This is a genomic window from Microbacterium istanbulense (assembly GCF_037204145.1).
Taxonomy (GTDB): Bacteria; Actinomycetota; Actinomycetes; order Actinomycetales; family Microbacteriaceae; genus Microbacterium; species Microbacterium istanbulense.
Genome location: NZ_JBBDGN010000001.1, coordinates 169,473 through 225,844 on the forward strand (window position 1 = coordinate 169,473; position 56,372 = coordinate 225,844).

Annotated in this window: 51 protein-coding genes, 1 tRNA gene and 4 pseudogenes (2 of these 56 cut by a window edge); 32 read left to right on the forward strand and 24 right to left on the reverse strand. The window is 69.1% G+C overall.

What is annotated here, in order from left to right; genetic code table 11:
* Both WDU93_RS00865 and WDU93_RS00870 read right to left on the reverse strand, forming a co-directional pair.
* Positions 1-23 carry the beginning of a pyridoxal phosphate-dependent decarboxylase family protein gene (locus tag WDU93_RS00865; protein ID WP_337316403.1) on the reverse strand. The gene continues 1,351 nt to the left of window position 1, outside the view, so only the first 23 of its 1,374 coding nucleotides appear in the window; the start codon lies at positions 21-23; its stop codon lies beyond the left edge, outside the window.
* Between the two features lie 101 nt (positions 24-124).
* Entirely contained in the window at positions 125-766 is a 642-nt protein-coding gene (locus WDU93_RS00870; protein ID WP_337316405.1) for a TetR/AcrR family transcriptional regulator, read from the reverse strand.
* Positions 767-814: 48 nt separating this feature from the next.
* On the opposite strand from WDU93_RS00870, the gene WDU93_RS00875 reads away from it, so the two are divergent.
* The 3 genes from WDU93_RS00875 (at position 815) to WDU93_RS00885 (ending at position 4,093) form a co-directional block, all read left to right on the forward strand.
* Entirely contained in the window at positions 815-1,855 is a 1,041-nt protein-coding gene (locus tag WDU93_RS00875; RefSeq protein ID WP_337316407.1) for an agmatine deiminase family protein, read from the forward strand.
* Positions 1,852-3,567 (forward strand): amidase, encoded by a 1,716-nt coding sequence (locus WDU93_RS00880; protein WP_337316409.1) that lies wholly within the window; start codon positions 1,852-1,854, stop codon positions 3,565-3,567. The genes WDU93_RS00875 and WDU93_RS00880 overlap by 4 nt, the downstream gene beginning before the upstream one ends.
* A gap of 64 nt (positions 3,568-3,631) precedes the next feature.
* Entirely contained in the window at positions 3,632-4,093 is a 462-nt protein-coding gene (locus WDU93_RS00885) for a hypothetical protein (RefSeq protein ID WP_337316410.1), read from the forward strand.
* A gap of 531 nt (positions 4,094-4,624) precedes the next feature.
* Here the strand turns inward: WDU93_RS00885 and WDU93_RS00890 are convergent.
* Positions 4,625-5,707 (reverse strand): ABC transporter permease, encoded by a 1,083-nt coding sequence (locus tag WDU93_RS00890; RefSeq protein ID WP_337316411.1) that lies wholly within the window; start codon positions 5,705-5,707, stop codon positions 4,625-4,627.
* A 78-nt stretch (positions 5,708-5,785) separates the two neighbouring features.
* Between WDU93_RS00890 and WDU93_RS00895 the strand changes: the two genes are divergently transcribed.
* From WDU93_RS00895 to WDU93_RS00915, 5 genes are all read left to right on the forward strand, one after another.
* Positions 5,786-6,379, forward strand: a complete 594-nt coding sequence (locus tag WDU93_RS00895; protein ID WP_337316413.1) for a TetR/AcrR family transcriptional regulator — start codon at positions 5,786-5,788, stop codon at positions 6,377-6,379.
* Between the two features lie 113 nt (positions 6,380-6,492).
* Positions 6,493-7,344 (forward strand): tryptophan 2,3-dioxygenase, encoded by an 852-nt coding sequence (gene kynA, locus WDU93_RS00900; protein ID WP_337316415.1) that lies wholly within the window; start codon positions 6,493-6,495, stop codon positions 7,342-7,344.
* 1 nt (position 7,345) lies between these two features.
* Positions 7,346-8,275, forward strand: coding sequence for a hydrolase (locus tag WDU93_RS00905; protein ID WP_337316417.1), 930 nt, complete (start codon positions 7,346-7,348; stop codon positions 8,273-8,275).
* A gap of 1 nt (position 8,276) precedes the next feature.
* A complete protein-coding gene (locus WDU93_RS00910; RefSeq protein WP_337316419.1) occupies positions 8,277-9,533 on the forward strand; it encodes a kynureninase in 1,257 nt (418 codons plus the stop codon).
* Positions 9,534-9,724: 191 nt separating this feature from the next.
* Complete coding sequence (locus WDU93_RS00915) at positions 9,725-10,537, forward strand: PaaX family transcriptional regulator (protein ID WP_337316421.1); 813 nt, start codon at positions 9,725-9,727, stop codon at positions 10,535-10,537.
* Between the two features lie 2 nt (positions 10,538-10,539).
* On the opposite strand, the gene WDU93_RS00920 is transcribed toward WDU93_RS00915, so the two are convergent.
* Positions 10,540-11,022 carry an FBP domain-containing protein gene (locus WDU93_RS00920; RefSeq protein WP_337316423.1) on the reverse strand — a complete coding sequence of 161 codons (483 nt, stop codon included), beginning with the start codon at positions 11,020-11,022 and terminating at the stop codon, positions 10,540-10,542.
* Positions 11,023-11,286: 264 nt separating this feature from the next.
* Positions 11,287-11,928: an NADPH-dependent F420 reductase gene (locus WDU93_RS00925; RefSeq protein ID WP_337316425.1), complete on the reverse strand. Its 642-nt coding sequence runs from the start codon at positions 11,926-11,928 to the stop codon at positions 11,287-11,289.
* A 119-nt stretch (positions 11,929-12,047) separates the two neighbouring features.
* Between WDU93_RS00925 and WDU93_RS00930 the strand changes: the two genes are divergently transcribed.
* From WDU93_RS00930 to WDU93_RS00950, 5 genes are all read left to right on the forward strand, one after another.
* Positions 12,048-13,697: a radical SAM protein gene (locus WDU93_RS00930; RefSeq protein ID WP_337316427.1), complete on the forward strand. Its 1,650-nt coding sequence runs from the start codon at positions 12,048-12,050 to the stop codon at positions 13,695-13,697.
* Entirely contained in the window at positions 13,694-14,023 is a 330-nt protein-coding gene (locus WDU93_RS00935) for a hypothetical protein (protein WP_337316429.1), read from the forward strand. Before WDU93_RS00930 ends, WDU93_RS00935 begins: the two co-directional genes overlap by 4 nt.
* 1 nt (position 14,024) lies before the next feature.
* Positions 14,025-14,864, forward strand: a complete 840-nt coding sequence (locus WDU93_RS00940; protein ID WP_337316431.1) for a prolipoprotein diacylglyceryl transferase — start codon at positions 14,025-14,027, stop codon at positions 14,862-14,864.
* A 176-nt stretch (positions 14,865-15,040) separates the two neighbouring features.
* Complete coding sequence (locus tag WDU93_RS00945) at positions 15,041-15,361, forward strand: hypothetical protein (protein ID WP_337316433.1); 321 nt, start codon at positions 15,041-15,043, stop codon at positions 15,359-15,361.
* Between the two features lie 116 nt (positions 15,362-15,477).
* Positions 15,478-15,825 (forward strand): hypothetical protein, encoded by a 348-nt coding sequence (locus tag WDU93_RS00950; RefSeq protein WP_337316436.1) that lies wholly within the window; start codon positions 15,478-15,480, stop codon positions 15,823-15,825.
* A gap of 4 nt (positions 15,826-15,829) precedes the next feature.
* On the opposite strand, the gene WDU93_RS00955 is transcribed toward WDU93_RS00950, so the two are convergent.
* On the reverse strand, positions 15,830-16,189 hold the full coding sequence (locus WDU93_RS00955; protein ID WP_337316438.1) for a four-helix bundle copper-binding protein: 360 nt from the start codon (positions 16,187-16,189) through the stop codon (positions 15,830-15,832).
* Positions 16,190-16,374: 185 nt separating this feature from the next.
* Between WDU93_RS00955 and WDU93_RS00960 the strand changes: the two genes are divergently transcribed.
* The 4 genes from WDU93_RS00960 to WDU93_RS00975 all read left to right on the forward strand — a co-directional run bounded on the left by WDU93_RS00960 (position 16,375) and on the right by WDU93_RS00975 (position 20,289).
* A complete protein-coding gene (locus tag WDU93_RS00960) occupies positions 16,375-17,757 on the forward strand; it encodes an MFS transporter (RefSeq protein ID WP_337316440.1) in 1,383 nt (460 codons plus the stop codon).
* Between the two features lie 12 nt (positions 17,758-17,769).
* Positions 17,770-18,357: a hypothetical protein gene (locus tag WDU93_RS00965; protein ID WP_337316442.1), complete on the forward strand. Its 588-nt coding sequence runs from the start codon at positions 17,770-17,772 to the stop codon at positions 18,355-18,357.
* Positions 18,358-18,520: 163 nt separating this feature from the next.
* On the forward strand, positions 18,521-19,066 hold the full coding sequence (locus WDU93_RS00970) for a copper chaperone PCu(A)C (protein WP_337316444.1): 546 nt from the start codon (positions 18,521-18,523) through the stop codon (positions 19,064-19,066).
* Positions 19,066-20,289, forward strand: coding sequence for a Dyp-type peroxidase (locus tag WDU93_RS00975; protein WP_337316446.1), 1,224 nt, complete (start codon positions 19,066-19,068; stop codon positions 20,287-20,289). The genes WDU93_RS00970 and WDU93_RS00975 overlap by 1 nt, the downstream gene beginning before the upstream one ends.
* Before the next feature lie 45 nt (positions 20,290-20,334).
* On the opposite strand, the gene WDU93_RS00980 is transcribed toward WDU93_RS00975, so the two are convergent.
* Positions 20,335-23,244 (reverse strand): DUF5107 domain-containing protein, encoded by a 2,910-nt coding sequence (locus WDU93_RS00980; protein WP_337316448.1) that lies wholly within the window; start codon positions 23,242-23,244, stop codon positions 20,335-20,337.
* Between the two features lie 56 nt (positions 23,245-23,300).
* Here WDU93_RS00980 and WDU93_RS00985 point away from each other — a divergent pair, with 56 nt between their 5' ends.
* The 3 genes from WDU93_RS00985 (at position 23,301) to WDU93_RS00995 (ending at position 26,431) form a co-directional block, all read left to right on the forward strand.
* Complete coding sequence (locus WDU93_RS00985) at positions 23,301-24,191, forward strand: AraC family transcriptional regulator (RefSeq protein ID WP_337316449.1); 891 nt, start codon at positions 23,301-23,303, stop codon at positions 24,189-24,191.
* On the forward strand, positions 24,188-25,018 hold the full coding sequence (locus WDU93_RS00990) for an endo alpha-1,4 polygalactosaminidase (RefSeq protein WP_337316451.1): 831 nt from the start codon (positions 24,188-24,190) through the stop codon (positions 25,016-25,018). Before WDU93_RS00985 ends, WDU93_RS00990 begins: the two co-directional genes overlap by 4 nt.
* 87 nt (positions 25,019-25,105) lie before the next feature.
* Positions 25,106-26,431 carry a CotH kinase family protein gene (locus WDU93_RS00995; RefSeq protein ID WP_337316453.1) on the forward strand — a complete coding sequence of 442 codons (1,326 nt, stop codon included), beginning with the start codon at positions 25,106-25,108 and terminating at the stop codon, positions 26,429-26,431.
* Between the two features lie 2 nt (positions 26,432-26,433).
* On the opposite strand, the gene WDU93_RS01000 is transcribed toward WDU93_RS00995, so the two are convergent.
* Positions 26,434-27,711 carry an ATP-binding protein gene (locus WDU93_RS01000; protein ID WP_337316455.1) on the reverse strand — a complete coding sequence of 426 codons (1,278 nt, stop codon included), beginning with the start codon at positions 27,709-27,711 and terminating at the stop codon, positions 26,434-26,436.
* Between the two features lie 125 nt (positions 27,712-27,836).
* Here WDU93_RS01000 and WDU93_RS01005 point away from each other — a divergent pair, with 125 nt between their 5' ends.
* Positions 27,837-28,247 (forward strand): DUF4383 domain-containing protein, encoded by a 411-nt coding sequence (locus tag WDU93_RS01005; protein ID WP_337316457.1) that lies wholly within the window; start codon positions 27,837-27,839, stop codon positions 28,245-28,247.
* 4 nt (positions 28,248-28,251) lie between these two features.
* Entirely contained in the window at positions 28,252-28,851 is a 600-nt protein-coding gene (locus tag WDU93_RS01010) for a hypothetical protein (protein ID WP_337316459.1), read from the forward strand.
* 8 nt (positions 28,852-28,859) lie between these two features.
* On the opposite strand, the gene WDU93_RS01015 is transcribed toward WDU93_RS01010, so the two are convergent.
* Positions 28,860-30,344, reverse strand: coding sequence for an HNH endonuclease signature motif containing protein (locus WDU93_RS01015; protein ID WP_337316461.1), 1,485 nt, complete (start codon positions 30,342-30,344; stop codon positions 28,860-28,862).
* Between the two features lie 163 nt (positions 30,345-30,507).
* On the opposite strand from WDU93_RS01015, the gene WDU93_RS01020 reads away from it, so the two are divergent.
* The 3 genes from WDU93_RS01020 to WDU93_RS01030 are packed head-to-tail and all read left to right on the forward strand — an operon-like array spanning position 30,508 to position 33,262.
* Positions 30,508-31,923 carry a ferredoxin reductase family protein gene (locus tag WDU93_RS01020; RefSeq protein ID WP_337316462.1) on the forward strand — a complete coding sequence of 472 codons (1,416 nt, stop codon included), beginning with the start codon at positions 30,508-30,510 and terminating at the stop codon, positions 31,921-31,923.
* A 17-nt stretch (positions 31,924-31,940) separates the two neighbouring features.
* Positions 31,941-32,444, forward strand: a complete 504-nt coding sequence (locus tag WDU93_RS01025; protein WP_337316464.1) for an FMN-binding protein — start codon at positions 31,941-31,943, stop codon at positions 32,442-32,444.
* Positions 32,444-33,262, forward strand: coding sequence for an FAD:protein FMN transferase (locus WDU93_RS01030; protein WP_337316466.1), 819 nt, complete (start codon positions 32,444-32,446; stop codon positions 33,260-33,262). The genes WDU93_RS01025 and WDU93_RS01030 overlap by 1 nt, the downstream gene beginning before the upstream one ends.
* Position 33,263: 1 nt before the next feature.
* On the opposite strand, the gene WDU93_RS01035 is transcribed toward WDU93_RS01030, so the two are convergent.
* Both WDU93_RS01035 and WDU93_RS01040 read right to left on the reverse strand, forming a co-directional pair.
* Complete coding sequence (locus WDU93_RS01035; RefSeq protein ID WP_337316468.1) at positions 33,264-34,238, reverse strand: sensor histidine kinase; 975 nt, start codon at positions 34,236-34,238, stop codon at positions 33,264-33,266.
* Positions 34,235-34,918: a response regulator transcription factor gene (locus tag WDU93_RS01040; RefSeq protein WP_337316469.1), complete on the reverse strand. Its 684-nt coding sequence runs from the start codon at positions 34,916-34,918 to the stop codon at positions 34,235-34,237. Before WDU93_RS01040 ends, WDU93_RS01035 begins: the two co-directional genes overlap by 4 nt.
* A 121-nt stretch (positions 34,919-35,039) precedes the next feature.
* On the opposite strand from WDU93_RS01040, the pseudogene WDU93_RS01045 reads away from it, so the two are divergent.
* Positions 35,040-35,255 (forward strand): annotated as a pseudogene (locus WDU93_RS01045) (4-hydroxybenzoate 3-monooxygenase); the annotation flags it as partial.
* A 24-nt stretch (positions 35,256-35,279) separates the two neighbouring features.
* Here the strand turns inward: WDU93_RS01045 and WDU93_RS01050 are convergent.
* Both WDU93_RS01050 and WDU93_RS01055 read right to left on the reverse strand, forming a co-directional pair.
* A pseudogene (locus WDU93_RS01050) lies at positions 35,280-36,889 on the reverse strand (amidohydrolase).
* Positions 36,890-36,921: 32 nt separating this feature from the next.
* Complete coding sequence (locus WDU93_RS01055; RefSeq protein ID WP_337316471.1) at positions 36,922-37,452, reverse strand: SRPBCC family protein; 531 nt, start codon at positions 37,450-37,452, stop codon at positions 36,922-36,924.
* A 1,433-nt stretch (positions 37,453-38,885) separates the two neighbouring features.
* On the opposite strand from WDU93_RS01055, the gene WDU93_RS01060 reads away from it, so the two are divergent.
* From WDU93_RS01060 to WDU93_RS01070, 3 genes are read left to right on the forward strand one after another with little or no spacing between them, the layout of a single operon-like run.
* Positions 38,886-39,413, forward strand: a complete 528-nt coding sequence (locus tag WDU93_RS01060) for a hypothetical protein (RefSeq protein WP_337316473.1) — start codon at positions 38,886-38,888, stop codon at positions 39,411-39,413.
* Positions 39,403-40,170: a hypothetical protein gene (locus WDU93_RS01065; RefSeq protein WP_337316475.1), complete on the forward strand. Its 768-nt coding sequence runs from the start codon at positions 39,403-39,405 to the stop codon at positions 40,168-40,170. The genes WDU93_RS01060 and WDU93_RS01065 overlap by 11 nt, the downstream gene beginning before the upstream one ends.
* Positions 40,171-40,198: 28 nt before the next feature.
* Positions 40,199-40,804, forward strand: coding sequence for a hypothetical protein (locus tag WDU93_RS01070; protein WP_337316477.1), 606 nt, complete (start codon positions 40,199-40,201; stop codon positions 40,802-40,804).
* 927 nt (positions 40,805-41,731) lie between these two features.
* Here WDU93_RS01070 and WDU93_RS01075 read toward each other — a convergent pair.
* A tRNA-Ser gene (locus WDU93_RS01075) sits at positions 41,732-41,822 on the reverse strand.
* 220 nt (positions 41,823-42,042) lie between these two features.
* On the opposite strand from WDU93_RS01075, the gene WDU93_RS01080 reads away from it, so the two are divergent.
* The gene (locus WDU93_RS01080) at positions 42,043-42,816 is read left to right on the forward strand and encodes a hypothetical protein (protein ID WP_337316479.1); all 774 of its coding nucleotides are present in this window, start codon (positions 42,043-42,045) and stop codon (positions 42,814-42,816) included.
* Positions 42,817-42,829: 13 nt separating this feature from the next.
* Here WDU93_RS01080 and WDU93_RS01085 read toward each other — a convergent pair whose 3' ends face one another.
* The 6 genes and pseudogenes from WDU93_RS01085 to WDU93_RS01110 form a co-directional block, all read right to left on the reverse strand.
* Positions 42,830-43,315, reverse strand: coding sequence for a hypothetical protein (locus WDU93_RS01085; protein ID WP_337316481.1), 486 nt, complete (start codon positions 43,313-43,315; stop codon positions 42,830-42,832).
* A gap of 67 nt (positions 43,316-43,382) precedes the next feature.
* Positions 43,383-45,011, reverse strand: a complete 1,629-nt coding sequence (gene cydC / locus WDU93_RS01090) for a thiol reductant ABC exporter subunit CydC (protein WP_337317267.1) — start codon at positions 45,009-45,011, stop codon at positions 43,383-43,385.
* A gap of 192 nt (positions 45,012-45,203) precedes the next feature.
* Positions 45,204-46,805, reverse strand: a pseudogene (gene cydD / locus WDU93_RS01095) (thiol reductant ABC exporter subunit CydD); the annotation flags it as partial.
* Positions 46,802-47,830, reverse strand: a complete 1,029-nt coding sequence (gene cydB / locus WDU93_RS01100) for a cytochrome d ubiquinol oxidase subunit II (protein WP_337316483.1) — start codon at positions 47,828-47,830, stop codon at positions 46,802-46,804. The gene cydB and the pseudogene cydD, both read right to left, overlap by 4 nt.
* 15 nt (positions 47,831-47,845) lie before the next feature.
* On the reverse strand, positions 47,846-49,258 hold the full coding sequence (locus WDU93_RS01105) for a cytochrome ubiquinol oxidase subunit I (RefSeq protein WP_337316485.1): 1,413 nt from the start codon (positions 49,256-49,258) through the stop codon (positions 47,846-47,848).
* 82 nt (positions 49,259-49,340) lie between these two features.
* Complete coding sequence (locus tag WDU93_RS01110) at positions 49,341-49,964, reverse strand: ArsR family transcriptional regulator (RefSeq protein ID WP_337316488.1); 624 nt, start codon at positions 49,962-49,964, stop codon at positions 49,341-49,343.
* A gap of 106 nt (positions 49,965-50,070) precedes the next feature.
* On the opposite strand from WDU93_RS01110, the gene radA reads away from it, so the two are divergent.
* Positions 50,071-51,438 (forward strand): DNA repair protein RadA, encoded by a 1,368-nt coding sequence (gene radA / locus WDU93_RS01115; protein ID WP_337316489.1) that lies wholly within the window; start codon positions 50,071-50,073, stop codon positions 51,436-51,438.
* Between the two features lie 183 nt (positions 51,439-51,621).
* Here radA and WDU93_RS01120 read toward each other — a convergent pair whose 3' ends face one another.
* The 3 genes from WDU93_RS01120 to WDU93_RS01130 form a co-directional block, all read right to left on the reverse strand.
* Positions 51,622-52,035 (reverse strand): dehydrogenase, encoded by a 414-nt coding sequence (locus WDU93_RS01120; RefSeq protein ID WP_337316491.1) that lies wholly within the window; start codon positions 52,033-52,035, stop codon positions 51,622-51,624.
* A 320-nt stretch (positions 52,036-52,355) separates the two neighbouring features.
* Positions 52,356-52,994, reverse strand: a complete 639-nt coding sequence (locus WDU93_RS01125) for a hypothetical protein (protein WP_337316492.1) — start codon at positions 52,992-52,994, stop codon at positions 52,356-52,358.
* A gap of 9 nt (positions 52,995-53,003) precedes the next feature.
* Entirely contained in the window at positions 53,004-53,507 is a 504-nt protein-coding gene (locus WDU93_RS01130; protein WP_337316493.1) for an amino-acid N-acetyltransferase, read from the reverse strand.
* A gap of 37 nt (positions 53,508-53,544) precedes the next feature.
* Here WDU93_RS01130 and WDU93_RS01135 point away from each other — a divergent pair.
* Positions 53,545-54,675, forward strand: a pseudogene (locus tag WDU93_RS01135) (acyltransferase family protein).
* 49 nt (positions 54,676-54,724) lie between these two features.
* On the opposite strand, the gene WDU93_RS01140 reads toward WDU93_RS01135, so the two are convergent.
* A protein-coding gene (locus tag WDU93_RS01140; RefSeq protein ID WP_337316495.1) for an ATP-dependent Clp protease ATP-binding subunit crosses the window boundary here: on the reverse strand, positions 54,725-56,372 show its 3' portion. Its footprint extends 881 nt past the window's final position; only the last 1,648 of its 2,529 coding nucleotides appear in the window; its start codon lies beyond the right edge, outside the window; its stop codon occupies positions 54,725-54,727.

Sequence of the window (56,372 nt, forward strand, 5' to 3'; positions counted from 1 at the left end):
GCGTGCATGCGCACAGCGTCCATGGGCGTTCCTTTCGGCGCTGAAGTGGGGAGCCCACCGGTGAGGGTGCGTGAGCCGGAGACAACGCTACCTCCCGCCGCAGGGCGCGGCGACACGTGATCGGTCATCGTTCGAGCACCGCCGGGTCGACGTCGAGCAGCCCGGCGAGCACCCGTCGTGTGAGGGCCGTGCGGTCGGGATCGTCGCGCCACCGCACAAGACCCTGCGCGCCGAGCCCGTCGAACATTGCCAGCAGGTGCCACGCCACGGCATCCGCATCCTCGTGCCCGAACGCGCCGGCTTGCTGCCCCCGCACGATCTCGTCGGCGATCGCCTGCTGCCAGGCATCCATCTCGATGCGCACCCGGGCGGCGAGGGCGTCGTTACGGGCGCCGAGCGCCCACCCCTGCACCCACACCAGGGTGACGTCGCGGCGCCCGCCGTCGAGCACGGTGTCGACGAGCATGCCGATGCGACCAGCCGCGTCGGGCTCACCGGCGATGAGTTCGACGATGCCGGCGAGTTCACCGGCGACGATGTCGCCGAAAGTGTCGGCGACGAGGTCGTCCATGCTGGGAATGTAGTGCGCGACGAGGCCAGGGGCAACGCCGATCCGCGCTGCGACCGCGCGCAGGGTGAGCCCGTCGAGCCCCTCGGCGAGCGCGATCTCGCGCGCCGCCGCGGCGACCTCGCGCCGCCGCTCGTCGGGGCTCTTGCGTACCCGCTGAGGTCTTGACGCCTGGGTCATCCGGTCGGTACTCTCCACTTGTTGATCATGTGGTCAATAAGATACCGGACACCGAGGGAGATCGCCATGGGCTGGCGGATGCCGAGCGAGACCGACGCACACGAGCGCACCTGGATGGCGTTCCCCACCGAGGGGCAGACGCTGGGCGACACCGACGTGCTCCGCGAAGAGGGCTATGCCACCTGGACCGAGGTCGCCAACGCCGTCAGCGAGTTCGAGCCGGTCACGATGCTCGTCGACCCGAGCGAGCAGCTGCGCGCCAAGCGGATGCTCTCAGGCGCGATCGAGATCATCGAGGCACCGGTCGACGAGTTCTGGATGCGCGATTCCGGCCCCACCTTCGTCATCGACGACGAGCGCCCCGGCACCCTGGGTGCGGTCGACTGGATCTTCAACGGCTGGGGAGCTCCCGCCTGGGCCGACTGGCAGAAAGCCGCGCAGCACGCCCGCATCATCGCCGATGTCACCGGCGCCGAGCTGATCAGCTCCACCCTCGTGAACGAAGGCGGCGGCATCCACGTCGACGGCGCAGGCACCGTGCTGCTCACCGAGACCGTGCAGCTCGACCCGCGCCGCAACCCCTTCGCCGACCGGCAGCGCGTCGAGGCCGAGATGTTGCGCACGATCGGTGCGACGAAGGCCGTCTGGCTGCCACGCGGCCTCACCCGCGATTACGACGAGTTCGGCACCAACGGCCACGTCGACATCGTCGCCACCATCGTCTCACCTGGGCGCATCCTGCTGCACGAGCAGCGCGACCCGGCGCACCCCGACCACGACGTCACCCGCGAACTGCGCGCCCACCTCGAGCAGCAGACGGATGCGGCCGGCCGCCAATTCGAGGTTGTCGGCATCCCCGCACCGGCACAGCTGAGCGATGCGGAGGGCTTCGTCGACTGGAGCTACGTCAACCACCTCGTCACCAACGAGGGCGTCGTCGCCTGCGGTTTCGGCGACGAGAAGGCGGATGCCGAGGCGCGAGCGATCCTGGCAGAGGTCTACCCCGGTCGGCGCGTCGTGACGGTGGATGCTCGCCCCCTGTTCGATCGCGGTGGTGGCATCCACTGCATCACCCAGCAGCAGCCCCTTCTGGAGGTATCAGCATGATCGAGGTCACCGAAGCATCCATCGCCGACCTGCGCCGCGCGCTCGAGACCGGTCAGGCGACGTCTGTCGAGCTCGTCGACGCCTACCTGGCGCGCATCGCCGCCTTCGATGGACCGGGCACCGAGACGGCTCTGAATGCCGTGATCGTCGCGAACCCCGAGGCGCGCGCCGAGGCCGCCGCCGCCGACGGCCGGCGCGCTGCCGGCGAGGTGCGCGGACCGCTCGACGGCATCCCCTACACCGCCAAGGACAGCTACCTGGTGCAAGGGCTGACGGCGGCCGCGGGCTCGCCCGCTTTCGCCGATCTCATCGCCCAGCGCGACGCGTTCACGATCGAGCGCCTGCGCGCTGCCGGAGCGATCTGCCTGGGGCTGACGAACATGCCGCCGATGGCGAATGGCGGGATGCAGCGCGGCGTCTACGGCCGGGCAGAGAGCCCGTACAACGCCGACTTCCTCACGGCGCCGTTCGCGTCGGGTTCGTCGAATGGCTCAGGCACGGCAACGGCCGCATCGTTCGCGGCCTTCGGCCTGGGCGAGGAGACCTGGTCGAGCGGCCGGGGTCCCGCGACCAACAACGCCCTGTGCGCGTACACGCCCTCGCGCGGTGTGATCTCGGTGCGCGGCAACTGGCCGCTCGTGCCGACCATGGATGTGGTGGTGCCGCACGCGCGCAGCATGGCCGATCTGCTCGAGGTACTCGACGTGATCGTCGCCGACGACGCCGAGACCCGAGGCGATTTCTGGCGCGCGCAGCCGTGGGTGCAGTTGCCCGCGGCATCCGCCGTGCGCCCGGCGTCGTACCCGGCTCTCGCGGCCGAAGGAGCAGGCGCTCTCGCGGGGGCCCGCATCGGCATCCCGAAGATGTACATCAACGCCGATCCGGATGCCGGCACCGCCGAGAATCCCGGCATCGGTGGGCCCACGGGGCAGCGCATCGAGACGCGCGCCTCGGTGATCGAGCGCTGGGAGGCGGCGCGCCGCGACCTCGAAGCGGCCGGCGCGACGGTGGTCGAGGTGGACTTCCCCGTGGTGTCGAACTACGAGGGCGACCGCCTGGGCGCCCCCACGATCGCGACGCGCGGGCTCGTCTCGCCCGAGTACCTGCACCGCGAGATCGTCGACCTGTCGGCGTGGGGCTGGGAGGACTTCCTGCAGGCCAACGGCGACCCCGCCCTGCGCACTCTTGCGGATGTCGACGGCACAGCGATCTTCCCGCACCCGGAAGGTGCTCTGCCCGATCGGTACACCGGCTTCGACGACGACATCGCCGAGTACCCGGGGTGGGTCGCGCAGAACCCCGGCATCGGTATCGCTGACATGCCGGAGCTGCCGGACGGTCTGCGCGGGCTGGAGGAGACGCGCCGGGTCGACCTGGAGGCGTGGATGGACGGGCTCTCGCTCGACGCCGTCGTGTTCCCCGCCGTCGCCGATGTCGGGCCCGCCGACATGGACGTGAATGAGGCATCCGCCGATCTCGGCTGGCGCAACGGCACCTGGATCGCCAACGGCAACCTCACGGTGCGCCACCTCGGCATCCCCACGGTGACGGTGCCGATGGGGTTGATGAGCGACATCGGGATGCCGATCGGTCTCACCTTCGCCGGGCGCGCCTACCACGACTCGGCGCTGCTGCGATTGGCCGCGGCGTTTGAGGCATCGGGGGCGCCTGGGTCGCGGAGGACTCCCCCTGGGCGGACGCCGGCGCTCTAACCCCAAGGTTCCTGAGCGAGGAGCGAGACGACGAGACGACCGTCATCGATCGAAAGGCGAAGCCATGAGCACCCCCACCCACATCACCATGTTCGACGGGAAACGCCGTGGCCCGCTTGTCGACTATTTCCGCCCCTACCCCGATCAGATCCGCACGTCCCTGAACACCCTGGATGGCGCCTCCAGCTGGGCATACAGCCTGTGGCGTGTACCCAAGGGCAAAGACATCAACGACGCCCCATACTCGGAGACGTTCCTCCAAGCGGCAGGCTCCGCGGAAGGCATGACCATCGAGATGCGCACCGTCGAGACCGATGGCACGCCGCACCACTTCGTGGTCGGCAAGCCCTGCACCGACCCGTCCGCGCCGCTGACGAGAATCATCTCGTGGGCGGACGGCGCCCATAGCACCGCTGTCCGCGACGGCGAGGTCTTCACCGCTGACGAGGCCGCCGAGATCTTCTACGCCTATTTCCTCACTGATGCGGTGCCCACCAGCTGCACGCTGCGCGAAATGGCGGCGTAGCGCCACGGGCGAGGATTCTGAGGCGGCGGTCGGTGAAGCTTCCAAGGGACGAAACGTGGCGGATGTGGCGTGTCGCGGGCCGTGGGAGTACGACACGCAGCATCCGTCCGTAGAACCCCACACGCCCTTCGTCTCGCTGCGCTCGCTCAGGGACCCGCCAGCCCAACGGCCAGCCCAGGTGTGGAGGTCGGGTCGGGGACGGTGATCGTCACCACGCCGCAGAACGAGTTTCGCCCACACGTCGGGGCAGCGAGCCCAAAGTCACCGGATCCACGGAAGGCATGACCATCACGACGCGCACCGTCAAGACCGATGGCACGCCGCTCCGCCTCGTCGTCGGCAAGCCCACAGACGAAGCGAGGCGGTAGCGGCCCTTCGCCAGGCTCACGCCCGGAGTCTCGCTGCTCTCGCTCAGGAGGTCCGAGAACGAGCGCACCCTCGAAGACCGCATCTTCACCGACCTGGAAGACCGGATGCCCACGGGGCGCAGCCCGACCTCGACCGGCGGCTCGGCGAAGACGCCAGCCCAGTTCAGGCAGTGATCTGAACGGCGCGACGCGCTGCTGCCCGGCGAGCCGACAGATCCACCGACGTGAGCGCGAGCCCCACCACAAACCACACTGACAGCAGCAGCCAGGGACCAGTGGCATCGGCTGCGGGGAAGTACGACAGATCCCGCAGCAGCGTGCCGGCCGCGCCCGGGGGTAGAAGCTGACCGATGGCGCCCCACGGCTGCAGCAGGAACTGCACCGGCACGGACGCCGCCGAGATCGGGTTGGCAAAGAGCACCATGACGATGGCGCCGAGCCCCGTGCCCACACGCCCGAACAGGGACGTCAACCCGGTGACGGTGCTGGAGATCGCACCGACGGCGAGCGCCAGGGCTAGCACGTTCGCCCAGAAGTTGCCCTGCAGCCCGCCGACCCAGCCCTGCAGCACCCCGGCGAGTACGAGTCCCGCTGCGGCGGCGTAGACGACGACGCCGACGACCCGGCGCACTGCACCCGAGACAGTCAGCGTGAGCACGACGCCACCAATGACGCCGCCGAGCACGAGCGGGAACATCGCGACGGCGAGTCCTGCGCCGGTGGAGTCGGACTCGGCGAAGGGGACGAGGTCTGTGACGGTGACCTTCACGCGCGGAATCGTCACGGGCCCGGGCGTCTGCGCCGACATCGCCTCCACCTGGGCGCGGATCTGCTCGTCGACCTGGTCCTGCACCCGGGCCGCGAGCCCATCGAGGATGCCCGCGACCTGGGCGCTGCCGGCTGTGGCCTTGAGCACTTCGGGCGCCGCACCCGGCGCGGCCGGGTTGGCGGGGAGCACGATCGCTCCGTACGCCTCGCGGCGCTCGACGGCTGCGACGGCCGCGTCGCGATCCTCGTACGAGATGAGCTCGATCGCGTCATCGGCGTTCGCGCCCACGGCCGCGGTAACCTGCTCCGCCGCCGGGCCCTCCCCCACGATGCCGATCGGCACGCCGCGCGGCGACGCCGTCAGTGAGGGCCAGGCGAAAGCCAGCAGGATGACACCGACCACCAGCGACAGAGCGATGCCGGTGCCGACGACGCGCTGCCACGGGGTCACCGCGGGGGTCACGGATGATTCAGACATGATCCACTCCTTGCAAAACGAATGTTCGTTCTTTTTAGATTGCCCCAGTTCCCGTACGCTTGTCAAGGAGGAGTGCGGATGCCGAAGATCAGCGAGAGTCGCCGCGAGGAACGCCGCAGCGACATCATGCAGGCAGCCCTGCGCTGCTTTCTGCGAGCCGGGTATCAGCAGACGTCGATGGCCGACATCATCGCCGAGTCAGGCCTGTCGGCCGGCGCGATCTACAGCTACTTCCCCAGCAAACAAGCCCTCATCCGCGGAGTGGCAACCCAGGTCCTCGGCGAACGCAGAGCCGTCGTCGAGGCCGCCACGGCCGAACATCCACTTTCGCCTAGCGAGATCGTGACACTGCTCATCAACGGCGTCCGCGCACACGCACCCGCGCAGGCGATCGTGCAGGTCTGGTCGGAGGCGACTGTCGACTCCGACTTGCGCGCGCACATCCAGGGAATGATCGGCGACATGCGCGGCACGATCACCGGGGCGCTGACCAGATGGGGCGCCGCCCATCCGGAGGCACTGCCCGCCGGGCAGGCCCCCGCCAGCTGGGCGGCCGCCACGAGCGCCACACTCATCGGACTGCTGCCGGGGTTCATGCTGCAGCGCGCTCTCGTCGGCGACTTCGACGAGGAAGGCTATCTGCTCGGCATCCGGCTGCTGCTTCGCGACTGACCGCATCCGCTCGCACGTCGCGCAGTGACACCCTTCGTCTCGCTGCGCTCGCTCAGGGACCGAGGGCATTTCACTCTTGTGACGTTCGCAACAAAAGTGATACTTTGCTGGGCATGAGCACCGAGAACGAGCGCGCCCTCGAAGACGGCATCGTCACCGATCTGAAAGACCGGATGACGTACGGGTCATATCTCGACCTCGACCGACTGCTCGGCGCACAGCATCCGGTCTCTCGCCCCGAGCACCACGACGAGATGCTGTTCATCATCCAGCACCAGACCACCGAGCTGTGGCTCAAGCTCGTGCTGCACGAGCTGGGCACCGCACGCGACCGCCTCGCCGAAGACGACCTTCGCTCCGCGCTCAAGCACATCGCCCGGGTCAAGCACATCCAAGAGGTGCTCACCCAGCAGTGGTCGGTGCTCGCGACCCTCACCCCCACCGAGTACGCACAGTTCCGCGGCGACCTCGGCAACTCCTCCGGCTTCCAGTCGGTGCAGTACCGCGCCGTCGAGTTCGCCCTCGGCAACAAGAACGAGAAGATGCTCGGCGTCTTCCGCAACCACCCCGACAACCTCGCCCTGCTCACCGCCGAGTGGGAGCGCCCCACCCTCTACGACGAGTTCCTCCGCTACGTCGCCCGCCGCGGCCTGCCCGTGCCCCAGGAGATCCTTGACCGCGACGTGCGCCAGCCCTACCGCGAGCACCCGGAGCTGGTCTCGGCGATCCGCGAGATCTACGAGAACCCGAGCGAGTACTGGGACCTTTACGAGGCGTGCGAAGAGCTCGTCGACGTCGAGGACAACTTCCAGTTCTGGCGCTTCCGGCACCTGCGCACCGTCACCCGCACGATCGGCATGAAGGTCGGCACCGGCGGTTCGAGCGGCGTCGACTTCTTGCAGCGCGCTCTGTCGCTGACCTTCTTCCCCGAGCTGTACAGCGTGCGCACCGAGATCGGCCGCTGAGATGCGCGCCGTCCGCTACCTCGACGCCGGCGTCGTGCGCGAAGGCACCCTCACCGACGACGGCCGGGTGACCCCGCAGCCCGCTCCGGCCGGAACGCCCGCCCTCGAGGGCCTGATCACCGGACGGTTCACCGACCATCACGTGCACCTGCAGCTCGTCGACCATGCGCGCCTCGCCGGCTCCCGCCTCGGCAGAGTACTCGATCTGGGCGCCGAGCCGGGATGGATCCGGGGCGTCGCATCCACCGCCGCACCCATCGTCGCGTACGCCGGCCCCTTCCTCACCGCCCCGGGCGGGTATCCGTCCGACCGGGCCTGGGCGCCGGCCGGTTCGGTGCGGGGAGTGACGGATGCCGAGGATGCCGCCACCGCCGTGCACGAGGCCGCCGCGGCCGGAGCCGCCGTGGTGAAGATCGTCGCGCACAGCGAAGCCGGGCCCGTACTCGACGACGACGCCGTACAGGCGATCGTCGACTCCGCCGTCGCAGAAGGACTGCTCGTCGTCGCGCACGCCGAAGGCGCGGGCCAGGCACAGCGGATGGCACGCCTGCGCGCCGACATGCTCGCGCACGCGCCCTTCACGGAGCCGCTGACGGATGCCGAGATCGACGCCCAGGTCGCCGCCGTCTCATGGATCTCCACCCTTGCCGTACACGACGAGACGCATCAGGCGATCGCGATCGACAACGTGCGCCGCTTCGCCGAGGCCGGCGGCACCGTGCTGTACGGCACCGACATGGGCAACGGAGACACCCCGATTGATCTTCGCGAGGCCGAGATCATCGCGCTGCGCGCCGCGGGGGTCGACGGCATCCGTCTGCTCACGGCCCTCGCGCCCCTGCCTGCCGTCGGTACCGATGCTCTGCTGCTCGTGCCGTCCGATGACCCGCTGCTCGCCCGCCCGCTGACCCCCGCCGATCTGGAGGCCTGAGATGAACGATCCGCTCGAAGAACAGCGCGAGGCCACCCAGGTGCTCGCCGGCGACCTCACCGCTGAGGCTGCCCGGCTCGATGCGGCCGACCCCCTCGCCGCGCACCTCGACGCCTTCGCCGAGGCGCCGGGCGTCAGCGCCTACCTCGACGGCAACTCGCTGGGCCGCCCCCTGAAGGAGACGCCAGACAAGGTCGCCGCGTTCATCCGTCACGACTGGGGCACCCGCTTGATCCGCTCGTGGGATGAGCAGTGGATGGACCTGCCCGTGCGCCTTGGCGACCGGATCGCCGAGGTCGCCCTCGGTGCGGCGCCCGGACAGACGATCGTCGCCGACTCGACCAGCGTGCTGCTGTACAAACTCATGCGCGCCGCACTCGCCGGCCGCCCCGGCCGCAGCGAGATCGTGATCGAGGCGGGCAACTTCCCCACCGATCGGTTCATCGCCGCGGGGATCGCCGCCGAAGTCGGCGCGACCGTGCGCTGGATCGAACCCGACCCCATCATCGGAGTGACGGCCGAGGATGTCGCTGCCGTGCTGTCGGAGCAGACCGCCCTCGTGGTGCTCAGCCATGTCGACTACCGCTCCGGCGCCCTGGCCGACATGCCGTCCGTCACGAAGACCGTGAAGGATGCCGGAGCTCTCATGCTCTGGGATCTGTGCCACTCGGCCGGCGTCGTACCCATGCAGCTCGACGAGTGGGGCGTCGACATCGCCGTCGGCTGCACCTACAAGTACCTGGGTGGCGGCCCGGGTTCGCCCGCCTTCGCCTACCTGCGCGCCGAGCACCAGGGCGTGCTGCGGCAGCCGATCCACGGCTGGTGGAGCGCGGCCGACATCTTCGCGATGGGCCCCGAGTACGCCCCGGTCGGCGACATCCGCCAGTTGCTCAGCGGTACTCCCCCGGTGATGTCGATGCTCGCGATGCAGGACATGCTCGATCACTTGGCGGATGCCGGAATCACCGCCGTTCGCGCGAAGTCGATCTCGCTCACCGACTTCGCGGTGCGCGCCTACGATGAGCTGCTCGCGCCGCTCGGTGTGCGACTGCTCAGCACGCGCAGCGCCGCGCACCGCGGTGGACACATCACGATCGGGCACCCCGACTTCCAGCAGGTCACGCAGCAGTTGTGGGGCGAGGGCGTCATTCCCGACTTCCGGTTCCCCGATGGCATCCGGCTCGGGCTGTCGCCGCTGAGCACCTCGCACGCCGAGACCCTGCGCGGCATCGTCGCCGTGCGGGACGCGTTGCTGTGAGCGACGACGCTTCGACAGGCTCAGCGACCCAGGGAGCGAAGAAGTGGGTCCCTGAGCCTGTCGAAGGGCCCCACCCCGACACCGGCGACGCTTCGACAGGCTCAGCGACCCAGGTGGGAAGCTCAGCGACCCAGGTGGGGGACGACGCTTCGACAGGCTCAGCGACCCAGGCGGGAAGCCCAGCGACCCATGTGGGAAGCCCAGCGACCCGGGTCGTCGATGACATCGACGCACGGCCGGGCAGCACCACTTCGCTGCTGCGCACCGTGATCGGGCTGTACCTGCGGCCGCTCGGCGGCGAGATCTCGTCGGCGGCCCTGGTGACCCTGCTCGGCGACCTCGGCATCCAGCCCGCCCCTGCCCGCACGGCGATCACCCGGGTCAAGCAGAAGGGGCTGCTGCTCGCCACACCGGGTGCCCGCTACGCGCTGAACCCCGCCGCCGTGCCCATGCTCGAGCGCGGCGACCGGCGCATCTTCGAGGTACGCACGATGACACCGGGCGACGACTGGCTGCTGATCTCGGCCACCGTGCCCGAGGCGCAGCGCGACGTGCGGCATCAGCTACGCAGCCGCCTGCTGTTCCTCGGGGCCGGCACCGTCGCCCCCGGCCTGTGGATCACCCCGGCGCACCTCGCCGGCGAAGTCGAGGCGCTGCTCGACGAGACCAGTGCCCGTCCCTTCGCGACTCTGTTCCGCACGAGTGACCCACAGCCATCCGTGCCCCTGCGCGATGCCGCCGCCCGCTGGTGGGACCTCGATGCGCTCCGCGCCGAGCACGACCGCTTCCTGGCATCCGTCGACGCGCTCGATGAGGCAGCGCCCTTCGCCGCGTACGTGCGCCTGCTCGACAGCTGGCGGGTGCTGCCCTACGTCGACCCCGGACTCCCGGCCGAGCTGCTCCCGGCGGACTGGCCCGGATCCCGCAGCATTGCCGCGTTCACCGGGCTGTCCGCACGACTGGCCGATGCGGCCTGGGTTCACGTGCGCGGCGTCGCCGCCTGAGCTCAGCCGAGCTCGCGCACGAAGGCCGCGACATGCTCGCGCAGCCGCAGCATCCGCATCTCCCGCGCGAGTTCACGGTCGTAGCCCTCGTATGCCAGCGGCGGCAGCCGGCGCACGTTGTCTGAGCATCCGAAGTTCTCGCAGATCAGCGTGCCGATCGTGTCGCCGTTGCGCCCGGCGGATCCTGCCTTGCGCGCGGCGAAGAACTGCACGTCGTTGCGCAACGTGACGTCATCGCACCACGAGCACTGGGCCCGCGTCCGGGTGCGCTGCTCGGTGCGCTGCAGCAGGATGCCGACCGGTTCACCGTCAACGTCGGCGACGACGTACGCCCGGCGGGGCATCTTGGGGTCGAACCAGCCGAAGTAGTCGAGCCGGTCGAAGTCGACCTGATCGAGGTCAGCGGGGAAGGTGATCGAAGTGACCTCCTTGCGGGAGGCGTTGCGGAAGGATGCGCGGATGGCGCGCTCGTCGAGGGGTCGCATGAGTGTGCTTTCTGTATGAGGCCGCGATCACTCGCGGCAGGAGGTCAGGCATCGCTCAGATCGGATGCCAGGGTTCGCTCGCTCTCCGGTGACGGGGTTCCGCCGCCGGATCGCACTCAGCCTCTGTCGTCAGCGCAGAACGCGCCGACGATCACCTCCTGCGCCCCACGGGCGCTCTCTGCGAACAGCACTCGGAAAGTGTACGCCCAGACGTACGGCGACGGCCCGCACGCGGAACACGTGCGGGCCGTCAGGTGCCGCAGCTCAGGGCAGGCGGTTCGCGATCGCGAGGTTCGCGCGCAGCTCGTCGGCGTTCTGCCGCACGACGTAGGCGGGGCGGTCGCGCTCGACGCGCCACGACTCGCTGAGCGGGCCGATGTTGACGGTGTCGAAGCCGAACTGGTCGTACAGGTCGGTGACGAAGGCCACGGCCTCGGCATCGTCACCCGCGGTCGCCAGCGCCCGGCGGTCTGGGGTGCCGGCGGGTGCGACGTCGACGGTGATGTCCTTGGCAGGGATGTGGTTGAACGCCTTCACGACGCGCGAGGTGGGCAGGTGCTGTTGCAGCAGCTCACTGGTGGTGGTCTCGCCGCGGTCAAGGGCGTCGATGTGTCCGTCACGCTCGAAGTAGTAGTTGTTCGTGTCGAGCACGATCTTGCCGGCGAGCGGCTCGACCGGCACCTGGTCGATGGCGCGCAGCGGCACGGTGACGACGACGACGTCGCCGGCAGCACCAGCCTCGGCAGGCGTGGCCGCGCGGGCCTTCGGGCCGAGTTCGGCGATGAGATCTGCCAGCGTCTCCGGTTCGCGAGAGTTCGCGATCACCACGTCGTACCCGTGGGCGACGGCCGCACGCGCGACCTGGCTGCCGATGTGTCCTGCACCGATGATTCCGAGAGTTGTCATGTTCGGATGCAACACACACTCCGCCGCGGCATTCCGACTTTCTGCGGATTCTTCGAGATTTCTGCGCAGTCGCCCCGGATTATCGGCGGATGGGGGCACGGGGCTCTATGGTGAACGCCATGGGACAGACGACGGGGTCGGGGATGCCACTGCGGGACTACCGCATCCACCGGTACGTGAACGCTTTTTGCCCGCAGTGTCACGAGGAACGCCCCGATCAGCCGCTCAGCGACGTGCGGCGCCTATCGGGCTGGTTGGCCGACCGCGACGGCACCGTGTGGTTGGAGCGTGGATGCCCCGAACACGGTCTCATCTCGACCATGTACGACGAGTCGGCTGACATCCTCCGCTACCTCGAGCAGTGGACCGCCCCGACCAAGGTGCACACTCCCGACACCGTCGGCAATTTCAAGCCGGTGCCGCAGGCCTATGAAGACGGCCTGCCGCAGATGCAGACGCAGCACACCTGCATCCTGCTCGAGGACATCACCGACCACTGCAACCTGCGCTGCCCGACCTGTTTTGCCGAATCCAGCCCGGCCGCCTCGGCGATCGCCCCGCTGGCCGAAGTGCTCGCCTCGGTCGACGCGCGGTTGGCGAAGGAGAACGACCGTATCGACGTGCTCATGCTCTCGGGCGGCGAGCCGACGCTGTATCCATGGCTCGAGCAGCTCATCGAACACCTCGTGGCGCGCCCCGTGGTGCGCATCCTGCTCAACTCCAACGGGCTGCGCATCGCGAACGACGACGAGTTCGTGGCGTTCCTGAAGAAGCACCGCGAGCGGGTCGAGGTGTACCTGCAGTACGACGGCGAAAGTGCCGAGGCGTCGGCGTATCACCGCGGCGCCGACATCCGCCGGTTCAAGGAGCGGGCGCTGGAACGGCTCTCGGATGCCGGTATCTTCACCACCTTGACGATGACCGCCGCCCTGGGTGTGAACGACGGCGAGATCGGCGACGTCATCCGGCGCGCGCAGGCGACGCCGTTCGTGGGCGGGGTCACGATCCAGCCGGTGTTCGGCTCCGGCCGCTCGGCAGGGATCGACCCGAACAACCGCCTCACCCACACCGGTGTGCTGGCGCGGCTCGGTCCGCAGACCGACGACGAGATCACCTGGCGTGACCTCACCGCCCTCCCGTGCAGCCATCCGCACTGCTGCTCAGTGGGCTACTTCCTCAAGGACGACGCGGGCGAGTGGAAGTCGCTGGTCTCTCTCATCGGCCACGACCGGCTGAAGACGTTCCTCGATCTCAACCCCGATCTGCTCGCCAACCGCATCGCCGACTCGAACGTGAACAAGGCGATCCGCGACGCGGTGAAGACCTCGCTGCTCGACCTGTTCAGCGAACAGTCCTCGCTGTCGCATCCGTCGATGGGCGACATCTGGCGCGACATCTGCGTGAACTGCGACCTCGGCATCGGCACGCTCGCCACCCTCGCCGCCTCGAAACTGCCCGGCCAGCATGGGCGGATGCGACAGATGATGGGCGAGCGGGTGCTGCGCGTGACGGTCAAGCCGTTCATGGACATCAACACGATGATCGAGGAGCGCCTCACCCAGTGCTGCGTGCATGTGGCGACGGTGAACGAGACGACCCAGCAGCACCAGTGCGCGCCGTTCTGCGCGCTGCAGGCCTGGGCCCCCTTGGCACGCACGCGCCTGTCGACCGCGACCGGACGGCGCGAGGTTCCGGTCGCAGAGCCCACCGCCGGCGGCGCGCCCGAACGCGGCGAGCGCCGCCCCCTCGCCGTGCGGAGTGTGACATGACCACCCCCGGCGCCTACGACCCGCACCGACTGCGGCAGCACGACGCCAGCGTGGGGCATCCGGCGCCGTCGTTCGACCCGCTGCGACTGTGCGTCTTCACGACCGTTGCGCTGATCGCCTGCATCCTCGGCCCCCTCGCGGTGCTCGTCTTCGCGCTCATCGCGATCGCCGGGTACGCGAAGGCGCGCAAGGCCGGGCTCATGCGTTCGCGGTGCAAGCTGGGCGACACTCGCCTCGTGCTCGCCTACCTGGGGGTGATCGCCGTCGCCGCCGCGGTGGCGATCCCGTTCTGGGTGATGGCCTGGATGCGGGTATTCGGCGGCTGACATGTTCCCGACCCTGTCCGATCTGCTTCCGTGGCTGCCGCCACTGGAGACGCACGGGGTGTTCGTGGCGCTGGGGCTGCTCGCCGCCGGCATCGTCTTCGTCATCGAGAAACGGCGGCGCGGTGTGACCGACCACCGCGTCGCCTATCTCGTGCTGGGCGCCCTGGTCGGTGCCGCCGTGTTCTCGCGGTTGGGCACGTGGGCCCAGCACCTCGACCCGACGCAGAATCTCTCGCTGGTCGATCAGCTCGCCTATGGCAACGCCTCGATGCTGTCGGCCCTCGTGGGTGCCTGGCTCGGGGTGCATGTGGCGAAGAAGATCTGTCGCTACCCCGATCGCACCGGCGACCTGTTCGCCCCCGCGGTGGCGCTGGCGATGGTGATCGGCCGGATCGGATGCCTGCTCACCGAAGAGCCGGGTACCCCGACTGGGACCTCGTGGGGCATCGTGCTCGACACCGAGGCCGCGCAGCGCGTCGGCGCGGAGGCTGGCGTGGCCCTGCACCCGAGTTTCGTGTACGAGATCGCCTTCCATCTGTTGGCGTTCTGCGTGCTGTGGTTCTGGCTGCGGCACCGTCCCATCGCCGCCGGCGAGACGCTCACCATCTATATCGCCGCGTATGCGCTGTTCCGGTTCTTCGTCGAGTTCGTGCGCGGCAACGACGTCGCCTGGCTGGGCCTGACCCGGCCCCAGCTGTTTCTTTTGCTGACGATTCCGCTGCTGCTCGGCCGGCTGTGGTGGATGCTGCGCACCGGGCGCTTTCACGCGAACCGACCACCGGCCTCGGCCCAGACCGCCGTTTCACTGCCCGTGACAACCGAAAGGACGGATGCACGATGAGCACGCCCGAAGACCCGCACGACGACGCCACCCCGCCGCCGCCCCCTCCTGTCTCGCCCCCACCCCCGCCTGTCTCGCCCCCGCCGCCCTCCGTGGGCACGCCATCTCTGCCACCGACCCCGCCTCCGACACCTCCCGCGAGTCCGCCCTATGCGGTGCCGGCGCCCGGCTACACGGTGAGCAACGGTCAGGGACAGCCGTTCGCTCCCCCGCCGCGGACGCCGCTGAGCTTCGGGGCCTGGCTGTCCATCGGTCTCGGCATCGGCGTCGCCGTGCAGATCGTGGCGATCATCCTGGCGTTCGCCACCGCGAGCTTCACAGGCCCCTATGGCTTCTTCGCGTTCTTCTGGCCGTATGCGGTCGTCGTGCTCGCGTGCGCTGTGCTGATGTTCTTCCCCCGCACACGTGCGGCTACAACGGGGGTGCTCATCATCACCGCAGCATCCTGGCTGCTCTTCATCGGCCCGTGCATCGCGCTGCTCGGCGGGTTCGGGTGACCCCGACGACCTGACCCGCGCCGCCGCGGCGCCGTGTTGCGCCAGATGTCGGCGACTGTTGGCGGCTTATCCGCACAGACGTACTCTCGATGCACACCGACCGTCAGGAGAGCATCGTGACCAGCCAGCCGACCCGCCTTTCGCCCCTCGAGGTGCGTGAGCGTGTCGCCTGCATGTGCGACCACGGAGACGTGTGCTCCTCGTTCGCCCCCGGTCACGCCCTGCACCTGATCCAGGCGCGGATGGCATCGGCCACGCCTCGTGGCTGGGTGGACGCGATCGTGACGCGGGCGGATGCCGCATCCGGCACCGTGGTGGTGCGCACCCTCGACGGCGACGAGCACAGCCTGTGGAATGCCGGCGCTGCCGCCCTCGAGGCCACGCCAGGCACCCCCGTCGCCGTGCACACCGCCTATGGCGTGCTCGCGGTGGGTCGAGTTCAGTACAACGTGCAGGTGTCCTGAGCGGTCAGGACGCCATCTTCATCATCGACTCGCGCATCGCCGCGCACGCGTCCATGCAGTCCTTGCACGCCTGAGCGCACATCCGGCAGATCTCGCTGTGGTCAGCGTGCTCCATGCACTTGTCCATGGCGTACTGGCACATCGCGACCGTGGCATCCAGCATCGCCATCATCGTCGCGGGCGTCATGCCCTGCATCCGCATCATCGAGCGCATCATCGTGTTGCACATGTCGGCGCAGTTCATGCAGGCGGGGCCGCAGTCCATCATCTGCGTCGAACAGACGGTGCACGCCTGCTCACACGCGGCGCAGGCATCCATGCAGGCCTGCATGAGTGACATGTCCATCATGTCCATGCCGGGCATCTGCGACATGTCCTTCGACATCGCGTCCATCATCATCGAGTCCATTGCGCACCGCTTTCGTCATCGGCTTCCGCCGGAGGTAAGAGCGGGCAGGAGACCCGCCTGCGGCCAGAGTAGTCCGCACGGACGCCGGCGTCGATGGGCAAAAGCGCAGCCGTGCGGGATGCCCGGAGTACCCTCTCGCTGTGGCCCCGCTGAGCAGCATCCAAAGACTCGTCGTCACGATCGCCGTGCTGGCATCGTTCGTGACTTTCCTCGACGGGACGGTCGTCACCGTCGCCCTCCCCGCGATCAGCCGCGAGCTCGGCGGCGGCATCACGACGCAGCAGTGGGTGGTGGATGCCTACCTCATCACGCTCAGTGCGCTGATCCTGCTGGCAGGGTCGCTCTCCGACGCGTACGGGCGGGTGCGCATCATGCGGATCGGTCTGATCGCGTTCGGCATCGCCTCGATCGCGGTCGCTGCCGCCCCCGACCCGCTGATCCTCATCATCGCGCGCGCTCTGCAGGGAGCGGCCGGCGCCCTGCTCGTGCCCAGCTCGCTCGCCCTCATCACGGCGATGATGCGCGGCGAGGTGCAGGCGCGGGCGATCGGGGTGTGGACGGCATTCACCACGGGAGCGCAACTGGCCGGTCCGCTGCTGGGCGGGCTGTTCGTCGACTACGCCTCGTGGCGGCTCGTGTTCCTCATCAATGTGCTGCCGATCGCCGTGACGCTCTTCCTGCTCCCCCGCCTCGGCGTCGTCGACCGCCCCACCGGGGTGCGCATCGACTGGTGGAGCGGCATCCTCTGCGCGGTCGGGCTCGGTGCTCTCGTGTTCGCGCTCATCGAGCAGCCGCATCAGGGGTGGACGGCACCGGGCATCTGGATTCCCGGGGTCACGGGCATCGTGCTGCTCACCGCCTTCCTCGTGCGACAGGGCCGCATGGAGCATCCGCTCATGCCGCTGGATCTGTTCCGCATCCGCAACTTCGGCTGGGGCAACCTCGCGACTCTCTTCATCTACGCGGCTCTGTCACTGAACGGCTTCGTGATCGGTGTCTACCTGCAGCAGGGGGCGGGGCTCGGCGCGACGGCGGCGGGGCTCGCGTCGCTGCCCCTGACGATCCTGATGATCCTGCTCAGCTCGCGCGCGGGTGGGTGGGCCGGACGCCACGGACCGCGCATGTTCATGACGGTCGGCCCCCTGCTGATGGCGGTCGGGGCGCTACTGCTGCTCACCGTCTCGGAAGAGTTCTCGTACTGGTGGCAGGTGCTGCCGGCGATGATCGTGATGGGCCTGGGCCTCTCGCTCACGGTCGCCCCGCTGACTGCGGCGATCCTCGGCGCGGTCGACGAGCGCCGCAGCGGCATCGCCTCGGCGATCAACAACGCCGTCTCGCGTGTGGCGGGCCTGCTCGTGGTGGCGATGCTGTCGACGATCGTCGGCGGCACACTCGACCTCGGCGGGTTCCACAATGCGGCCTGGGTGACCGCCGCACTCATGGCGCTGGGCGGAGCAGTGTCGTGGATCGGCATCCGTCGGCCGGCCGCTCCGACGCAGACGGGAGCGGTGCCCGCGGCCTGACAGAATGGGATCGTGTCCCGCTCCCGTCGCCCCGCGGTCGTCCGCGGCTTCGCTGCAGCGACGCTCGCGATCTTCGTCGCACTGGCCGGGCACGTCTTCGCCGGAGGCGACGTTCCCGGCCTGATCGGTGTGCTCGTGCCGTGGGTGCTCGCACTCATGGTGTGCATCGTGCTCGCCGGTCGGCGCCTGTCGGTCGTGCGATTGAGCATCTCGGTCGCCAGCAGCCAGTTTCTCTTTCACGCGCTGTTCGTGCTGGGGGCGATCACCCCGAACACACAGCTCGGGCACGTGCATGGTCTGCCGATGAGTATGCCCGCCGCCGGTGCACTCGTCGCCGATCCGCAGATGTGGACCGGGCACGTGGCCGCCGCGCTGGTCACGATCGCGGCCCTGCACCGGGGTGAGCGGATGCTCGTGGCGCTGCGCGATCTGGCCGGTCACACGATGGCGTGGCTGCGCGGCCGCCTCGGCGTGGTGCTGTTCGCTCAACGTCCGTCTGCGCGACGCCGCCTCACCTTCGCGCTCGTCATCGACGCCGTGCCGCTCGATGTGCCGGTGCGCCTGCTGCGCCGACGAGGCCCGCCCGCCTTCCGCGTCTGAATCACCGGCCGCCCGCGTTCTGCGGGCGGCGCTCGGAGCCCGACTGCGAGCACACCGGCGCGCCCGGCTCTTCGCGCGCGCCTGTACACGATTCCGCGTCGTCCGCGCTGACGACACGCGTCGACCGCACGCGCGGCGGCACACACCTGTGAAAGGCACAGCCATGTCCACTCGTTCCACCGTCCGTTCCACCTCCATCCGTGTCACCGCCCTGCTGGCGGTGGCCACGCTCGGCCTTGCCGGCTGCACGGCGGCGGATGCCGAGACGCCCGCCCCCGCAGCATCCGCGCCCGCCGCCGATGCGATCACACTGGACGACGCCTGGGTGAAGTCGGCCGAGGAGGGTATGACGGCCGCCTTCGGCGTGCTGATCAATGAGGCGGACACCGACGTCACGCTCGTCGCGGCCTCGACCACCGCCGCTGGCATGACCGAACTGCACGAGACCACCGCCGATGACTCCGGCGCGATGGTCATGCGCGAGGTTGAAGACGGATTCACGATCCCCGCCGCCGGCGACTTTGCGCTCGAGCCCGGTGCCAACCACCTGATGCTGATGGAGCTCGCCGCCCCTCTGTTGGCTGGTGACGAGGTGACCGTGACGCTGGAGTTCTCCGACGGCTCGACGCTCGACGTCACCGCTCCGGTGAAGGACTTCACGGGCGCCGAGGAAGAGTACGAGGGCGACCACGAGGGCATGGAGCACTGATGCCCTCTGCCGACGACACTCGCGTCGGCCGCGCCACCCGGCGGCAGTTTCTCTTCGGAGGGGCTACCGCCGGGATCGGCGTGGCCGCGGGGGCGGCCGGCGGGATACTGGCCGTCCAGGCGCTCGGTGCCGAGCAACCGGCACCGACGGCGCCGCCGCACGGCGAGCAGCGGGTGCCGTTCTTCGGGGCGCACCAGGCGGGCATCGCCACCGACGCACAGGCCCATGCCCTGTTTCTGGGACTGGATCTGCGCGCAGACGTCGATCGCGCCGACCTCGGGCGGCTCATGCGGCTGCTCACCGACGACGCCGCCCGGCTCACGCAGGGCCGGCCCGCCTTGGCCGACACCGAACCGGAGCTGGCGGTCTCGCCCGCTCGCTTGACCGTCACGTTCGGTTTCGGGCCAGCGCTTGTCGCCCGTGCCGGAGGACCGGCGCCCGCCTGGCTCGCGCCGCTGCCCGCATTCAGTATCGACCGGCTGCAGCCCGCGTTCTCTGACGGCGACCTGCTGGTGCAGATCGCCGCCGATGACCCGCTCACGGTGGCGCATGCCGCGCGGATGCTGCTGAAGGATGCCCGGCGCTTTACCACCGTGCGGTGGAGCCAACCGGGGTTCCGTCGCGCGCACGGCACCGAGCGACCAGGCACCACCATGCGCAACCTGTTCGGTCAGGTCGACGGCACGAGCAACCCCCAGCCGGGCACAGCCGACTTCGATCGGGTGGTGTGGTCGGACGAGGGCTGGCTGACCGGTGGCACGAGCGCGGTGATCCGCCGCATCCGGATGGATCTCGACAGTTGGGACAAGCTCGACCGGGATGGCCGCGAGGCATCAGTCGGGCGCACGCTCGACACCGGCGCACCGCTGACCGGCACCTCCGAGCACGACGAACCCGATCTGGAGGCGAAGAACCGCTTGGGCTTCCCCGTGATCCCCGTGTTCGCGCACCTGCGGCGTTCCCGTTCCGACAACCCGCACGAGCGCATCTTCCGTCGCGCGTACAACTACGACGCGGCGCCGGCGGGCGATGCGGTCTCGGACTCGGGTCTGCTGTTCGTCTCGTTCCAGGCCGATGTCGCTCGTCAGTTCACGCCGTTGCAGCGGCGGCTCGATGAGCTCGATCTGCTGAACCAGTGGACGACGCCGATCGGTTCGGCGGTGTTCGCGATTCCGCCGGGCTGCGCCGAGCACGGCTTCATCGGCGACACTCTGCTCGGCTGATGGCGCTCCGCCCGCCCGCGGCACGTCAGCAGGCGGGCGGAGCTGTCAGCGCGTGAACAGCAGCAGTTCGGGGAGGGACGTGGCGAAGTAGTCGGTGACCCCGTCGTCGCGCACGGCGGCCGGCGGGGTGAACGGCGAACGGGCCTCGCCCAGCGTGGCCGGCGGCTCGGCGCGGTCCCGGCCCAGTGCGTCGTGCACGGCATCCCAGGCGGCGAGCGCCTGTCCCTCTCCGCCCTCCCACGGGTGAAATGCGCGGGTCGTGAGGATCTCGAGCGCCTCCTCAGCCTCCTCTTCTGCAACGAGCAGTCGCACGTAGGCGATCGTCAGGTCATCGCGGGTGAGCACGACCTGACGCAGCGGCCGGAGACGGGCGAGACGTTCGCTCGTGCTGTGACCGAGGCGGATGGCGAGCTGATCCTGTTCGTACAGCAGCCGCGCGTCATGGGGAGCCTCGGCGAGCGTCAGTGCGTACAGCTCCCAGGCGCGGGCGTCGTCATGGGCGATGTTGTATGCGGCGACGGCCGCGTTTCGCAGCAGCACCGGGTGCCGCATCCCCCCGGCGATGGCCGCCTGCCAGTGCGCGGCGGCTTCGGCCTGGCGTCCGTTGGCGTAGAGCAGCATGCCCAGCAGATGATGGGCGACCGCGTCGTCCGGGTCGGCGGCCAGAGCGGCTTGCAGGGCATCGAGGGCGTCGAGGCCCGCGGGGAAGGCGAGGGTGAGGTCGGCCGCGCGGGCCGCGGCACGCTCGGTGGCGGCCTCGGCGGCGCGCCCTGCCTCATCGAGCGTGGCGGCGGCGAGGTAGTGCGCGAGGGGCGCCAGGTTGCCTGCGGTCGTGGATGCTGCCGAGGCCGCCCGGCGCAGCAGGGCCACGGCGGCATCCGTCTCACCGGCCAGGCGCAGGTCGTGCGCGACGTCGATAAGCGTCGCCGCGTCGAGGGCGACAGCGGGGTCGGCCAGGGCGCGCAGGGTCGCATCGAGCGGGTCGATCCGCAGCGCGGCCGTGAGGATGCTGTCGGCCTCGACTGCTCTGCCCCGTCGGCGCAGCAGGATGGCGCGCAGCGCGGGGCGGCGGGCATCGGCGGCGACCACCCCGTCGAGGGTGTCGAGCACACGCAGGGCGTCGCGGTCGCGTCCGCGTGCGGCGAGTGAACGGGCCAGCGGGAGTCCGGATGCGGCCGCCCAGGCGCCGTCCCACCCCGCCATGCCGAAGGCTCGCTCGGCGGCGATAGTCTCGCCGAGGCGGCTGAGCACGAGGCCGTACAGGTGATAGGCCGCGGCATCCTGCGGGTTGGCGTTGCGACGGGTGAGGCGCGCCAACGCCCGCTCGACCCGCTCCCGCGCTTCGCCGTAGCGCCCGGCGCGGTAGTCGAGGTCGGCGAGCGCGAGGTTCGTGCGCACGTCACCGGGGTCGGTCGCGAGCGCGGCGTGCCAGTAGTCCAGGGCGGAACGGGTCGGATGCCGGTACTGGTGCAGGTGCAGGCCGGTGAGGTACAGCTCGTCGACGGTATCGATCTGCGCAGGCAGCGGCGGTTCCTCGGCGACCCAGGGCTCGTCGCCTGCCACCTCCGTCGGCGCCCACGCGACGAGCACGTGGCCGTCACGATCGCATACCTCCACCGCCAGCGGGTCGTCCGCGAGTACGGCGGCGGCCACCCGCGCGGGGACACCTGGCATGAGGTCGGCGGTGCGCTCGGCGACGACGACGCCGCCCACACGAATGCGCAGCCGCGCCGCCGGCTGCGGGGACGTGACGGCGACGTGGGCGGTGACCGCGTCTCCCTCGCGGTGCACGTGCATTGCGGCATCCGTCGTCGCCTGGTGTGCCGGGCCGATCGCGGGGATCGGGTACCAGTACTGCGTGAACGTCTTCGTCTCCCCCGGCAGCAGCCAGCTGAAGTCGGGCTGGTTGTCGGTGTACACCCCCGCCATGAGCTCGACGTAGGGGCCGTCGCCGTCGGTGAGCTGGTCGTCCCAGGCGTGCCCGAACGGGGCATCCCCCCAGGTCCACTGCTTCTTGCCCGGGGAGATCCGCCGCTCGGCCCAGTGCACGAAGCCGGCACCGGCGGCATGGTCGTAGCCGCCGAAGAAGTCGTCGTGCGAGTCGACGATCATGTACGAGGTGGGCACGGGGATGTTGCGGTACCAGTCGATGCGGTCGGCGCCAGGGCGCTCGGCGGCGCGGGCGGGGTAGTCGACGCCGTAGTAGGGGCGGTCGGCGGCCGGGAATGCGGTCAGGGCGCGGCGGGCGTGGTCGGCGACGAAGCGCACATCTTCGGGGAAGAACGACTGGTAGTCATCGTTCACGCGGACAGCGACGTTCGCCCACCACAGGAACGTCTGCCGCTCGTCGGTGCGGTTGTGCAGGCGCACCACGAGCTCGATGACGGAGCTGTCGGGCCTCAGGCGCACCCCGTGCTGGGCGGACATGCGGGCGAACGGGTCGTGGTCACCGCACCACACCGTGACCGATCCGTCGTCGCCGTGCTCGATCTGGGTGTCGACGGGGAGGGCGGTGGCGGGGCGGTGGTGCTGTGGCCAGTTGAACTCGACGCCGCCGCTGATCCAGGGCCCGGCGAGGCCGACCAGGGCGGGTTTGATGACGTTGTTGCGGTAGAAGAAGTCATAGCCGGTGGTCTTGTCGTAGCCGATGTGGATGCGGCCGCCGAGTTCGGGCATGACCATCACCCGCAGGTAGGCGTTCTCGAGGTGGATAGCCTGCCAGTCGCGGACGATCGGTTCATCGGCGATGGACTCGATGAACGGCAGCGGGTACACCGCGCCGCTCGATCCCTGATAGACGCGGCGGTCGAGGTACATCGGGTACGGGCTGGGTGCGCCGGTCTCGTAGGTGCGGATCGACACAGGCTCCGACCACGCGACCGCGCCGCCGGCATCCAGCACGGCCTGCAGGTCGGCGGGGGCGTCCGGCAGCACGATCTTCTCGGGAGTCTGCATGGTTCTCACCGTAGGCACGCAATCCCCTCACGGGTATGGTGTGAACGAGGGAGTTCATGGACGATTCGATGCTGCATGGTGCGTCGCACTATCGCGCGGACGGGTTCCCCGGGCAACGCTTGTGTGTCGTTCCGCAACCCCAGGTGCGCGCCGCCCTGGACGATCCGATCACCCGTCGACTGACCGTGACGGATGCCGGCTACTTTCCGCACGCGGCCGGTCACCGACGTGTGCGGGCGCGAGGGGTCGACGAGACGATCGTGCTGCTGTGCACCGCCGGCGAGGGCGCCGTGCTGCTCGACGGGGTCTGGCACACGGTGAGCCGAGCGCAGTGCGCGGTGATTCCCGCCGGGGCGCCGCACGAGTACCGGGCGTCGACCGATGACCCGTGGACGATCTGGTGGGTGCATCTGCGCGGCAGCGACGTCGCCGAGCTCACCGGCCCCGTACTGGGCACGTCACGCCCCGTGACGCGGATGCAGTCCCTGGATCGGGCGATCGCCCTGTTCGACGAGATCGTCGGGCTGCTCGAGCACCGACTGTCGCCGGCGGCGTTGGTGGCGGCATCCGGTCTCGGCTGGCAGCTGCTCACTCGGATCGCGGTCGACAGCAGCTTGCCTGCCGAGGGCTCGGCGCTCGAGCGCGCGATGCGGTACCTCGAGGATCGGATCGACGGCACGATCTCCGTGGGCGAGTTGGCGGGCCTGGTCGGGGTGTCGGGTTCGCACCTGAGCGCGCTGTTCCGGCGGGCGACAGGTGGGGGCCCGGCGGCGTTCCACACCTCGGTGAAGATGACGCGGGCGCGCGCGCTGCTCGACACGACGGATGCCTCGATCGCCGAGGTGGCGACGGCTGTCGGCTACGCCGACCCCTTGTACTTCTCGCGCCACTTCCGTCGCCTGCATGGCGTGAGTCCGTCGGGCTATCGCGCGAAGGCGAAAGGATGACCCGGGTGCGGACTGCCGCCGCAGCCGTCGCCGTGCTGTTGCTGGGGCTGATCAGTGGATGCACCGCAGGGCCGGCATCCGCTCCGCCGTCGGCGACGCCCCTCACGCTGCCACCGGCGGGCGCCGTGCCGGACTATCAGCTGGGTGGCGCCTACGATCCGGCGCCCGGCGTCGGCATCGTCGCGCGCGACCGCACCGATCCGCCTGCCGCGGGGGTGTACTCGATCTGCTATCTGAACGGCTTCCAGACGCAGCCCGGCGAGGCGGATGACTGGCCGGAAGAGGTGCTGCTGCACCGTGGCGGCGAGCGCGTGATCGACCCGGACTGGCCCGACGAGGTGCTGCTCGACACGTCAACTGCCGCCGCGCGCGAGCAGATCGTGACGATGCTGGCACCGTGGATCGCCGGCTGCGCCGCCGACGGTTACGCGGCGGTCGAGTTCGACAACCTCGACTCCTACACGCGGTCCGGCGGCGCGCTGAGCCGCGACGACAATCTGGCGTTGGCCACGCTGCTCGTCCAGACCGCGCACGCGCAGGGGCTTGCGTCCGCACAGAAGAACGCCGCCGAAGATGCGGCCCTGTTGCGCGAGCAGGCCGGTTTCGACTTCGTCGTCGCGGAGGAGTGCGCGGCGTATGGCGAGTGCGCCGCGTACACGGAGGTGTATGGCGACCTGGTGATCGACATCGAGTACACCGACAATCTGCCGCGGCCGTTCGCGGAGATGTGCGACGACCCCGACTCCCCGGCGTCCCTCGTGCTGCGCGACCGCGAACTCACGATGCGCGGCGACGATGCCTACGTGTTCGAGACCTGTGGCGGCTGAGGCGTCCCAGCGGATCCCTCACGCTCTCTCACCTGTTTGCTCAGCAGTCCACCGAATCGGCATAGCCGGACGCCATGCACTGGGAGCATGCCTCAGATCATTCGCGCTCGTGCCCTCGCCGCCGCCGGCGCCGCCACCACCCTCGCCCTGCTGCTGACCTCGTGCACCGCGACGGCCACGGCCGATGACGGTGCGTCCGCGGCATCCGGTCTGTGGGACTCGGGGAGCGTGCACGAGATCACGATCGACTTCGACCAGGATGCGTACGACGCGATGGTTCAGACGTATCTGGATTCAGAGACCAAGGAGTGGATCTCGGCGACGGTGACGATCGACGGCGTGACCTACGAGAACGCCGGGTTGAAGCTGAAGGGCAACTCGTCGCTGCGGGCGCTGTCGACGGATGCCGATGCCGAACTCTCCGCCGAGAACCCCGAGGATCTGCCCTGGGTCATCCGCCTCGACAAGTTCGTCGAGGGGCAGAACCACGAGGGCACCACCGAACTGGTCGTGCGGGGGAACAGCACCGAGACGGCCCTGAACGAGGCGCTCGCGCTGGAGCTGTTGGATGCGGCGGGGCTGGCCAGCGAGCAGGCGATCGCGGTGCGGTTCTCGGCTGACGGCTCGGATGAGACGCTGCGGCTGGTGATCGAGAACCCGAACGACGCCTGGATGCAGGCAGAGCTCGGCGACGGCCTGCTCTACAAGGCCGAGGCCGGCGGCGACTACAGCTACCGCGGCGACGAGGCCACCGCCTACACCGACGGGTTCGACCAGGAGGGCGGCGAGAGCGACCTGACCCCGCTGATCGACTTCTTGCAGTGGGTGAACGAGTCGAGCGATGACGAGTTCGCGGCCGGGCTCGCCGATCGGCTCGATGTGGACGCGTTCGCCACCTATCTCGCCTTTCAGGATCTCGTGCAGAACACCGACGACATCGACGGCCCCGGCAACAACTCGTACCTGTACTACGACCCGGCCACCGAGCGGATGACGGTCGTGAACTGGGACCTCAACCTCGCCTTCGGCGCGTCGCCGGGTGGCGGCGGCCCTGGCGGGGCCGGTGGCTTCGGGGGTGGCGACGGGGCACCGCCGGCGGGTGATGGTGGGATGCCCGGTGCGCCGGGCGCCCAGGAGGCTCCGACGGACAGCACGATGCCGACACGACCCACGGGCGGCGGCCCTGCTGGCCGGTCGAACATCCTCGTCGAGCGGTTCCTCGCGACGGACGAGTTCGCGGCCCTGTACGCCGAGGCGCAGGAGACGCTGCAGGAGGAGCTGGTCGACTCGGGGGTCGCCGCGGATGCCCTGCAGGAGTGGACCCAAGTGCTGATCGACGACGCCGCCGACCTGGTGACGGTCGATGTCATTCAGCAGGAGTCGGACGATCTCGCCGCGCAGCTGAAGGGCTGAACTCACAGCCTCCCGACGGTCTCGATGTCTTCGAGGAAGTCGGCCGTGACCTCGGCTGACACGGTGGCGCGCGTGCCGGCGATGGCGGCGGTGTAGTCATCCATGAACGGGCCGGCCGGTTCGTCGGCACGGGAGTCGACCGCGTTCTCGAGGGCGGACTGGGAGGCCTTGCGGGCGGCGAACTCGATGTCGGCGGGCGAGAAGCCCTCGGTCATCTCGACGAGGGTGGGCACGTCGATGTCGACGGCCGCCTCGGGGATGTAGCGGCGCCAGATGGCATCGCGGGCCTGACGGTCGGGCAGGCCGATCGGGATGACGTAGTCGAAGCGGCCATGCCGCAGGAACGCGGCATCAAGGGAGCGGATGAAGTTCGTCGCGCAGATGAGCAGGCGCCCCGGCTGCTCGCGGAACGCGGGGATGATCTTCAACAGCTCGTTCGTAACCCCCTGCGTGGGCGAGGGCGGCTCGCCCTGGCGGTGCGAGGCGATCTCTTCGACCTCGTCGATGAAGACGACGGCATGCTCGAGGTCGGCGATCGTCGCGAAGGTCTCGCGCAGGGCGCCGGCGAGCCCGCCCGGGTGTGCGGCGAGCCGGGACGGGAAGACCTCGACGAACGACCACTCCAGCCGCGAGGCGATGGCTTTGGCGAAGGTGGTCTTGCCGGTGCCGGGAGGGCCGAACAGCACGATCGCGCGCGGAGGCACGACACCGAAGCGCTCGGCGAGCTCGGATTCGGCGAGCGGGAGCACGACGCGGCGTTCGAGCAGTCCCTTCTCGGTGTTCATGCCGCCGACGGCATCCCACAGTCCGCGCGGCAGCACGCGCCCGCCGAGCTCGGCGAGGAGCTTGAGCTCTTCACGCTGCACGGGGATGTGGCGTTCGAAGTAGTGCAGGTCCTGCTGGAGAGCGAAGCCCTGTCGCTCGAAGGCGCCGGTGCGGGTCTCGGCGGCGGGCATGAGCGCCGAGAGCTTGGAGATGCCGTGTGGTGCCATGCGCGCTTCGAGCGCGGCGAGCAGAGACGAGCCGATGCCGGCGCCGCGCATGGGTGCGGCGGTGGCGAGGAAGACGACCCACCCTTGGGCGTGGGCGGCGCGTCCGACGGCGGCGCCGACGACCTGCTCGCCCACGACGGCGACGACGGCATGGTCCTTCGCGAGCGAGGTGAGCACCTCGGAGAGGCTGTAGACGGGTTCGGATCCCTCGGCGGTGACCTGCTCCCACAGGCGCAGGATGCTGTCGATGTCGTCGGCGTGGTAGTCCCGGATGCGCCAGCGTGCCATGGGTCGGTCCTCTCGGTGGACGGGTGACCTCAGAGTAGCCGGATCGTGATTCCCATCCGATCGCGGATGTGTTCCGAAGACATCCTGAGCGGCATCCTGCCGCGCACTGAGAGAAGGAGGACGCCATGCGTACATCCCCGAACCGTCTGGTCGCCGTGATCTTCGGCGCCGTCTACCTCGTCGTCGGTCTGCTCGGCTTCGCCGTGACCGGAGGCGTGTCGTTCCTCGCCACCGAGGGCGGACTGCTGCTGGGCATCTTCATGGTGAACCCGGCACACAACGTCGCGCACCTGTTGATCGGTGCGGCGCTGCTCGTCTCGGGTCTCGCGTCGGTGCGCGCGGCCAAGGGCGCCAACACGGTGGTCGGAGCCGCGTACCTGTTGCTGGGCATCGTCGGCTTCTTCCTGGTGGGGACCGCGGCGAACGTGCTCGCGCTGAACACCTTCGACCACTTCCTGCACCTGGCGAGCGCTCTGGTGCTGCTCGCGGTTGGCCTGAGTGCCGACCGGTCGGCGGAACGCCCGGTGCGGGCCTGAGCCGATGGCGCTTCTGACGCGAACGTGGCCGGCCCTCGCCAGTTGGGGCAGCGGCCTGCTGCACCTGTCGCTGGGGGCGTCGGTCTTGCTCGCGGCGGAGGAGACCGGGGGCGTCGCGGCGGCGGTCGCGGTGGGACTGCTGCTGTGCGGAGCGGCGGAGTTGCTCTGGGGAGCGCTGGGGCTGCGCGCGGGGCGTCCGGTGGCGCCTCGCGCCGGCGCGGTCGGGGCTCTCGCCTCGATCGGGGTGAGCGGCGGGGCGTTGGCCCTGGGGGCCTCGCCGCTCGCCGTGGCCGCCGCTGTGCTGCTCACGCTCGTCGCCGCCGCCGCGGCAGCCCGCAGCGAAAGGCAGGATGCGACCCGCGCCACGGACCAGCACGCCACCCGTGCCACAGGCCCGGATGCGACCCGCTCCGCAAGGCAGCACGCGACCCGCACCACGGAAGACGATGCCGCATCCTCCCGCCCGTGGGTGGCGGCGGTGGGCGTCGTGACGGGAGCGGCACTGATCGCGGCGCTGGTGACACCGGCGCTGTCGACCGTGTACGTGCCCGGGGCGGATGCACCGACGCTGCAGTCCACGATCGGCCCGCACGCCGGGCACTGATCAGGAGCTCAGACGAACATGACCCGCGCGGTCGGCCGATCGGTGTAGGTGCGCCCGAGCGGGCTGCGCCAGTGCAGAACACCGCCCTCCCCCTGTGTCGCCGTCCACCGATGCGCATCGGGGATATCGGGGTGCTTGAGCACATGGTGCGCCCGACACAGGTGGGCGAGGTTCTCGATCGCGGTGGGTCCTCCGCGGGCATGGTCGTGCTGATGGTCGATGTCGCAGCGCCATACCGGGGCGAGGCATCCGACGAAGCGGCAGTGTTCGTCGCGGGCGCGTAGCCGGCGTCTCATCTGCTCGGTGGGACTGTACGTGTCGGTAGCGGTGATCTGACCGGCCGGATCGAGGAACAGGCGGGTCCACCCGCCGCTGCGGGCGGCGATGTCTCGAGCGATGTCGGGGTGGAGTGCCCCGTGTCCGTCGAGCTGCGCCAGCCGGTCATCCGCACCGGCGAGCGTGGTGGCGGCGATCGTCACCTGCACGCGGGCGGCGATGCCGTCGAGCCCGTCGCCGTGCGCGGTGGGATCGGAGGTGAGCAGAAGGTCCGAGAGCAGATCTGCCCGCAGCTGGTCCATGGTGCGCGCGTCGTGCTCCTGCGCTCCGAACGGGTCGGTCGTGAACGTGTTGCCGAGGCTGAAGATCGCGTCGCCGAGAAACGCATAGTCGGCGTCGAACGGCACCGGAAAAGCCTCGGGCGGCAGGTCATACCCCGCGGGCGTGCCGAAGGAGTCGGCCGACTCGTCGGGAATCATCTCGGGCGGCAGGTCGCGCAGCCACTCGAGATCGTCATCATCGCGCATCCATGGCGAGCGCGCCGGTGTCGTGCTCTGCCGGCTTCGGGAGTCGGTGACGGTGCGCGCCAACTGCGTGAGCCGGTCGTGGATCGCCACGGCCAGATACTCCGGCAGCACGGCGGTCAGCAGCGCCAGGCCGTCGCCGACCGGACGGACCGACACGGCACGCTCATCCATCGCCTGCCGATGCCGCTCGCTCACGCTGCACTCGGCCAGGACCGACGCCACCTGTCGGGCATGCACGCGGGTGCGCGCCGGGGTCTCGTGGGCGGCGACGATGAGCACGGCCTCGGCATAGTCCTGCAGGGTGGATGCGGGCACCATGGCCGTCGCCACCGCTTCGCGGATCACATCTGCAGACCGCACGATCTCACGCACGTGAGCCGCGGAAATCTCACCGGCCGCGAACGCCTCGGCGACCGGTGGCAGATCGTGCACGTGCAGCGCGTCGGCGAAGGCGTACTCCATCGAGCCCTTCGACACCCGTCCGGCAGCAGAGTATTCGGCGATCATCGAACGGCGTATGGCATCGCGATGCACCGGAGCGTCAGCGATGTCGTCTTCTGCGAGCTCCCACCGCTCGCAGAGCAGTCGCGCTGCTTCGGCTTCCAGAGCGGCGATGCGCTGTCGCGTCTGCACCCAGGTATCGAGCAGCGCTTCACGCTTCTCGATACCGAAGGGGTCGACCTCGTCCATAGCTCTAGTTTAGAACAAAGTTACGACAAAGACAAGACTTTTCCTCGTCTTTTTGTTCTAATAGAAGAATGCCCACCGCAAGAACACCAAGAGCCACCTATGGGCTTCCTGTGGCATCCGCTTTCTTAGAGCTGTCTCAGAAACGCGGGCGAACCATGGGGCCATGGCCATCATCGACGCACCCCCGGCCCCCGCCCCCACCGGGTACCGCCCCGCCGCGCCACGGTCGCGCACCGCCCTCTGGAACGCCGGCGCGACCGCGGTGATCTGGCTCAGCAGCCTGTTCGTCGCCGCCCTCTGGGTCGCCGGCGGCGGCATCACCGACCTGCTCGCCGGTAACGCCGAGTCGCTCACCACGCTCGGCCGCCTGACCGGCCTCGTCGCGTCCAACCTGCTGCTCTACCAAGTGCTGCTCATGGCGCGCGTACCGCTGTTCGAGCGCGGCTTCGGCCGCGACGCGATCACGCGGATGCACCGTTTCGTGGGCTTCTGGTCGTTCTGGCTCATGCTCGCCCACATCGCCCTGCTCGTCGCCGGGTATGCGGCATCCGCCGGCATCAACCCGCTCGTGCAGCTGTGGGACTTCATCTGGAATTACCCCGGCATGCTGCTCGCGACAGCGGCAACCCTGCTGCTCATCCTCGTCGTGGTGACCTCGATCCGCCGCGCCCGCCGCCGCCTGCGCTACGAGTCGTGGCACCTGCTGCACCTGTACGCCTACCTCGGGGTCGGCCTCGCCCTGCCTCACCAGCTGTGGACCGGCGCGGACTTCCTCTCCTCCCCCGCCGCGACCCTGTATTGGTGGAGCGCATGGGCAGCCGCCGCGGCAGCCGTCATCGTGTTCCGCATCGTCACGCCCCTGTGGCGATCCTGGCGACACGGCATCCGCGTCACCGGCGTCGTCGCCGACGGTGCACGGGGCGTGACCGTGCGCATGACCGGGCGAGCCCTGCACCGCCTCCACGCGCGACCGGGCCAGTTCTTCGTGTGGCGCTTCCTTGATGGGGCCGGCTGGACCCGCGGGCATCCGTTCTCGCTCTCGGCCGCGCCGACCGCGAACGGCCTGACGATCTCGGCACGCTTCGCCGGTGACGGCACCGAGCGCCTCGCCCGGCTCCGCCCCGGCACCCGGGTGCTCGTCGAAGGCCCGTACGGGCACCTCACCGGCGGCGCCCGCACCGGAAGCAAACTGCTGATGATCGGCGCTGGCGCCGGGGTCGCCCCGCTCATGTCGATCCTCGAGGGCGAACCATGGGCCGCCGGCGATGCGATCCTCATCACCCGCGATACGACCGCGGCCGATGGGCTCCGGCAGGCCGAGATCGCCGACCTCGTCCGCACCCGGGGCCTCAGCCACATCGCCCTCCCCGGCCCGCGGGCGACGGGCGGCTCCCCCTGGATCCCTGCCAGCCATCAGGCCTGGACGGGTGCCGATGTCATCCGCCACCTCACCGGTGGCGTCGCCCCCTTCGATGCGTATGTGTGCGGCCCGATCCCCTGGATGGATGCCGTCGTCGCCGACCTCCGCGCGGCCGGCTTTCCGCCCGCGCGCATCCACACCGAAGCCTTCACCGTCTGAATCGCCGGAGCACAATCATGAAGAGAATCGTCTACGCCCTCCTCGCCACCGTGAGCGGCCTGGTGCTGATGTTCAGTTACCGCACCTCGCTCGAGGTGGTCACGCCGACGACTGAGCCGGCCGCCGCGTCGACCACGACGAGCGGAGCCGACAGCACCGACTCCACCACAACCGACCCCGCCCCGGAGGCCGGCCAGGAGACCACGCCCGAGACCACCACGCAGACCACCTCCTCGGGCCTGCAGGACGGCACGTTCACCGGCAGCGCCGTGAACACCCGCTACGGCCCGGTTCAGGTGCAGCTGACGGTCTCGGGCGGCCAGATCTCCGATGTGCAGGTCGTGGAGTACCCGAACAGCAACCGTCGCGACCAGGAGATCAACCAGCGCGCGATCCCGCAACTGGTCAGCGAGACGCTGCAGTCGCAGAGCGCGCAGGTCGACATGGTCTCCGGCGCGACCTATACCAGCACCGGATACGCCGGCTCGCTGCAGAGCGCACTCGACCAGGCGCAGAGCTGATGGATCGCGCCCTGCTCGGCCACGCGGAGCCGCCCCGGCACGTGTGGGTGGAGGAGATCATGGGGATGCCGATCAGCGTGCACCTGCGCTCGCGTGGCGCACGGCCCGCGCCCTCTGCCGAAGCGGCCGTGCGCGCGTGCTTCGATGAACTGCACGAGATCGATCGGCTCTTCTCGCCGTACCGCGACGACTCCGAGATCACCCGGATGCAGCGCGGCGAACTCACCCTCGACGACGCCGACCCGCGCGTGCGCGAGGTGGCGGATGCCTGCCACCTCGCCGAGCAGGAGACCCGCGGGCTGTTCACCGCCCACTGGCGCGGCGTGTTCGATCCGACCGGATACGTGAAGGGCTGGGCGGTGGAGCAGGCCGCCCGGCGCCACCTCGCCCCACTGGTGCAACGCGAGCCGGCTGTCGGCATCAACGCGGGCGGAGACATGCAGCTGTTCACGGCGGCGGACACCGACTGGCGCTGGAACGTGGGCATCACCGATCCGCATTCCCCCGAGACCCTGCTGGCGACCCTGCAGGTGGCGAACGGCGCGGTCGCGACGTCGGGCACTGCCGAACGCGGCGAGCACATCATCGACCCGCGCAGCGGACGCCCCGCCACGTCGGTGGCCAGCGCGACAGTCGTCGCCGACAGCTTGGCGCACGCCGACGTGTGGGCGACGGCAGCGGTCGTCGCCGGATTCGATGACCGCGGATGGGTGGCGGATGCCGACACCCGGACCGGACTGCTCGTGGCATCCGACGGCCGCACCGCACGCTGGCTCGACGGAGTGCCCATCGAGGTCACCGGCGTGAGCCGGGTCTGAGTCAGCCCGCGAGCGGCAGGCGCAGCAGGAAGGTCGTGCCGGCCGGAGACGTGGACTCCACGCTCACGTCGCCGCCCGCGCGCACCGCGACGTCGCGCACCAGCGAAAGCCCCAGCCCGAACCCGCGCCGGCGCCCGCTTTCGCCCGAACGGGCGAATCGTTCGAACACCCGGTCGGCCGCGATGCCGGTGATGCCGGCACCCTCGTCGCGCACCCGGATCTCGGCCCTGTCGCCGGCACGTCGCGCCGTGACCGCGACCGTCGACCCGGACGGGGCGTGCTGCACGGCGTTGTCGGCGAGTGCGAGGATGACGCGTACCAGCGTGGTGGGCGCCACGCGGACCCGCAGATCGTCCGGCGCCTCGACGGCGAGCGTCACCCCCGCCTCGTCGGCCAGTGTGCGCAGCGCCGCGGATACGGCCTGTGCGGCATCCGCCACCGCGGCGGGTCGCCCGTCGGGTGACGCGCCCTCTTCCGCTGAGAGCAGCAGATCGCTGAGCACATTGCTCATCAGCGCGGCGTCGCGCCGCAGCTCTGCGACGGTGTCATCGATCGGCTCTCCACGCTGATGCCGGCGCTGCAGCACCTGGATGCGGCTGCTGAGGGTGGTCAGCGGCGTGCGCAGCTCGTGACTCGCGTCGGCGACGAAGTGCCGCTGCCGGCGCAGCGCCTCGCCCAGCGGGGTCACGGCGCGACGGGCGGCGAGCCAGGCGACGAGGCCCAGCAGCGCGACCCCGACAAGACCCAGCAGGATGACTGCCGGCAGCACCCGGTCGACATCGACCACGAGGTGGTCGAGCGGTCGCCGCTCCCCGCCGAAGGGCTCCCGTTCCTCCCCCTCGGCCCGCGAGGTGAGCAGGATGAGCGCCACGAGGATGCCGACGCCGGCGGCGATGATGAGTGCCGACGCGATGCCGACCGTGAAGCCGATGGATGCCGCGGTGCGCCGCACCCGGCGCGCGTCGATGTCGCTCATGCGGGGCTCCCCGCCCGGTAGCCGCGGGCGCGGACGGTCTCGATGATGTCGGGTTCAGACTTGCGCCGCACGTAGTGCACGTAGGTGTCGACGGAACTCTTGGTGTCGCCCGGCGCGAAGACGGCGGCGAGGATCTCATCCCGGCTGAAGACGTGGTCGGGGCTGTCGGTGAGCAGCTCGAGCAGGGCGCTCTCCGTGGCCGTCAGAGCGATGCGGAAGCCGCTGGGGTCGTAGAGAGCCTGCGACTGTGGCGCGAACATCCACTCCCCGAGCCGCCGCCGCTCGGCATCCGCACGGAACGCGCGGCGCAGCGCACGCAGCCGGGCGAGCAGTTCGTCGTAGTCGAAGGGCTTGACGAGGTAGTCGTTGGCGCCGCCGTCGAGGCCGGAGACCCTGTCGTCGACCGTGCCGAGGGCGGTGAGCATGAGGATCGGGGTGGTGATGTGCGCGGTGCGGACGGCGCGGATGAACGCGACGCCGTCCATGCCCGGCAGGCGCCGGTCGACGACCATCACGTCGTAGCGGCGCCGCAGCGCCAGCGCGAGGCCCTGTTCGCCGTCTGTGGCGTGATCGACCTCGTACGCGTCCGAGAGCACCTCGATCGTCATCGCGGCGATGTCGGGGTCGTCTTCGACGTACAGCAGCGACCCGCGCGTGAGCGCCGCGGTGTCGGATGTCATGGGGCGCTCCCTCCGAGCGGGTGGACTCAGGATACGACCTGGAGCCACCCGCCCCGCGATCTCACGCCTCGGTGGCCGCAGCCTCCAGCTCCTCGGCCAGTCGGCGCGCGCCCCGCACCGCGGCGGGATGGCGCTCATCGGCGATGCTGCCCACACGGTGCCGCCGGCACAGGCCCAGCACTTCTCGTGGTGGATGACGAGCATGCTGCACCTCGCCCCCGGCACCCCCGACTTCGACCGCCTGCGCCAACTGGGCGAGTTGCGCTCGGTGGTCGAGTCCGAGGCGGGACGCACCTACCTCGCCGAGGCGTATACCGGCTGGCCGCTGGAGGTCTGAGGAGCCGTCCGTGCGCGCCGCGCCTCAGCACCGGGGGATCTCTCGTCCGCGCTTATAGGTGGCGAGCACGGCGATGTCCCGGATGGCGTCGACGTCGACGGTGAGCGGGTCGGCGTCGAGCACGACGAGATCGGCGAGCTTGCCGACCTCGATCGAGCCACGGTCGTCCTCGCACCCGTGCTCGTGGGCCGCGTCGATCGTCAGGGCGCGCAGCGCCTCGGCGGGCGTGATCCGCTCATCTTCGCCGAGCACGACCCCGCCGCTCGATCGGCGCGCCACCGAAGACCACAGCAGTAGGAGCGGGTTCAGCGGGGTGACCGGATAGTCGGAGTGATTGGTGGGGCGCAGCCCACGGTCGATCGCGCCGCGCATCGGTGAGATGCCGAAGGCACGATCGCGACCGAGGTTGCGGATGTGCGTATCGCCGAACAGATAGGTGTGCACGGTGAACATCGACGGCGCGAATCCTGCCTCGACATAGCTGTCGAGCTGCTCCGGACGCATAACCTGCGAGTGGATCGGGATGGTGGGTGCCGACGGCGCCGCCCCTGCAGCTACGGCCGCGCGATGGGCCTCGAGCAGGGAGTCGATCGCGGCGTCGCCGTTGACATGAGCGAAGACCTGGATGCCGTTGCGGTAGGCGAGGTCGACGAGCGCGTTGGCGTGGGGCTGGTCGATCACGGTGATCCCGTGCCAGTGGTCCTGGCCGCCGGGGCCGCCGGTGAGATACTCCTCGGTCACGTGCGCGGTGCGCCCCTGCGGTGATCCGTCGAGGATGAGCTTGACGCCCTGCACGGTGTGCCCGTGTGACGTCGTGCCGATGACGTTCGCCGCGAGCGCCTCGTGCAGTTCCGTGAAGACGACGAGCGATCGCACGTCCACGGGCAGGCCCCGGCCTTCGGCGATGCTCCGGATCTGACGAATCTGCGCCATCGAGGCCGCACCGTCTTGCACGGTCGTGATCCCCCAGCGGGCGTACTCGGCCAGCATGGCCAGCAGTGCGTCGTCGTCGTATTGCTGCAGCGGCGCGGCGACCGGCATCCATGCCGTCTCCCAGAGCACCCCGTTGGGTCGGCGGCTCCCGGCGTATCGCGCGATGGTGCCGCCTCGGGATCCGCGACGCCCTCGATGTAGCCATGGTCGTCGAGCACGCGGGTGTTCACGACCCCACCGTGGGTGGAGATATGCGCGACGATCACGCGGTGATCGGGGAATGCGCGGTCGAGGATGTCAGCGGTGAGCGCGCCTGCGTCTTCCATCTCTTCGGGGTAGTAGCCCCAGCCGACGATGTACGAGCCCGACGCTGGCCGGTTGCGCTCCTGCGCGGCGCGCAAGGCGTCGAGGATGTCGTCCACGGTGCGGATCGCGCCGGTGGGCGGGGGCTGAAGTGCGGCGTGCGCGATGAAGGGCGCCCCCATCGAGACGTGACTGTGCGCGTCGACGAAGCCGGGGACGAGCGTGCGTCCGGCGAGATCGACAAGCCGGGTCTCGGGCCCGGCCGACGCGCGGAACTCGGCGTCGCTTCCGACCGCACTGATGAGCCCATCCGTGATCGCGACAGCCTCGGCGGCCGTGTCCCTCGGATCGACCGTGCGGACGACGCCGCTGTGCAGAATGAGGTCGGGAGCGGCCATGAGAGCCTCCTTGCTCGACTCCCGCGACGTTATCACGCCCCCTCGACGGAGGCCGCTGCCTCGGCCTCCAGGTCCGCCTTGAGCGTCTGCAGGGCACGCGCCAGGTACCGGCGGAGCATCGGCGCCACGATCGCGGCGGCGGCTGCTCGCGCGATCAGGTTGTGGCACACGAGCGAGTACGTCCAGACGATCGACGTCCCGCCGGCCGCACCCTCGCCGAACTCCCAGGCCCCGTCGATGCGCGAGAGCAAGAACCGGTTCACGCCGGTGAAGCCGCTGATGCTGTAGGTGAACGACCGCGGCGCCTCGACGGTCGTCAGGCGCTCCTCGGCTCGTGAGCCGTCGGTGAAGTACACGGTGCGCGAGAGGCCGGGCGTGGTCCAGCGGGCCCGTTCATCGGTTCGCTCGACGCCGGGCAACAGCCAGTACGGGCGGAAGATGCGCGACAGCTCCACGGGAACGATGTGCTCGAAGCACGCCTCCGCCGGCGCGGCGATGTCGACGCGGGCCACGACGTCGAGACGGATGCCTTTTGCCGGGACGGCTGGGGGCTCGGATGTCATGGGGTCAGTCTGCCCGGCACGAGGGCGTCGCGCGACGCCGATCGCACGCACCACCGCTGCACCGCGGCAACCCCGAAATGAGGAAAACCCCTGACGACGCCGGTGTTGTAGCCCTTATGACGCCACATCGCGATGACGCCGGGGTCGTTGCTTGCATTGCGGACGTGACTGCCGATGGGGTGCTTGCCTCGCTCGTTGCAGCTGGCGGGGTCGTGCGTGTCGCTCTTAGGAGCGAGGCACTGCGCCGCGGTCGGGTTATCGAGCGGCGCATGGTAGAACGCTCGAACTCGGGCCGGGCGGTACCGGGCCGCTCTCCGATCCTCGGCATCAGTGCGTCGCCCCCGCCCAGAGCGACGTAAGCACCGCCGCGATGTCAATCGCGAGGGCGACGCCGAAGGCCACACGCCAGCGTCGCGGAATCGGCCGGTTGGCGAGAGCTCGTGCATGGTCATGCTGCCACCGCCCCATCGGCTCTGCTCGCGTGAGTCGGGTCGAAGAGTGCTCGCAGAAGCCACTCGACCTCCGGGTCGGGGGTGGGCTCAGCGGTCCAGTGGGTGGTCGTTGTCGGCTGTCGCATCGCGCCTCCGCCCGTGACGGGCGTTGAAAACGACGAACGCCCGTAGATCCGTTGCTCACCGCACCTGCTGACACGCGGTGTGCAACCCGGATTCCATGGGCGTGGGTGGCGACTGTCGGTGGTTACTCACCGACGTTCCAGAGCAAGGTGTCTTCTAGCCAGCCCGGGAGGAGCTTTTCTGTTGTGTGCGGGGGCAACAGAACCACACCGCACTCGGCGGCACCAGCCGGGAGCCTCCTGCATGACTGGGCGTCAAAGATGATGAGCGCGTGTCGCGCCTGGTTGACTCCCCGCCGGGTGGTTCGCGTCAACTGTTGCGTGCAGGGCGAGACCCCGGTTCCGGCCGAGGTCTCGTCGCACCGCGGGTCCGGCGACGGGCGCGCCACCCTGCTCGCATCGCGGCGGTGAACGCCCCGTTGGATACCGAATCTCGCCATGCGCACCGCGTGATGGCTGCAAGGACATCCTGAGTGCCGTCCTTCCCGCTCCAGCACCGGGAAGTCGGCGTACACGGGTCGATCGATCTAATAACACCCGCATATTAGCTTTCTTAGTTCGCAAGCTATGCAAAGCCCGATCAACACCTTTTCACCATTCAGAACAGCCCATTTGCGCGGCTCATGGCTCTTGCAAACCGACTTGATGCGATCAGGATCGATGAACATGAGTTAACCGCTAGTTTGATGGATCACGCCGTGGTCCTCCGAAGTGCCTGTTTTCACTGCGATACAGAGGGTAGTGATGAGCCACTGCTCGGTGCACCGAAAGATGTACGAGAAAACTTTTTGCTACATCGATGGTATCGACGTATAGATACGTGGTACTGTTCCCTCAACCGAAGGCCCAGGAGGGAACCATGAGCACCAACAACGCCGATCTGGAAATCAACGCGATGGGCGCTATCTCAGCCGCCCTCTCGCCCCTCGAGGCCGACCAGCAGGCCCGTGTGTTGCGCTGGGCCGCTGATCGATTCGCGGTGCGTGATATCAAGACCGGTGTCTCTTCGACTCCTGTCTTCGAGGATATTGCGGTCGCGGCCCCGTCGGAAGTGTCAAGCCGTGCCTATAACTCGATCGACGAACTGTTCGAGTCCGGTGTGGCAAAGACCAATACCCAGAAGGCGCTGCTTGCCGCGTACTGGTTCCAGGTCGTACAGGGTGGCGGCACCTTCCAGTCGTTCACTCTGAACGCCGCGCTCAAGAACATGGGTCAGGGCATCCCGAACATCACCGACGCCCTGGGGTCCGCCGAGGCGCAGAAACCGGCGCTGGTGATGCAGACCGGTAAGACCGGCAAGGCTCGCCAGGCCCGCAAGACCTACAAGCTCACCACCGCCGGCGTGAAGGCCGTCGAGGCGATGCTGGCCAACGGCGATGTCGATTGACCCGAAGACCGCGTTCGCGGCCCTCCCGCCTACGCTCGCGCAGGACTTGCTCGACGCCTACGCGGAGATCGTGACCAACTACGCCGAGCACCGGTGGGAGCCCGCAGAGCTCAACGGGGGGAAGCTCTGCGAGGCGGTCTACTCGATCGTCGAGGGCCACTTGTCGGGCACCTACCCTGCCCGCGCTAGCAAGCCTCGGAACATGCCCGCGGCATGTCTCGCCCTCGAGAAGAGCTACACCAAGGCTCCGCGGTCACCCCGGATCCAGATTCCGCGGATGATCATCGCGCTCTACGAGATCCGCAACAATCGCGGAGTCGGGCACGCGGGCGGCGACGTCAACCCGAATCAGATGGATGCCACCGCGGTCCTGTACATGAGCAAGTGGCTCATGGCTGAGCTGGTCCGCCTCATGCACGGACTGACCACCGATCAGGCCAGCGAGGTTGTCGAAGCGCTCGTAGAGCGCGAGGTCAGCCTGGTGTGGAAGTGGGGCGGGAAGCGTCGCGTCCTCCGCACAGGTCTGACCCTCAAGCAGCAGGTGCTACTTCTGCTCGCGGGCGTCACCGAGGCGACCGAGGCCGAGCTCGTCTCCTGGCTGGAGCACAAGCGGCCCAACGACCTGCGGAAGGCCGTGCTCCGTCCGATGCACAAGGACAAGCTTGTCGATTTCGACGAGTCGACCAAGGCCATCCGGCTCCTCCCGCCCGGAGTCGAGGCGGCAGAAAAGCTCATCCACTCCCTCTCGAAGTCATAACCCGAACCAGCAAGTGGAGGATCCAAAAATGGACGACACCGAGTTCGATACGCGGCTGGACCGCGTGAAGCGGGCATCTGACGTGGTCAACGCCCTGCCTAAGCAGCTGCAGGCCAGCGCCTTTCAGTACCTGATCGGTGCCGTGGAAGTCACTACTGCCGCCGCGCCGTTGAAGAGCGCGCCACCTGCGGAGGAGACCTCGACGGACGGCCCGCCCGAGGACGTCACTGCGGTTGCTAACGGCAACGGCAACGGCACTCCGCGTAAGTCACGCCGTGGCGCACCCAAATCCAACAAGGCTGCTCCCCAGGACCGGGATATCAACCTCTTCCCTGATGGGAAGACATCATTTGCTGACTTCGCTGTCGAGAAGTCTCCGCGGACCATGGATGAGAAGTACGCGGTCGCCGTCTACTGGATCCTGCGCGTGGCGGAGCTCCCGACTGCCACGGTTGCTCAGGTTGTCTCGTGCTTCATCGCGGCAGATTGGAGCCTTCCCAGCCAGGTCGCGAACGCTGCATCGCAGTCTCGCAAGGCGGGTTACCTGAGTAGTGCGAAGGCCGAAGACCTCCAGCTGACCTCGATCGGGATCAACCTCGTGAACAAGCAGCTGCCTCGTCCGGTGACCAAGTAGGACGCGAGCGGGCGACCGGTCTCGCGATCTAGTAGGGCCATTCCACCACGAGGGTGTCGCGCGGATGCCCGTTGATCGATCCGCCGAGGTCCCTCTCGAGCCCCGGTGGCCTGTCCCACCGAGCGGTGGAACGTCAGGAATGCCTGCACGAAGGGTGCGGGGTTGATGGTGATCCATGGGTGGGCTTTGTCCTGGTTGACCCGTCAGCCGTTGCTGGCGGGAGCTTTCGGGCGCGACAAAACCGTGCTCGACCTAGCGGCACAAGGCACCACGTCGAGAGAGTGCATCACGCAGCGCTTCCCGCGTCGATCCGCCACTCGAAAGGCGGCAGGAGCGAGTAGCTCCGCTCACGGGGGCGATGGTTACGGATGCATACCGGGCCGTAAGCCTGGAGGCATTGATGGAGAGATTGAGGCAGCAGGACCCCGACGACCCTCAACCGTTGTATCGTGATCGTCGCCGACTCACGAACTTCAAGCCGCCTCACACGGCACATCGCGAGTCGACTCCGCAGGTTAGGGACTGGTGCCCGACGGTCATGGAGCCGGACGACGGAGACGTATATTTCGTCGCGGTGACACAAAAGTCGCGCACTTGGTTCCGAGATCGCTCTGACTACCGGTCGCAAAGGTACGCGCTCGCGGTTTCGCTGTTCGATGAAGCTCGAACAGAATCAGACCTGACGGTCGCAGTTACGCAGACAGATTCTGTACAGGCCCGATCGCGGGCGCGCCTCTAGCGACTTAGCGCGCAATCGTGATCGAGTTCACCGTCGACCCCGGCCGCGACTACCAGAGCAAGAACCCATGACCCGCCCCGTCAACGATGACCCGACTCACCGCACCCACGCCACACGTCAACGACCCAGACAACAAAAAAGTCCTGAGCCGCGACAAGTTCGTAAACTATGTCGCGACTCAGGACAAATGGCGGTGACGGTGGGATTTGAACCCACGGTAGGGGGTTACCCTACACAACTTTTCGAGAGTTGCACCTTCGGCCGCTCGGACACGTCACCGCGGACAAGCTTACGACACCCGACGCCTCCGCGCGAATCGAGCGCCGAGACCCCGCGTTCCCACCCAGACCCCGCGCTGCGGGCGCCCACAGCGCGGGGTCTCGACGCCAAGTGGGGGTCTCGGCGGAGGAGGTGAGGCGGGGGCGGGATTTTGCACGGCCCGGCCGGAAGGGTGGCTGGTTAGGATGGCCTAAGGACGGATGCTGCGGAAGGAGACCTCATGGCCTTCATCACCTCACCGGCTCTCGCCGAGACGGGATACGTGGTGCTCGACGACCACCCCCAGTCGGCCGACCCGATCGAATGGCCCGAGCTGGACTACATCGGCTGGCGCTCCTCGGGTATCACCCGGTTCGCGCCGCTGGCCAGCTACGCCGGCGAGATCGAATGCAACGGCTTCTGGAACCACACCCCTCCGCGAACCGACAAGGACGGCGTGTGGATCGGCTCGCAGATCGCGAAGGCGCCTGTGCTCGTCGCCCGCGCTCAGGAGCCGGGGGCGAACGTCGGCCGCTGCCGCGTGATCGAACTGCAGCCCAACACCTACGCCGACGCGATCTACAACCTGCACCAGGACGACAACAACCGCCTGAACGAAGACGGCACCGGGTGGGTGGTCCGCGCCTGGATGAACCTCACCGACGACGCCGACTCCCTGCTCATCCTGCGCAGCGACCGCTTCGACCCGGCCACCGAGATCCGCCTGCCGCTGCACGCCGGATCCCGCATCATCGTCGACACCCAGCGCTTCTGGCATGCGGTGTGGCACCGCGGCACCGCCCCGCGCTACTCGCTCATCGTGTCGTGGACCTCCGGGCCCGAACTCGACGCCTACCTCGCTGAGAACGGGGCGAACGCGCATCCGGCATCCGTCGACCTGCCCGCAGCCCTCATCGCCGAAGGCCAGGCCGAGCTGCACCGCCGCATCGAAGAGCGCCGCCGCGCCTTCGAGGCGCACGGGATCATCATGGAGCCCACCCCACCGCTGAACTGAAAGCGCCCCTAGATCAGTCGCGCGGCTCGACCTCGGCGAGCGCCCTCTCGATCGCGACCCGCGTGCCGGGCGGGATGTCGAAGCCGACCGGCTCCATCCTCGCCCGCTCCTCTTCCGTTGCCGGGCGGGGTGCCTCCCTGCGCAGCACATCCCACACGCGCGGGTTCGAGTTGGATCCCAAGATGAAGTAGCGCTCGAACGGCGCCACCTCGCCCGTGTGGATGCGATTCGTCAGAATCCACCTCTTGCCGAGGTACGGCTCCTCATGCGCTTTCATCCGCCGGAACTCCGCCGTGCTGATGCGCAGGTTCGGGATTGCGAGCGGTACATCCTCGATGTCGGCGGGCGGCTCGGCAGTGCGAGTGACCAGGCGGTGTATCGCCGTCAGGTACATCTGCCCGTTGTCGACCTCGGTGAAGTACCCGTGCGCGAACATGCCGTTCGTGAGGGGCACGCTGAAGTACTGGCCCTGCTGAAACCTGCGTCTGGATGCAGCCATCGTCGTCCCCCCTGGCGCCTTCCGGCAGACTACTCGGCGACCTGATCCCGGCCAAGAGTGGCCACCGTCACCGCGTGCGCCCGCCCTCGAGGTGCACAACCCGGTCGACCGTGCCCACGGGCGGATCGACGTGCGAGATGAGCAGCACCGCCTGCTCCCCCGCCGCGCCCAGCAGGTCGGCGAGCAGGGCATCGGATGCTTCGGCATCGACCCCCGCGGTCGGCTCATCGAGCACCAGCACCGGGAATCCGCGCAACAGCGCCCGCGCAAGGGAGAGGCGCTGCGCCTGCCCTCCGGAGACCAACGCTCCCCGATCGCCGACGCGGGCATCCAGCCCACCACGCGCCCGCGCCCACTCCCCCAGTCCGACCCGGTCGAGCACGGCCAGCAGGTCGGCATCGGTGGCGGTGTCGCGCGCGAACAGCAGGTTCTGGCGGATGTCCTCATCGAAGAGCTGTGGACTCTGCTCGCACAGCCCGACGGTGCGCCGCAGCGCCGGGCCGGACAGCGCCGCGGCATCCGCGCCACCGACCGTGTACTCGCCCTCGGCACGGAGGAACCCGACCAGTGCGGCCGCGAGCGTGCTCTTGCCGGCGCCGCTCGGGCCCGATACGAGCACACGCTCACCGGGCGCGAGATCAAGATCGACGCCGCGCAGCGCATCGTCGCCGCCCGGCCAGGCGGCCCGCACGCCCCGCAACCGCAGTGCGGCGGATGCCGGTGGCGTGTCGTCCCCCGCGTCGGATCGGAGCTCGTCCGGCATCCGTTCCGGGAGCACCCCGGCGATGCGCTCGGCGCTCGCGCGGACGCTGCGCCAGGATGCCGCCGCCAGCGGCACCGCGCCGAATACCTCGAACACGACCATGGGCAGCAGCACGGCGACGGCCAGCCACGGGGCGTCGATGCCTCCGGTGGCGAGCGCGGGCGCGGCGGCAGCCAGCACGGCCACGGAGGCGATCCCCGCCACCGCTGAGACGACGCCGGCCGCGACAGCCTGTGACACCGAGGCGCGCGAGACCGCCGCGCGCACGGCCGCATCCGCTGCCCGCACCCGCTCCCGCGCCGCCGCCTCAGCGCCGTAGGCGACGAGCACGTCCACGCTGCCGAAGTAGTCGACGACGGATGCCGACAACTCGGAGCGACGGCTCGAGACGACCGTTTCCGCCCGGGATCCGAATACCCAGCCGGCGCCGATCGAGACGACGGCGGCGACGAGCAGGCAGACAGCAAGCGCGACCGCTCCTGCCGGCGAGAAGACGGCGGTGAAAGCGACGGCGCCGACGGCCACCAGACCGGCGACGGCGAGCGGCTGCACCACCCGCAGCGGCAGGTTCTGCAGGTTCTCGACATCGTCGACGAGGGCGGACAGCACTTGGCCGCGGTCGGTGCGGCCGAGACCGGCAGGAGACAGCGGGATCAGCCGGCGCACCATGCTCGCCCGGGTGACCGCGAGCTGGCGGAGGGCGGCATCGTGACCGGCGAGCCGCTCCAGATAGCGGGTGACGGCACGGCCGACGGCGAAGAAGCGTACCCCGACCACGGCGATCGACAGCGGCACGAGCGAGTCGACGATCGAGGCGCTGACGATCAACCACCCGCTGACGGCGAGCAGGCTCACGGCAGCCGCAGCCGAGAGCACTCCCCAGATGAGCCCGGGCAGGAAGCGCCGCAGCGACGGCTGGGCGAGGCGCAGGATGTCGCGGGCCTGGGCAGGCGGCGGGGGCGCTGAGCCCGGTTCGGTCGCTGAGCCAGATTGGGGCGCTGAGCCTGTCGAAGCGTCGGCCCCTTCGACGGGCTCAGGGACCCACGTGGGCGAAGGCCGTTCGACAGGCTCAGGGGCCGGCGCCTCCTGGGTCGCTGAGCTTGTCGAAGCGTCCCCGTCCCCACGGAGCGTCACGACCTCGTCGGCGATGGCCCGCGCCGAGCGACGGTGCGAGATGAGCAGCACGGTCGCACCGGCATCCGCGATCCCGCGCAGCGATGCCCACAGGCGCGCCTCGGTCTCGGGGTCGAGGGCGCTCGAGGGTTCATCCAGCAACAGCACCCGACGCGGATCGGCCGCGTGCCGGTACAGCGCGCGGGCCACGGCGACCCGCTGCTGCTGGCCGCCCGACAGTCCCGCGCCCTGCACGCCGAGCTCCTGCGCGGCATCCAGATCGTCCGCGCAGGCGGCATCCAGCGCGTCCCGCACCGCGACGGCCGACAGCTCCGAACCCAGCGCGACGTTCGCGCCGATCGTGCCCTGCAGCAGCCCCGGCGTCTGCCCGGCCCACGCCAGCCAGTCGGCCGGGTCGAGTTCGCGCACATCGGCCTCGCCCAGCCGCGCCTCGCCGGTGAACGCCTCGGCGCCGCGCAGCGCGGCGAACAGGCTCGACTTGCCGACGCCGCTGGGCCCTTCGATGAGCGTGATCGTACCCGGATCAGCGGTGAGGGTGACCGGCGGCAGGTCGCGCACCCGCAGGTCCCGCACCCGCAGCGCCGATGCCGCGCGCACCGACGGCGCGGATCCCGCGTGGGGTACGCCGTCCGCCGAAGACCCCGCAGCCGCGGCCTCGTCGAGCACCGCGAACACGTCCTCGGTCGCGGCGACGCCCTCGGCGGCCGCGTGGAACTGCACACCCACCTGCCGAATCGGCAGGAAGACCTCGGGCGCGAGCAGCAGCACGAACAACCCGACCTCGAGCGGAAGCTCCCCCGCCAGCAGCCGGAAGCCCACGGCCACGGCGATCAGCGCCACGGCCAGCGACGACAACAGCTCCATCGCGAACCCCGACAGGAACGAGAACCGCAGCACCTTCATCGTCTCGCGCCGATACTCGTCAGCGGTCACCTCGATGCGCGCGGCCGCGCGCCACTCCCGACCGAACAGACGCAGCGTCGAGAGCCCCTGCACGGTGTCGGCGAACCGGGCGGCCAACTGCTGCAGCGTCTTCCACTGGCGTCGCTGCACCGTGCGTGTGGCGATGCCGATGAGGATCAGGAAGATCGGGATGAGCGGCAGCGTGATCGTCGCCGTCAGGCCACTCGGCCAATCCTGCCACCAGATGACGAGCAGCAGCACGGGGGTCGCGATGACCGTGAGCACCAGCTGCGGGATGTACCGGGCGAAGTAGGCATCCAGCGCGTCCAGGCCGTGCCCGGCGGTGACGGCGAGCTCCGCCTGGTTGCGTCTGGCCAGCCACCCCGGCCCGAGCGTGCCGACCGCGGCGATCAGTGCGGCGCGCAATTCGGCGCCGGTCTTCGCGGCGGCGCGAGACCCGGCGGCATCCGAGGCAGCGATGAGGATGCCGCGCAGCAGCGCCGCCACGACGAGCAGCACCATCGAGCGTGTGACATCCCGCCCGGCGATCACGCCGGTGAGCGTGTCGGTGAGCAGCCACGCGAACGCGATGGTCACCGCCGTCTGCGCGATGCCGATCAGCGCGGATGCGACGAGGAACCCCCTCGCCGCACCCGCGTACCGCAGCAGCCTCGGATCGACCGGTTTCACGCGTGCGCCGGCGCCGCCTCGATCGAGGTGCGGGTGACGCGCTTGCGGAACACCCAGTACGTCCACGCCTGGTAGGCGAGCACGAGGGGCATCGCGACCAGCGCGGTCCACGACATGATCTGCAGCGTGTACGGCGTGCTCGAGGCGTTCGCGATCGTCAGGCTGTTCGCGTCAGCCGTGGTCGACGGCAGCACGTACGGGAACAGCGCCGCGAACAGCATCACCACGGCGAAGAGGATCGCCAGGATGCCGCTGAAGAACGCCCACCCGTCGAGCCCGCGCACCGAGAACACGAAGAGGTTGATGAGGAACACCGCGGCGACCGCACCGCACGCGATCACCAGCCACAGCAGCGGCGCCTCGCGGCCGGCGGCGAGCACGATCGTCCAGACGACGGTGCCCGCGGCAGCGATGATGGCGGGGATGGCGGCCTTGCGCACCAGCGTGCGAGCATCCTCGTGCACCTGGCCGTCGGTCTTCAGCGCGACGAACGCGACGCCATGCACGAAGAACAGCAGCAGGGTGGTCACGCCCACGAGCAGGCCGTACGGGTTCAGCAGCGTGAACAGGTTGCCGGTGAAGATGTGGTTCTCATCCAGCGGCACGCCCTGCACGATGTTGCCGAAGGCGACACCCCACAGCAGCGCCGGCACGGCGGAGCCGATGACGATCATGTTGTCGAACCCGCGCTTCCACTTCGCGCTGTCGCGCTGGTGCCGGTACTCGAACGAGACACCACGCAGGATGAGCGCGAGCAGGATGATCAGCAGCGGCAGGTAGAACCCGCTGAACAGCGTCGCGTACCACTCCGGGAACGACGCGAACAGGCAGGCGCCGGCGACGATCAGCCAGGTCTCGTTGAGATCCCACACCGGGCCGATCGTGTTGATGACCTGGCGGCGCGAGACGTCGTTCTTGCCGAGGAACGGCAGCGACATGCCGACACCGAAGTCGAACCCGTCGAGCACGAAGTAGCCGACGAAGAAGAAGGTGATGATCCAGAACCAGAGGTAGGCGAGGTCCATGTCCGTTCCTTCCGATCAGTAGACGACCGACGACACGGGGGTCGCCTCGTCGTGGGTCTCGGACGTGTCGGGGCCCTTCTGGGCGGCCTTGATGATGAGTCGGATCTCGACCACCGCGAGGGCGGCGTAGATCGCGGTGAAGGCGATGAGCGAGGTGAGCACCTCTCCCCCGGAGACACCGGGAGAGACGCCGTCCTGCGTGGTCATGAGGCTGAACACGATCCAGGGTTGGCGGCCCATCTCGGTGAAGACCCAGCCGACGATGTTGGCGCCGAGCGCGAGCGGGTACGACCAGATCGCGATCTTCCACATCCACTTGGCGGGCGGGTTCTTCGCCCCCTTGCGGGTCACCCACAGGCCGACGACGGCGATGAAGGCGTGCAGCAGGCCGAGCCCGATCATCCAGCGGAAGGCCCAGTAGGTCACCCACAGCACCGGGGCGAAGTCGGTCAGGCCGGTGTCGGCGTACTTCACCGCGTACTCAGCGTTGAGGTCGTTGATGCCGTGCACGCACCCGTCGAGGGTGTGGTTGGAGAGCACCGACAGCAGGTAGGGCACGCGGATGCTGAACAGGTCGGTCTTGCCGTCCGGCGTACCGAGCGTGAAGAGGCTGAACGCCGCATCCTTACCGCACACCGTGTTGTAGGTCGCCTCCGCGGCGGCCATCTTCATCGGCTGGGTGGCGTACATCGCCAGGCCCAGCTGGTCACCGGTGATGACCACGCCGGCGGTGGCGACGAGGATCGCCCACAGACCGAACTTCAGCGAGATGCGCATGGTCTCGGTGTGCTGGCCCCGCGCGAGATGCCACGCCGAGACGGAGATCACGACACCTGACGCGAACATCAGCGCGCCGAAGATCGTGTGTGGGAACGCCGCAAGAGCGACGGGATTGGTCAGCAGCGCCCAGAAGTCGACCAGCTCGGCGCGATTGGTGGCGGCGTTGTACTCGTAGCCGACCGGGTTCTGCATGAACGCGTTGGCGGCGATGATGAAGTAGGCCGACAGGATGCTGCCGATCGAGACGCACCAGATGGTGGCCAGGTGCAGCTTCTGCGGCAGCTTGTCCCACCCGAAGATCCACAGCCCGATGAAGGTGGCCTCGAAGAAGAACGCCAGCAGGCCCTCGAACGCGAGCGGGGCACCGAACACGTCACCGACGAAGCGGGAGTAGTCCGACCAGTTCATGCCGAACTGGAACTCCTGCACGATGCCGGTGACCACGCCCATGGCGAAGTTGATGAGCAGGATCTTGCCGAACAGACGCGTGAGGTGCAGGTACTGCACCTTGCCCGTGCGCACCCAGGCGGTCTGGAAGATCGCCGAGATCAGCGCCATGCCGATCGTGAGGGGCACGAACAGGTAGTGGTAGACCGTGGTCAGTCCGAACTGCCAGCGTGCGAGCGCCAGCGGATCAAGCCATTCCATGCGCGACTCCTCGTTCTCGATCCTGTGTGTCAGGTTACGGGCGTCGGTGCCCACGCGGCCACCGGTGTGGCCGTGAAAAAAGTCAGGCGGCCGGGGCGGCCAGGCGCAGCTGCACGGTGCAGTCCTCGGTGCGGGATGCCGCGAGCACGCATTCGGCGACGAGCGGGCCGCCGGCCTGCGTGAGCACACCCTGCATGAGGCCGAGGTGCACCTGGCAGAGCGTGGGGCGATGCTCGGGGCGGGATGCCGCGTGCGGGCACGGGCTCAGCTCGAGGGTGAGTGCCTGCTCGTCGAGCACGGGCTCGAAGCCGCTCTCCTCGAGGTGCTCGACGAGAGCGTCGAGCTGGTAGGTTGCCTCACGTCCGAGGTCGGAGTCGTCTTCGTCGAGCATCCGCCGCATGAGGTCGCCGCGGCGCGCGGCCTCGGCGACTTTGTCGCGCGCGACAGGGCTGGAGGCGCCCGGCGCGCCGGTGGCGGCGCTGTACAGCGTGCGCGGACGGCCACGGGTGGTGCGCCGCTCTGTGGCAGCGATGACGTAGCCACCCTCGATCAGGCGCTGCAGGTGCTCGCGGACGGTGTTCGCGTGCAGCCCGGTGGCATCGCAGAGCTCCCCGATCGTGCGGTCGGATCGGGTCTGCACCAGGTGCAGGATCCGCACCCGGGAGTAGCTCGAGATCGGCCCATAGACGAGCCCGCCGCCTGCCATAGCTCCATTATTCACGGTCGCCCGCTCGGGCGCGTACGGGTGGGCCGTGAATAATCGACGTCCGCCCCGAACCTCGGTGTCGGATGCCGCGGATAACCTGGGTTCCATGGCAACCCGTCGCCCCGCTCCCCCTGCTTTCGTCTGCACCGAATGTGGGTGGACGACCGCGAAATGGGTGGGCCGGTGCGGTGAGTGCCAGCAGTGGGGAACCGTGCAGGAGCAGGTGGCGCAGACCGGCATCGTGCGGCAGGTGACGGCGCTCGCGCCCACCGCTGAGCGTGCGGCGAGGCCGATCACGGCTATCAGCACCACCGAGGCTCCGCGGCGCACCAGTGGCGTCGGCGAGTTCGATCGGGTGCTCGGCGGCGGCATCGTGCCCGGCGCCGCCATCCTGCTCAGCGGAGAGCCCGGTGTCGGCAAGTCGACGCTGCTGCTCGAGGTCGCAGCCCAAGCGGCGCGGTCGGGTCGGCGCGTGCTCTATGCGAGCGCCGAGGAGTCGCCCGCCCAGGTGCGCCTGCGCGCCGAACGCACCGGAGCCCTGCACGACGAACTGTTCCTGGCCAGCGAGACCGACCTCGCCACGATTCTCGGGCACATCGACGAGGTGCGCCCCGAACTGGTGATCGTCGACTCGGTGCAGACCGTGGCCTCGGGACTCATCGACGGCGCGGCGGGTCAGCCGAGTCAGGTGCGTGAGGTCGCCGCGACGCTCATCCGGGTGGCGAAGGAACGCAATCTGCCCGTCATCCTCGTCGGGCACGTCACCAAAGACGGTCAGGTCGCAGGGCCCCGCGTGCTGGAGCACCTCGTCGACGTGGTGTGCCATTTCGAGGGCGACAGGCAGACGGCGCTGCGGTTCGTGCGCGCGCTGAAGAACCGGTTCGGTCCGACTGACGAAGTCGGATGCTTCGAGATGACCGGTGCCGGCATCGCCGAGGTACCCGACCCGAGCGGCCTGTTCCTGTCGCAGGGCGCGGCCGAGCCTGGCACCTGTGTGGCGATCGCGCTGGAGGGCCGGCGCGCCCTGCCGGTCGAGGTGCAGGCGCTGACGATCGACTCGAGTGCACCGAATCCGCGCCGAGTGGTGCACGGGCTCGACTCCTCACGCGTGGCGATGGTGCTGGCGATCCTGGAGCGACGCGCGGGCATCTCGACCTCGAAGCTCGACGTGTACGTGTCGACCGTCGGCGGGGTGCGATTCACCGAACCGGCGGCCGACCTCGCGATCGCCGTGGCGGTGGCCGGGTCGATGCAGCACTTCTCGGTGCCGCGCACCGTGGCAGCCGTCGGCGAGCTGTCGCTCGCGGGCGAGATCCGCCCGGTGGTGCAGGCCGCGCAGCGGCGCAGCGAGGCGGCACGCCTGGGGTACCAGCAGGTGGTCGACGATCGCTCGAAGACCCTGCGCGCCGCGCTGGGTGATGTGCGCTCACGCTCCACGCAGCGCCGCCGCGAAGACGAAATTCCGGCCTTCTGAGCCACCCTGGGCGCCCTTCGTCTCGTCGCTGCGCTCCTCGCGCAGGAACCGCGCGGCGTGTCGAAGGGCGGTCCCTGAGCCTGTCGAAGGGCGGTCCCTGAGCCTGTCGAAGGGCGGTCCCTGAGCCTGTCGAAGGGCGGTCCCTGAGCCTGTCGAAGGGCGGTCCCTGAGCCTGTCGAAGGGTCAGGCCTCGAGGGCCTTGAGCAGTTCGTGCGGAGAGGCCTGCATCGGATGCGGGCCGGCAATGTCGAGGAACACCGTGGTGATCTCGTCGAAATGGGTGGTGAGGAACGTCTTCAGCCACTGCGGCGAGTAGATCGCCACACCCGGCGGGAGGTTCGCCGGTTTGTTCGCCGCGTCGCTGAACAGCAGCAGGGCGACATCGCCCGTGTTCGGATCGCGGTAGGTCCAGACTTCACCGCTGTCGAGGGGGTTGTCGCGCGCCCCAGGCTTGATCAGCGGAACCACGGTATTGCCGTGCCGCAAGGCGAGTGCGACGCCTGCGACATCCTGCTTCTCGAGAGCCTGCGCGAGTGCTTCGGAGCGGAACTCCTCCGGTGCCGGCTTGCCCTTTCCGCGGGCCTTCTTCTTCGCCATGTCTCCAGCTTAGGAGGAGAGCAAAAAGATGGGGCCCTCTCGAATCCACCATTGGGGACTGGGGAACTCGAGAGGGCCCGCAGGCTCTCATGCGGTGCTTGTCGAAGCGCTGGGGACGCTGGAGTCGACACCACTGGGGATGGCTTGCACCGCGTTAGCGGAGAACCGCATTCAATGGTATCCCAAAATACTGGCGACTGTCTTGGATTTATAGTCTCTGCATCAGTTATGTCGGAAGTGCGCAGAAACGAGCATGAATGTTCGTGAAAGTCGCTCTGGTGAGCATGCGTCGCATGCACCATGGCGCAGTGACGAGGCGCTCAGTAGAGCATGATCTGGCGCGACTGCTCGCTCTCGAAACCGCCGATTGACACCGTGACGTGATACGAGGCGCCGCCCCCCGGAGCGCGCGGACGATTCTCCTGCTCGCACGTGTCGGTCGACGACCGCGTGCGATCCCAGGTGACCGGCTGCACGCTGGTCACCGACTGCCCCGCGGTGAGCGTGACGACCATGTCGCTCGGCTCCTGCTGGCAGTCCGTCGAGCGCCACCACACGTCGTCGCCGCTCGCGACGATGAACTTCTGCGTGCTGGATCCCACGTTGATGGTGCAGTCGTTCTTCGAGGTGTTGGTCAGCTCGATCGACAGCTGCGGCAGGGCGCCGGACGCATAGCTTTCTGCGTCCGTCAGTGCCCGCACCTGCACATCCGTCGCCGCGCAGGCGGCGATCGTCGGCGTCTCTTGCGGCTCGGGCGATGCCGTCTCCTGCGCCGAGGGCGAGGGCTGGGATTCCTCGCTGGCGCTGGCGCTGGGTGTCGGGGTTGGGCCGGGGGCCGCGTTCCACGGTTGTGCCACGGCCAGCCAGATGCCGCCCCCGATCAGGCCGAGCACGAGCAGCACGACGAGCAGCAGCGCCAGACGCCGACGGCGATAGACGGCAGCGGAATGTCGGGGCATATCTCCAGGCTAGATCAGGTGCTTGAGCATCCTGGTGTTGCCGAGGGTGTTGGGCTTGACGTGGGCGAGGTCGAGGAACTCCTCGACACCCGCGTCGCCGCTGCGCAGCAGCTGCGAGTAGACGTCGGCGTCGACCACCTGTTCACCGATGGGCGCGAAGCCGCGGTGGGTGAAGAAGTCGACCTCGAAGGTCAGGCAGAACAGGCGGCTGAGGCCCAGATCCCGGGCCCGGCGCTCCAGGGATTCGACGAGCCGGCGGCCCACACCGTGATGCAGCCAGTCCTCGCGGACCAGCAGCGTGCGCACCTCACCGAGGTCTTCCCACATGACGTGCAGAGCGCCGCATCCGATCATCTCTCCGTCTGCCTCGGCGACGACGAACTCCTGCACCGCGCCGTAGAGCACGGCGAGATCCTTGCCGAGCAGCACGCGTCGGCTCACCATCGGCTCCAGCAGACGGTGGATGCCGAGGATGTCGGCGCTGCGCGCCGGCCGGACGATGTAGTCGCTCACGTCATCCAGATTAGATGTGCGCCGCTATGCTGAGCGCGTGAATCCCACGCCCGCGCGTCGGCCCGATCGCGTCGGTGGCCTCGACGCCCTGCGCGGCCTCGCCGCCCTCGCCGTGTTCGTGTGCCACATCGCCGCCTATTGGGGCGAGCTCGAACTTCCGGAACGGTTTGTGAAGTTCACGCAGATCGGCGCCCACGGCGTCGACGTCTTCGTGGTCTTGTCCGGCTTCGTGCTCATGATCCCCTTCACGAAGCCGGGTCGCACCGTCGACGTCGCCCAGTTCTACGGTCGCCGGATGTGGCGCATCCTTCCCGCCTACTAGGTCGCCCTGGCGATCGCCGCCATCCTGGCGACGGGCCCGCTCGCGCCGCTCGTCGTCGGCCCGCGCGCGTCCGCCTGGGACGTGATCGTGCATGCTTTCGGGCTCCAGACCGTCTTCGTCCCGACACTGAGTTCGATCAACGGATCGCTGTGGAGCGTGTCGCTGGAGATCACCCTGTACTTGGTGTTCCCGCTCCTGCTCGTCGCCATCTACCGGTTCGGCGGCATCGTCGTGACGCTGCTGGCCGCCGCGCTGTGCGTGACGCTGAGCTTGACCGGCGCGTCCTTCGGCGGGCTGCTCGATGGATTCCCGTCAGACCCGCACACCCTGCCGATGCGCCTCGTGCAGTTCGTGATCGGCATGGCATTGGCCACTGTCCTGGCGCGCGCCGACCTGGGACGACTCCGTCAGTCACGTCAGCACCGCACCATCGCCTGGGTATCAGCCGCCGTCGTCGGCCTTCTCGCCGTCCTCGCGACGACCTTCGAAGCTCCCTCGGGCGTAGACCTGTCGATGTGGGGGCTCAGCGGGGCGACCCTGGTCTGGGTGTTCGTGCTGTTCCGCCCCGGGCGTTTCCTGGGTGCTCTCGAGAAACTCGGCCAGCGCGCATACAGCTTCTATCTGATCCACCAGCCCATCGTGCTGCTCTCCGGAGCGGTGGCCGTTCTGCTCCCGGGGCCGGGGCTGGTCGTCCTCGCGTATGCGGGCCTGGTCTGTCTGCTGCTCACCTGCGTTGCCGCGGAGATTCTGTACCGCTTCGTCGAGCGGCCAAGCCACCAGGCTGCGCAGCGGCGCTACCCGACGATCTACCGCTCCGTCGGCGACCCCACCGCCGAGAAGCGCTGACACGCAGAAGGGGCGGATGCCGCAGCATCCGCCCCTTCTCTGTGTCTGATCAGACCGTGTCGCCCGCGACGAGGTCGGGGGTGGCCGAGATGCCACCGCTGGTGTCGACCCCGACGGAGACCTTCTCGCCCCGCGGCGCGTGCTCGAAGGCGAACTTGCCGTCGACGACGTCAACCTTCACGTGGTCGCCGCTGTTGAGCTGGCCGTGCAGGATGCGCTCGGAGAGCTGATCCTCGATCTCACGCTGCATGGCGCGGCGCAGGGGCCGGGCACCGAGGGTGGGATCGAAGCCGATCTCGATGAGCTTGTCCTTCGCGGCATCCGTCAGCTCCACCGTCATGTCGCGGTCGAGCAGGCGGTCGCCCAGCTGCTTGGTGAACAGGCCGACGATCTGGCGCAGTTCCTCCTTGTTCAGCTGCGGGAAGACGATGATGTCGTCGACACGGTTGAGGAACTCGGGCTTGAAGTGGCGCTTGAGCTCTTCGTCGACCTTGCCCTTCATCCGCTCGTACGTGGTCTGCGAGTTGCCTTCGACCTGGAAGCCGACCGGACCACCGGCGATCGCCGACGAACCGAGGTTGGTCGTCATGATGATCACGGTGTTCTTGAAGTCGACGATCCGGCCCTGACCGTCGGTGAGACGGCCTTCTTCGAGGATCTGCAGCAGCGAGTTGAAGATGTCGGGGTGGGCCTTCTCGATCTCGTCGAAGAGCACGACCGAGAACGGCTTGCGGCGCACCTTCTCGGTGAGCTGGCCACCCTCTTCGAAGCCGACGAACCCGGGAGGGGCACCGAACAGCCGCGAGACGGTGTGCTTCTCGCCGAACTCGCTCATGTCGAGCGAGATGAGAGCGGCCTCGTCATCGAAGAGGAACTCCGCGAGCGCCTTGGCGAGCTCGGTCTTTCCGACGCCGGTCGGGCCGGCGAAGATGAACGAGCCCGAGGGACGCTTCGGGTCCTTGAGGCCGGCACGCTGACGACGGATCGTGCGGGAGAGCGCCGCGATGGCCTCTTCCTGACCGACGACGCGCTGGTGCAGCGCCTTCTCCATGAAGACCAGCCGCGAGGACTCCTCTTCGGTGAGCTTGAAGACGGGGATGCCGGTGGCCTGGGCCAGCACCTCGGCGATCAGGCCCTCGTCGACGACGGCACGGGTGCCGACATCGCCGGAGCGCCACTGCTTCTCGAGACGCAGACGCTCACCGAGCAGTTCCTTCTCCTGGTCGCGCAGCGACGCGGCCTTCTCGAAGTCCTGCTCTTCGCTCGCAGCCTCCTTCTCCTCGCGCACCTTCGCGATGCGCTCGTCGAACTCGCGCAGCTCGGGCGGGCTGGAGAGGATGCTCAGACGCAGACGCGCACCGGCCTCATCGATCAGGTCGATGGCCTTGTCCGGCAGGAACCGGTCAGAGACGTAGCGGTCGGCGAGGTTCGCCGCGGCGACGATCGCGCCATCGGTGATCTGCACCTTGTGGTGCGCCTCGTAGCGGTCGCGCAGACCCTTGAGGATGTTGATCGCGTGCGGCAGGCTCGGCTCGTTCACCTGAATCGGCTGGAACCGGCGCTCGAGAGCGGCATCCTTCTCGAAGTACTTGCGGTACTCGTCGAGGGTGGTCGCACCGACCGTCTGCAGCTCACCACGCGCGAGCAGCGGCTTGAGGATGCTGGCGGCGTCGATCGCGCCCTCGGCGGCACCGGCA

Bases quoted from the DNA above. Each gene is read 5' to 3' on its own strand.
- WDU93_RS00875 (WP_337316407.1), top strand. From the start codon at position 815: ATGGGCTGGCGGATGCCGAGCGAGACCGACGCACACGAGCGCACCTGG.
- WDU93_RS00880 (WP_337316409.1), top strand. From the start codon at position 1,852: ATGATCGAGGTCACCGAAGCATCCATCGCCGACCTGCGCCGCGCGCTC.
- WDU93_RS00885 (WP_337316410.1), top strand. From the start codon at position 3,632: ATGAGCACCCCCACCCACATCACCATGTTCGACGGGAAACGCCGTGGC.
- WDU93_RS00890 (WP_337316411.1), bottom strand. From the start codon at position 5,707: ATGTCTGAATCATCCGTGACCCCCGCGGTGACCCCGTGGCAGCGCGTC.
- WDU93_RS00895 (WP_337316413.1), top strand. From the start codon at position 5,786: ATGCCGAAGATCAGCGAGAGTCGCCGCGAGGAACGCCGCAGCGACATC.
- kynA (WP_337316415.1), top strand. From the start codon at position 6,493: ATGAGCACCGAGAACGAGCGCGCCCTCGAAGACGGCATCGTCACCGAT.
- WDU93_RS00905 (WP_337316417.1), top strand. From the start codon at position 7,346: ATGCGCGCCGTCCGCTACCTCGACGCCGGCGTCGTGCGCGAAGGCACC.
- WDU93_RS00910 (WP_337316419.1), top strand. From the start codon at position 8,277: ATGAACGATCCGCTCGAAGAACAGCGCGAGGCCACCCAGGTGCTCGCC.
- WDU93_RS00920 (WP_337316423.1), bottom strand. From the start codon at position 11,022: ATGCGACCCCTCGACGAGCGCGCCATCCGCGCATCCTTCCGCAACGCC.
- WDU93_RS00925 (WP_337316425.1), bottom strand. From the start codon at position 11,928: ATGACAACTCTCGGAATCATCGGTGCAGGACACATCGGCAGCCAGGTC.
- WDU93_RS00930 (WP_337316427.1), top strand. From the start codon at position 12,048: ATGGGACAGACGACGGGGTCGGGGATGCCACTGCGGGACTACCGCATC.
- WDU93_RS00935 (WP_337316429.1), top strand. From the start codon at position 13,694: ATGACCACCCCCGGCGCCTACGACCCGCACCGACTGCGGCAGCACGAC.
- WDU93_RS00940 (WP_337316431.1), top strand. From the start codon at position 14,025: ATGTTCCCGACCCTGTCCGATCTGCTTCCGTGGCTGCCGCCACTGGAG.
- WDU93_RS00955 (WP_337316438.1), bottom strand. From the start codon at position 16,189: ATGCCCGGCATGGACATGATGGACATGTCACTCATGCAGGCCTGCATG.
- WDU93_RS00970 (WP_337316444.1), top strand. From the start codon at position 18,521: ATGTCCACTCGTTCCACCGTCCGTTCCACCTCCATCCGTGTCACCGCC.
- WDU93_RS00975 (WP_337316446.1), top strand. From the start codon at position 19,066: ATGCCCTCTGCCGACGACACTCGCGTCGGCCGCGCCACCCGGCGGCAG.
- WDU93_RS00980 (WP_337316448.1), bottom strand. From the start codon at position 23,244: ATGCAGACTCCCGAGAAGATCGTGCTGCCGGACGCCCCCGCCGACCTG.
- WDU93_RS00985 (WP_337316449.1), top strand. From the start codon at position 23,301: ATGGACGATTCGATGCTGCATGGTGCGTCGCACTATCGCGCGGACGGG.
- WDU93_RS00990 (WP_337316451.1), top strand. From the start codon at position 24,188: ATGACCCGGGTGCGGACTGCCGCCGCAGCCGTCGCCGTGCTGTTGCTG.
- WDU93_RS00995 (WP_337316453.1), top strand. From the start codon at position 25,106: ATGCCTCAGATCATTCGCGCTCGTGCCCTCGCCGCCGCCGGCGCCGCC.
- WDU93_RS01000 (WP_337316455.1), bottom strand. From the start codon at position 27,711: ATGGCACGCTGGCGCATCCGGGACTACCACGCCGACGACATCGACAGC.
- WDU93_RS01005 (WP_337316457.1), top strand. From the start codon at position 27,837: ATGCGTACATCCCCGAACCGTCTGGTCGCCGTGATCTTCGGCGCCGTC.
- WDU93_RS01010 (WP_337316459.1), top strand. From the start codon at position 28,252: ATGGCGCTTCTGACGCGAACGTGGCCGGCCCTCGCCAGTTGGGGCAGC.
- WDU93_RS01015 (WP_337316461.1), bottom strand. From the start codon at position 30,344: ATGGACGAGGTCGACCCCTTCGGTATCGAGAAGCGTGAAGCGCTGCTC.
- WDU93_RS01020 (WP_337316462.1), top strand. From the start codon at position 30,508: ATGGCCATCATCGACGCACCCCCGGCCCCCGCCCCCACCGGGTACCGC.
- WDU93_RS01025 (WP_337316464.1), top strand. From the start codon at position 31,941: ATGAAGAGAATCGTCTACGCCCTCCTCGCCACCGTGAGCGGCCTGGTG.
- WDU93_RS01030 (WP_337316466.1), top strand. From the start codon at position 32,444: ATGGATCGCGCCCTGCTCGGCCACGCGGAGCCGCCCCGGCACGTGTGG.
- WDU93_RS01035 (WP_337316468.1), bottom strand. From the start codon at position 34,238: ATGAGCGACATCGACGCGCGCCGGGTGCGGCGCACCGCGGCATCCATC.
- WDU93_RS01040 (WP_337316469.1), bottom strand. From the start codon at position 34,918: ATGACATCCGACACCGCGGCGCTCACGCGCGGGTCGCTGCTGTACGTC.
- WDU93_RS01055 (WP_337316471.1), bottom strand. From the start codon at position 37,452: ATGACATCCGAGCCCCCAGCCGTCCCGGCAAAAGGCATCCGTCTCGAC.
- WDU93_RS01060 (WP_337316473.1), top strand. From the start codon at position 38,886: ATGAGCACCAACAACGCCGATCTGGAAATCAACGCGATGGGCGCTATC.
- WDU93_RS01065 (WP_337316475.1), top strand. From the start codon at position 39,403: ATGTCGATTGACCCGAAGACCGCGTTCGCGGCCCTCCCGCCTACGCTC.
- WDU93_RS01070 (WP_337316477.1), top strand. From the start codon at position 40,199: ATGGACGACACCGAGTTCGATACGCGGCTGGACCGCGTGAAGCGGGCA.
- WDU93_RS01080 (WP_337316479.1), top strand. From the start codon at position 42,043: ATGGCCTTCATCACCTCACCGGCTCTCGCCGAGACGGGATACGTGGTG.
- WDU93_RS01085 (WP_337316481.1), bottom strand. From the start codon at position 43,315: ATGGCTGCATCCAGACGCAGGTTTCAGCAGGGCCAGTACTTCAGCGTG.
- cydB (WP_337316483.1), bottom strand. From the start codon at position 47,830: ATGGACCTCGCCTACCTCTGGTTCTGGATCATCACCTTCTTCTTCGTC.
- WDU93_RS01105 (WP_337316485.1), bottom strand. From the start codon at position 49,258: ATGGAATGGCTTGATCCGCTGGCGCTCGCACGCTGGCAGTTCGGACTG.
- WDU93_RS01110 (WP_337316488.1), bottom strand. From the start codon at position 49,964: ATGGCAGGCGGCGGGCTCGTCTATGGGCCGATCTCGAGCTACTCCCGG.
- radA (WP_337316489.1), top strand. From the start codon at position 50,071: ATGGCAACCCGTCGCCCCGCTCCCCCTGCTTTCGTCTGCACCGAATGT.
- WDU93_RS01120 (WP_337316491.1), bottom strand. From the start codon at position 52,035: ATGGCGAAGAAGAAGGCCCGCGGAAAGGGCAAGCCGGCACCGGAGGAG.
- WDU93_RS01125 (WP_337316492.1), bottom strand. From the start codon at position 52,994: ATGCCCCGACATTCCGCTGCCGTCTATCGCCGTCGGCGTCTGGCGCTG.